Source organism: Pseudocolwellia antarctica, assembly GCF_049933045.1.
Lineage (GTDB): Bacteria > Pseudomonadota > Gammaproteobacteria > Enterobacterales > Alteromonadaceae > Pseudocolwellia.
Genome location: NZ_CP187926.1, coordinates 2,133,840 through 2,191,510, shown reverse-complemented (window position 1 = coordinate 2,191,510; position 57,671 = coordinate 2,133,840). Strand labels below are relative to the sequence as shown.

Sequence of the window (57,671 nt, the reverse complement as noted above, 5' to 3'; positions counted from 1 at the left end):
AGCTTGTGTATCGGTACATGGTGCTAACCGCTTAGGTGGTAACTCATTACTTGATTTAGTTGTATTTGGTCGTGCCGCTGGTAACTTCTTAGGTACATACTTAAACGATACCGAATTTGGTAAAGAAGCCTCAGAATCTGATTTGGAAGCTTCATTAGCACGTACTAATCGTTGGGAATCATCTACATCAGGTGAAGATCCTGTTCAAATTCGCAAAGATCTACAGAAATGTATGCAGTTTAATTTCTCTGTTTTCCGTGAAGGCGAAGCGATGGCACAGGGAATGAAAGAACTAACAGAAATTCGTGAACGTTTACAAACGGCTCATTTAAGTGATAAATCTTCAGACTTTAATACTCAACGTATTGAATGTTTAGAGCTAGATAACTTAATGGAAACGGCCTTTAGTACAGCTAAAGCGGCTAACTTTAGAACGGAATCTCGTGGTGCACATGCACGTGAAGATTTCCAGGACAGAGATGATGCAAATTGGTTATGTCATTCAATTTACACTCCTGAGACACAAGATATGTCTAAGCGTGATGTAAACATGGCTCCAGTTCATCGTGAAGCTTTCCCACCTAAAGCTCGTGTTTACTAAGGAATAATTTGATGAAACAGATATTTTCAATTTACCGTTATAACCCTGATGTAGACAATGCACCTTACATGAAGGACTATGAGCTAGAAATACCTGATGGTTCAGACATGATGGTGCTAGATGCATTAATTATGTTGAAAGAGAAAGATCCTACATTATCTTTCCGTCGCTCATGCCGTGAAGGTGTTTGTGGTAGTGATGGTTTAAATATGAATGGTAAAAATGGTTTAGCGTGTATTACGCCATTATCAGACGTACCAGCTACAAAAATTGTATTAAGACCATTACCAGGTTTACCAGTAGTACGTGATTTAATTATTGATATGACTCAATTTTATAATCAGTATGAAAAAGTAAAACCTTATTTAATTAATGATGGTAAAGATATTCCAGCAAGAGAACATTTACAATCTATCGAAGAACGTGAACATTTAGATGGACTATACGAATGTATTTTATGTGCGTGTTGTTCAACTTCTTGTCCATCATTTTGGTGGAACCCAGACAAGTTTATCGGTCCAGCTGGTCTATTACATGCTTATCGTTTCTTAATCGATAGCCGTGATACTGCTACTGAAGAACGTTTGGACGACTTACAAGATGCATACAGTGTATTCCGTTGTCACGGTATCATGAACTGTGTTGATGTATGTCCTAAAGGATTAAATCCAACTAAAGCTATCGGTCATATAAAATCGATGCTTATTTCTAGAGCGGTTTAATTTATCTGAATATAGCAGAATATTATTTTTAATATTCTGCTATTGTAGATGAGAACAATTTTTATTGGTGTAACGGCTTAATATTTGTATTTTCGTTTTAAGTTAAAGAATAAATACTTCATGGTATTTAGTAATCTACAGCTTAAATAAGCGTATAAACATTAAAAAGTTACGATGTGTTTTATTGCTTTTATCCCAGTAAAGGAACAGGCAATGCCCGAAGGTGAAATGAAGGCTTGGATAGAGTCTTCCCATTTAAGTGGCGCAAATGCTGCTTATATCGAAGAATTATACGAATTGTATTTAGACAACTCTCAGTCTGTAACTGCAGAATGGCGAGAAATCTTCCAACAACTTCCTAGAGTTGAAGGTTCAGATGTTGAATATAGACATTCTGAAATTCGCGACGAATTTAAAACCTTAGCTAAACAACCAAGCAAAACAGTTGTTGTATCAAGTGGTGGTGACGCCAAACAAGTTAAAGTTTTACAGCTTATTAATGCTTTTCGTTTTCGCGGACATCAAAATGCTAACCTTGATCCATTAGGATTATGGCAACGCGATAAAGTTCGTGACTTACAATTATCTCATCATGACTTATCAGAAAATGACTTCGACAAAGATTACAATGTTGGATCATTAGCGATTGGTCAAGATTCAATGAAACTAGGTGACTTATACAAAGCCCTTAAAACTACTTATTGTGGTTCTATTGGTGCAGAGTATATGCACATCACTTCAACAGATGAAAAACGTTGGTTACAAAACCGTTTAGAATCTGTTCAATCTAAACCTGTATTAACGGTTGCCGAAAAAGAAAGAAATTCTTAAAGGTTTGATTGCTGCTGATGGCCTAGAGAAATACTTAGGTGCAAAATTCCCTGGTGCAAAACGCTTCTCTTTAGAAGGCGGTGACGCATTAGTACCTATGCTTAAAGAACTGATTACACGTGCAGGTACTGCAGGTGCTAAAGAAGTTGTTATGGGTATGGCTCATAGGGGTCGTTTAAATGTTCTTGTTAACGTTATGGGTAAAAACCCATCTAAACTATTTGACGAGTTCGGTGGCAAGCATGACGAAATATTATCTTCAGGTGACGTTAAATATCACCAAGGTTATTCTTCTGATTTCGTAACCCCGTCAGGTAATGTTCACTTAGCATTAGCGTTTAACCCATCGCATCTTGAAATTGTTAATCCAGTAGTTATTGGTTCAGTTCGCGCACGTTTAGACCGTCGTAACTGTAATCAAGGCGATCTAGTATTACCTATTACTATTCATGGTGACTCAGCGATTGCTGGTCAAGGTGTTGTACAAGAAACTTTTAACATGTCGCAAGCGCGTGCATTTAAAGTTGGCGGTACAATACGTATTGTTGTAAATAACCAAGTTGGTTTTACAACATCTTCCCCACAAGATACGCGTAGCGGTGAATACTGTACTGAAATTGCTAAAATGGTTTCAGCACCAATTTTACATGTGAACGGAGATGATCCTGAAGCTGTAATCTTAGCGACTCAAATTGCATTAGATTACCGTAACGAATTTAAACGTGACGTTGTAATCGATTTAGTTTGTTACCGTCGTCATGGTCATAACGAAGCCGATGAGCCAAGTGCAACTCAGCCGTTAATGTACAAAATCGTTAAAAAACATCCTACTCCTCGTCAATTATATGCAGATAAACTTGCCGCTGAATCAAGTGTTTCAAAAGCAAAATCTGATGAAATGACAGCTTACTACCGTAAACTGTTAGACGAAGGTCAATGTACTGTTGAACAATGGCGCCCAATGACAGAGCACTCTGTAGATTGGTCTCCCTACATCGGTCATAACTGGGATGATGATTACGACAAAGAAATTTCAATGGACAAGTTAAAAGAACTTGCCAAAAAAGTTTCAACTTTCCCTGCAGATCACAGAGTTCATGGTCGCGTTCAAAAAATATATGATGATCGTGTTAAAATGGCTTCAGGCGAAAAACTGCTTGATTGGGGTATGGCTGAAAATTTAGCATACGCTTCAATTGTTGATGCTGGAAAACGTGTTCGTCTTACAGGTCAAGATTCAGGTCGTGGAACATTCTTCCATCGCCATGCTGTATTACATAACCAAGACGATGGAAGCCAATATTTACCGTTACAAAATATCAGTGAAGGGCAAGGTCCTTTTGATGTTCATGATTCGGTATTATCAGAAGTTTCTGTACTTGCTTTTGAATACGGCTACACAACAGCTGAACCAGCAGGTTTAACTATTTGGGAAGCACAATTTGGTGATTTCGCTAACTGTGCACAAGTAGTATTTGATCAATTTATCTCATCAGGTGAGCAAAAGTGGGGTCGCTTATGTGGTCTTACTATGTTGTTACCTCATGGCTATGAAGGTCAAGGTCCAGAGCATTCATCTGCACGTTTAGAACGTTTCTTACAGTTATGTGCCGATCACAATATGCAAGTTTGTGTACCATCTACACCTGCTCAAGTATTTAACATGTTACGTCGTCAAGTTGTTCGTCCTATGCGTCGTCCACTTGTTGTTATGTCACCTAAATCATTATTACGTCACCCATTAGCGGTTTCTTCTTTAGAAGAATTATCGACTGGTGAGTTTTACAACGTAATTGGTGAAGTTGATGAAATAGCGCCGAAAGATGTTAAAAGAGTTGTATTCTGTAGTGGTAAAGTTTATTACGAACTTTTAGAACAGCGTCGTAAAAACGAACTTAATGTTGCTATTATTCGTATTGAACAGCTTTATCCTTTCCCTGAGAAAGACCTTAGAGCTGAAATTGAAAAATATGAAAATGCAAAAGATTTTGTTTGGTGCCAAGAAGAGCCACAAAACCAAGGTGCTTGGTATTGTTCTCAGCATCACTTCAGATCAATAATACCAGTAGGTACTAATTTGACATACGCAGGTCGTGCAGCTTCTGCAGCACCAGCTGTTGGTTATATGTCAGTTCATGTTAAAGAGCAACAAGCGCTAGTCCAAGACGCGCTAAATGTTGAATAGACTAGTTTTTGTTAAGGAATAAAATAAATGACAACCGAAATTAAGGTTCCTGTTTTACCTGAATCCGTTGCAGATGCAACAGTGGCTACTTGGCATGTACAAGTAGGCGATAAAGTTACACGCGATCAAGTATTAGTTGATATTGAAACTGATAAAGTAGTACTTGAAGTTCCTGCAACATCTGACGGTGTAATTACCGAAATAAGAGAAGTTGAAGGTACTACAGTACTGGGATCACAAGTTATTGCTATCTTAGCTGAAGGCGAAGCAGCTGCTACTGCAGATGCTCCTACAGCAAGTGCTCCTGCAGCCGCAGCTCCAGCAGCTAGTTCAGCTAAAGTAATTGACATCGTAGTACCTGTTTTACCTGAATCAGTTGCTGATGCAACTGTTGCAGGATGGCATGTTGCTGAAGGCGATGTAGTAACTGTTGACCAAAACTTAGTTGATATCGAAACTGACAAAGTTGTGTTAGAAGTTGTAGCTCAAGAGAATGGTGTGATTGGTAAAATCATCCATGCTGAAGGCGACACAGTATTAGGCAACCAAAAAATTGGTGAACTTAATGCAGGCGCATCAGCGGGCGAAGCTCCAGCAGCATCTTCTGAAGAAGCACTTAGCAGTGACGAATTGGCAAGCCCTTCAGTACGTCGTTTAATGACGGAAAAAGGTCTTACAGCTTCTCAAGTAGTAGGTTCTGGCAAAGGCGGACGTATTTCTAAAGAAGACGTTGAAGCCGCAGCTAACTCAGCTCAAGCTAAACCAGCAGCAGCGCCAGCTAAAGCAGCAGCTCCTGTAGCTCAAGACCTAGGCGAACGTACACAGAAACGTGTTCCAATGACACGTCTACGTAAAACAATTGCTACACGTTTACTTGAAGCTAAAAACTCAACAGCAATGTTAACAACGTTTAACGAAGTTAACATGAAGCCAATCATGGACTTACGTAAGCAATATAAAGACTTATTTGAGAAAACTCATGATACGCGTTTAGGCTTTATGTCTTTCTACGTTAAAGCAGTAACTGAAGCGTTAAAACGTTTCCCTGCAGTTAATGCTTCAATTGACGGTGATGACATTGTTTACCACAACTACTTTGATATCAGCATTGCTGTATCAACGCCACGTGGTTTAGTAACTCCTGTTTTACGTGATTCTGACCAATTGAATATGGCTGGTATTGAAAATGGCATTCGTGACCTAGCACTTAAAGGTCGTGACGGTAAATTATCAATGGCTGATATGCAAGGCGGTAACTTCACTATCACTAATGGTGGTGTATTTGGTTCATTATTATCAACGCCAATTCTTAACTTGCCACAAGCGGCTATTTTAGGAATGCACAAAATCCAAGACCGCCCAATGGCAGTTAACGGTAAAGTTGAAATATTACCAATGATGTACTTAGCATTATCATATGATCACCGTTTAATTGATGGTAAAGAGTCTGTTGGTTTCCTAGTAACTATCAAAGAGTTATTAGAAGATCCAGCACGTTTATTACTTGATATCTAATTCACAGTGCATTAGTTGTAAATAACTAATTTTAAAACCCCTAAATACCTTAGTATTTAGGGGTTTTTTATTATTTGATGATTAATAATAAACCGAGTTAGTATCACAGTAAGTTATAGTGGTTATAACAAATACATATAGAGATAATTACTATTAAAAATAGGGCTTTTGTACTATACTTTGTCCGATTTTTCACTGGCAGCGATCTAACTGAATTTCTAAGAAGTTGAGTAAAGTGTCGTTGTCATCATTTACAGATAAATGGAAATAACACCATGAATTTGCATGAGTACCAAGCGAAACAATTATTCGCTGAATATGGATTACCAGTTTCTGAAGGTTTCGCTTGCGATACCGCTCAAGAAGCTGCAGAAGCTGCTGACAAGATTGGCGGCGATATGTGGGTTGTTAAGACTCAAGTTCACGCTGGTGGTCGCGGTAAGGCTGGCGGTGTTAAACTAGTTAAAACTAAACAAGAAATTAAAGATTTCGCTGAAAACTGGTTAGGTAAGAACTTAGTTACTTATCAAACAGATGCAAACGGTCAACCGGTTGCTAAAATTTTAGTAGAAAGCTGTACTGATATTGCAAACGAATTATACCTAGGCGCAGTTGTTGACCGTGGTTCTCGTAAAGTAGTATTCATGGCGTCTACTGAAGGCGGTGTTGATATTGAGAAGATTGCTGAAGAAACTCCAGAGTTAATTCACAAAGCTGAGATTGATCCACTAGTTGGTCCTCAAGCATATCAAGCACGTGATTTAGGCTTCAAGTTAGGTTTAAACCCTACTCAAATGAAGCAATTTGTTAAGATCTTTATGGGTCTTGGTAAAATGTTTGAAGATTTCGATTTCGCATTATTAGAAATCAACCCGTTAGTAATTACTGACGAAGGCAACCTTCACTGTTTAGACGGTAAAATTGGTATCGATGGTAATGCTTTATACCGTCAACCTAAAATCCGTGAAATGCACGATCCATCTCAAGAAGATGAACGTGAAGCTCATGCTGCTAAGTTTGAATTAAACTACGTAGCATTAGACGGTAACGTTGGTTGTATGGTTAACGGTGCAGGCCTAGCAATGGGTACTATGGATATCGTTAACTTACACGGCGGCAAGCCTGCTAACTTCCTAGATGTTGGCGGCGGGGCGACTAAAGAACGTGTTTCTGAAGCATTCAAAATCATCCTTTCTGACGATAACGTTAAAGCTGTTTTAGTTAACATCTTTGGTGGCATCGTTCGTTGTGATATGATCGCTGAAGGTATTATCGCTGCTGTTAAAGAAGTAGGCGTTGAAGTACCAGTAGTTGTACGTTTAGAAGGTACAAATGCAGAAGCAGGTCGTGCGGTATTAGCTAAATCTGATTTAAACATCATTGCAGCTGAATCTTTAACTGATGCAGCAAATAAAGTTGTTGCAGCTGCGGAGGGCAAATAATGTCTGTATTAATTAATAAAGATACTAAAGTTATCTGTCAAGGTTTCACTGGTGGTCAAGGTACATTCCATTCAGAGCAAGCCTTAGAATATGGTACACAAATGGTTGGTGGCGTATCACCAGGCAAGGGTGGTCAAACTCACCTTGGTTTACCTGTATTTAACACAGTACGTGATGCAGTAGAAGCAACTGGCGCAACAGCTACAGTTATCTACGTTCCTGCACCATTCTGTAAAGATGCAATTTTAGAAGCTATCGATGCTGGCATTGAACTTATCGTTACTATCACTGAAGGTATTCCAACTTTAGATATGGTTGACGTTAAAGTTAAGCTTGAGCAAACGGGCGTTCGTATGATCGGTCCTAACTGCCCAGGTGTTATCACTCCAGGCGAAACTAAAATTGGTATTATGCCAGGTCACATTCACTTACCAGGTAAAGTAGGTATCGTATCTCGTTCAGGTACTTTAACTTATGAAGCTGTTAAGCAAACAACTGATGCTGGTTTTGGCCAATCTACTTGTGTAGGTATCGGTGGTGATCCAATTCCAGGTACTAACTTCATCGACGTATTGGAAATGTTCCAAAACGATCCACAAACTGAAGCAATCGTAATGATTGGTGAAATCGGTGGAACAGCTGAAGAAGAAGCTGCAGAATACATCAAAGCTAATGTTACTAAGCCTGTTGTTTCTTACATTGCTGGTGTTACTGCACCAGAAGGTAAGCGTATGGGTCACGCTGGCGCGATTATCGCTGGTGGTAAAGGTACAGCTGATGAGAAATTTGCAGCATTAGAAGCGGCTGGTGTTAAAACTGTTCGTTCTTTAGCTGAGATTGGTTCAGCACTTAAAGAGAAAACAGGTTGGTAAGCTAAGGCTTCTAATTTGTAATTCTTAATAAAAACCCGCTAACTAGCGGGTTTTTTGTTGATTCCTTTTAAATCCACACTGTAATTTTCATTGTTTGCTGTTGCAATATAAAGATCGAATCCAAACTCTTTAGATAATGTTTTTAGTAATGATTTATCTACTTGAGAAATATTACAACCCATTATAATTCCTTTTAGAGAATTACTTTTTAGTTGCATCGAAATACCCAATTTAGAACTGTTTTCATTTGTCTTGAACGATACTGATCTAAACTCTTTTTCATAAGCCCAGCCAGTATGTTTAGTGGTAAAGAGTTCTACAAAATCCATTTCTTCATTATTTTTGTACTTTTGTTCTTGGTCAAAAAAATCAAATTCTGGAGGGGTCTCCTTATATGTAACTATGTTAAATTCTAATGAACTTTGTATAAGTTTTTCTTTATCAAACATTAAACAAATGCCTCTCATTCCATCACTGTAGTGTGACCACATTAATGGTTCATCATAAGCTTCAGATAAACTACATATGGATACAGTCCGTATTCGATTTTTTAATAATTTTTCATGCTTTATTATTCTATTCATTATTCTAGAACGTAATTCATTCTCTCTAGATGAAACTAATAATTCTATGGCGGCTTCTCTTTCTTGGACTATTAAGTGAGGTTCTACCCAATAATCAGAGCCCTCCATTAAAGTACACAAACCTTCTGTTGAATTGGGAAGTACCTTTATAAAATTAAAATAAAGTTCGAATGGATCGTTCAGGGTGTCGACTCTTGCATGCCAAAGGTTATTTTCATAGATAGAATTGATGATGTTTTTGTTTAATGTTGTGAATTTACACAAGTATCTGTCTTTTTGGATATTTAACATTATATGCTGCACTCTAAAAATTGGTTTATAGATTAGATCCAATTTATTAGGTAGTCAAAATTACTATCAATTACTTAGAGATAGAATATGTGGGATTAGTAACATCTGATTTTCAGTTTCATCTCCTCTTGGTTTATATTCTTATTATCTACAATTGTCGCGGTGGCGACGACACCCAAGGGGCGACGTACCGCCGTGCCTCCCCTTGGAACCCCTCCGACGCCCTGCTCAGCAGAACATTCAAACTCAACTCGCGTTAGGCCTCGATACCTGCCGAATTATCGTCCATGAACTGCGGCAGCCCTCGACGTCCTGTCTCGGGTCGAGCCCTACCTTTGCTCATTGCGATTGAATTGCTGAGGCGGGATAGGGTGGATGCTTACACTTTACAGTCATCAAACTAATATCACACGTTATTAGAATCTAATTTTCTGACAAGGCTAATTTGTTCAATAAACATTTAGCGATTGCTAAGTCTGCTTGAACAAACGCTGAAATAAATAAAAGTGTTCACGTATTTTCATCATGGATGATGAACAAAGCGATGTAGGGCATGGATGCCCGTTCAGCGGTGTTACGTCGAAAACACTTTTTTTTATGGAAGATCTACGTTTGTTAGCAGCGCCATGGGGTTCCAAGGGGACAGCGGCGTTAGCGTCCCCTTGGGTGCTGTCGCCACCGCGACGACTATCTTATAGTTCACGGCTAAACAATTAACTTATCAATACACCCAAGATAAGTTGTTAGTATTTTTTGATTTTAAAACTAGCAGATCAATTCCTTTTGTTTTCTATTCATTTCAAACTTTGCCGTTTATAATACTGTCCATTAATTTTATAGCTTTGAAGAATCATATGAACTACCCAAAAGATGAAACCGGTAAAATATTGTTTGCAATGCAAAAAGCAGATATCGACTTATCTGTGCCGCATACTATTGTTTTTTTCCACTTGTTTGACTCACAAGAAAAAGCAGATGCTATGGCAGCTCATCTTGCTGAAATAGCACCTGATATTACTTGTGATGTACACATTGATGAAAATCCAAAAGTATGGCATTTAGATTGCTCAATAAACACAATTCCACTTTATGATGTAATTATTGCTCAAGAAGCTCAATTTGAAAAAATAGTCTCGGAGTTTAAAGGTTATACAGATGGTTGGGGTATTGAAGCTTAAATTGCTAATGCTTGCAGGTTTTACTAGCACTTAGCTAAGGTTGACTAAGTGCTGATTATATTTAAAAGGGTGGCTAAGGTCGCCCTTAGCATTTATAAATGGATTGCCCGATATCTGTTGTATTAAACTTAACTCTACAAGGGCATTATTTTAAGTTAGTGTTAGCCGCTGTGTATTTTATTTGTAGTATATAAAATGCTTAAAACCCATTAAAAAATATTCTTTTCGCGCTATATTTATTTAGCATTTTTTGCATTAATTCAACCTCTGAAATACGATCGTCTAATGCTTCCATTTGTAGTTCGTGTCGAACTAATTTATTGTCTTGTGCTTTGTCTAAGCCACCGCTGGCAACAAAGCTTCTAATAAATGCTAATTCGCTTTTATCTAACCAAATACCACAGTTAATGCATGAATCTATCAATACACCTGATATAGATTTGAAATTACGACGCGACATCATTTTTGTACAATTTGGGCAGGGTAGGTAGTTTTCTGATGCTGGCAGGCCTGGTCGCATGTACAAGGGGTTGCTGTTGTCATCTCTATACACATCAAACTCTGAGGTAAGCACATTGAATTCGTCAGGTTGTAGCCATATGCCTTCGCAGCTATTACATTTATCGAGTTCCTGATTTCGATAAATATATTCATCTAATTTTACAGTGCATCGTGGACAGGATTTTGTTTTAGATTTTTGAATTGATTTCATACTGCCATTGCACATTGGGCAATGACGGATGGTTGCTTTAACAATATGATTGCAAGATGAACATTGAGAGTTAGCCATAAATATCCTTATTTATTATTGTTAATGTATTTATAAAGTTATGTTTAGCTTACATTAATTGGGTATGTTAGTTAATAAGTATATGGTTGATGTTTTGCTATTAACATCAACTTTTAGGAACACTATGATAGCCGCCTGATCGCTTAATCGTTTGTGATGGGGTTTCACCAAACAAATGCTTATATTGTGAGTTGAATGTGGCGATATGATAAAAACCAAAATCTAAAGCAACATCAGCAATAATAATATCCTTGCCTTCGCCATTTAATAAAATACGTCTTATCTCGTTAAGGCGGCAATCTCTAATATATTGAATAGGTGAAATACCAAATCCATGTTCAAAACAATATTGTAAAGTACGTCTGCCTACACCTGTAATTTGACATAACTCAGAAATTGTTAACGGATAGCTTTTCGTTTCTTTGACATAGTTGGTGATGTCAGCAACAACTTTTTGAATGGTTAGATTCGTGGTTAAATGTGCTACTTTCGGATCGGCATAATCGTATTCAGTTCTTGATAATAAGTCGGCAATTTTAGAGGTGATTAAAGGACTTAGTTTAGTTAATCGTGAGAGGTTGTTCTTGTCTAAAATTTCACTGTTACCAATTGTTGAATTATTTGTATTCAGTACTAAGTTTATTATCTTTGCTAATTCGTACGTTACATAATGATTAGGTGCAGACACTTGCATATTGTTACTTTGGTTTTGCCATAGTTCAATATCTGGTCCCATCATTTCTTTATTTAAGCTTTCTTTATTTATCACTAAACCATAAATAGAAAAATCGTCTGGGGTGAGTAGTTCAAATTCAACACCTGAAGGGCGTGTCATTATTTGCCCAGCAAGAATCTCTTGATTATTAATTTTTGGTCGTTGCTGTTGCAGTGAAAAACCTAGCCATAGGTTGTCATCGTTTATAGAGCATTGTTGGAGTAGGGTGCGGTTTGTAAACTCTTCAAAAAAATGAATGCCATCTAATTTCAGTTCATCTAAATAACCATTAAACGTACCGCTACTGTGTTGATTATAGCGTTGTTCCCATTGTACTAAGCTTTCTGCTTGTTGATTTACATCAAAAGTAAAAGACTTGCACCTTTGCAGTGTAGAGGGCGAGTTAATTTGGTGCTGTTTTAAAATACTCATACTTCCTCCTATCTTATTTGTGCATCCATTTAATGCAATAAAATGGTAACTATCTGTTTTAACTTCTTTATTTGTTCTTGCGCAATAGCGTTATTTGGTTGGAATAATCTAAGCTACTATATATTTCATTGTTTGCAAAGTTTGCGCCTAATTTATTTAAGGTATTTAAAATGTCTAATTATCGCTATCAGTTAGGAACTCATGTTTATCAATTTGATAACCTTGCTGATTTGATGGCAAAAGCTTCTCCTATGAGATCAGGAGATCAACTTGCTGGTGTTGCTGCTCTTTCTGCAGAGCAACGTGTTGTTGCCCAAATGTTGTTAGCTGATTTGCCGCTAAAGGTTTTTCTGCAGGAAACTGTTATCCCTTATGAAATAGATGAAATAACACGTTTAATTATAGATGAACATGACGCGAATGCATTTTCTGAGATCTCTCATTTAACCGTGGGTGACTTTCGTAATTGGTTATTGCAAGAAACGACAACTGAAGTCGACTTTAAGCGTATTCGAGCAGGCATAACTCCTGAGATGGTTGCTGCTGTAAGTAAGATTATGCGTAACCAAGATCTCATTTTAGTCGCTAAAAAGTGCAATATTATTACCAAGTTCAGAAATACCATTGGTTTACCGGGACATTTATCTACGCGTTTACAACCTAATCATCCAACGGATGATGTTAATGGCATTGCGGCAACTCTTTTTGATGGTTTGATGTATGGTAGTGGTGATGCAGTATTAGGCATTAATCCTGCGACCGACAGTGTTTCTCAAGCCGTTAAGTTAATGAAGTTGATGGATGATGTTATTCAACATTATGAAATTCCTACTCAATCTTGTGTATTAACGCATGTCACTAATACGATTGAAGCGATTGAATTAGGTGCTCCTGTGGATTTAGTTTTCCAATCTATTGGTGGAACTGAAGCAACTAATCAAGGTTTTGGCGTTAACTTGAATGTGTTAGATGAAGCTCACAAAGCGGCTTTAGAGTTAAAGCGCGGTACGGTGGGTAATAACGTTATGTATTTTGAAACGGGACAAGGCAGTGCGCTTTCAGCTAATGGTCATCATGGCGTAGATCAACAAACCTGTGAAACTCGTGCTTATGCTGTTGCTCGAAAGTTTGATCCTTTGTTAGTTAATACGGTCGTTGGATTTATTGGACCTGAATACTTGTTTGATGGTAAACAAATTATACGAGCAGGTTTAGAAGATCACTTCTGCGGCAAGCTTTTAGGTTTGCCTATGGGTTGTGATATTTGTTACACCAATCACGCTTATGCTGACCAAAATGATATGGATAATTTACTGACCTTATTAGGTGTGGCTGAATGTTCTTTTATTATGGGTATTCCTGGCTCAGATGACATTATGTTGAACTATCAAACTACCTCTTTTCATGATGCGTTATATGCTCGCCAAGTGTTAGGTCTTCGTCCAGCTCCTGAGTTTGATTTGTGGCTTAAAAAGATGCAGATTTCGCCTGAAGATGGTTTAACTCAACTAACTAACAACTTACCTGATAGTTTCGCTCAGCCCTTAAAAATGATTAAGGAGCCGCTATGAGTGAGATAAAAAATACTGAACAAGATCTTATTCAAAATATTGTTCAAAAAGACCCTTGGGAAAAGCTACGCCAATTTACTGATGCACGCATTGGTTTAGGGCGTGTAGGAACCAGTATTCCTACTGCAGAGTTATTACGTTTTCAGCTTTCTCATGCACAAGCCATTGATGCTGTTCATGTACCTCTTGATACAGATCTTCTATCAGAACACTTTGAAAGCTCTACATTATTAGCTCCTTATTTACCTTTACAAATATTACACAGCAAAGCTCGTGACCGTATGGAATATCTACAACGTCCTGACTTGGGACGACAATTAGATGAAGTGTCTATTTCTAAGCTTCAACGCTCACCTGATCGCCGTTACGATTTAGTATTTGTTGTTGCTGACGGCTTGTCTTCTTATGCCATCAGTAGTCACGCTAAAGCTTTTATCGAGCTTTTTATCGCTCGTTTGCATGAAGATGAACACAAAGATTGGCATATCGCTCCTATTTGTGTGGTTCATCAAGGGCGAGTCGCTGTAGGTGACGATGTGTGTGAAGCCTTAAATGCAAAACAAGTGATATTACTTATTGGTGAACGTCCTGGTTTAAGTTCACCTGACAGCATGGGCTTGTACCTAACATGGAATGCTAAACGTGGCATTGAAGATTCGCTAAGAAATTGTATTTCAAACATACGACCTGAAGGTTTGAAATATCATGCGGCTGTACATAAAGGGCATTATTTATTGAATGAATCGCACCGAAGAGAACTCACAGGTGTGAGTCTTAAAGATCGATCTGAAGACTCGCTACTTGAAGTAACTGATACACAACAATTCTGTTTAACAAAATAAAAAAGCAAAGGGATTTTTATGACGACTAATAATGAAGAATATCTTGCACAAAGACAGTTGAAAAAAGGAGCCGCAGGTTGGATTTTGCTTGCTGGTTTAGGTGTGTCTTACGTCATATCAGGTGACTTTGCTGGTTGGAATTTTGGTATAGCACAAGCTGGGTGGGGCGGTTTTGTTATTGCTGCTGTCCTGATGGGCATTATGTATTTAACGCTGGTGTTATCTTTGGCTGAAATGTCGGCGGCTATTCCTGCTGCTGGTGGTGGTTATAGTTTTGCTCGCCAAGCTATGGGTCCTGCAGGTGGTTATCTCACGGGGTTAGCTGTGTTAATTGAATACACTCTTGCCCCTGCGGCGATTGTTATCTTTATAGGATCTGCTGTTAACGAGCTATTAGGCATAGATGGTCCCATGGTGTATGCCGCGTTCTATATTATTTTTGTTGGTATTCATGTTTTGGGTGTGGGTGAAGCGTTAAAAGTTATGATGGTGATCAGTGCATTAGCTGTGCTGGCAATTATCACAACTGGTGTCGTGTTGCTGCAAGACTTCAATGTAGATAACTTATTTGATATTGCACCACTCGCCAATGGTACTGAGTTTTTACCTATGGGATATTATGGAGTTTGGGCTGCATTACCTTTTGCCATGTGGCTATTCCTTGCTGTAGAAGGTGTGCCATTAGCAGCTGAAGAAGCGAAAGACCCAGCTAAAGATGTTCCTAAAGGTATTATTGCAGCGATGATTTTCTTATTGTTTACCGCTGTATTGGTTGTTGTACTTGTTGCTGGCGCTGCTGGCGCTCAAGCTACTGGTGCAAGTGCGGTGCCTTTGGTTGATGCGTTAAATATGACAGGTAACCCTAAAATTGCGACTATGGTAAATGTATTAGGTTTAGCTGGTTTGATCGCCTCATTCTTTTCTATTATTTATGGTTATAGTCGTTTAGTTTTTGCTTTATCTCGTGCTGGTTATTTACCACAAAAACTATCATTAACAAGTCAACGCAAAGTACCAGTACGCGCACTTATCGTTCCTGGTGTTTTAGGTTTTTTACTTTCATTAACAGGTGAAGGTGACTTAATGTTATCTATGGCTGTTGTGGGGGCAACCGTATCTTATGCCATGATGTCGGGTAGTCATATCTTGCTCCGCATTAAGCAACCAGAAATGAATCGTCCATACAAAACGCCAGGTGGTATTTTTACTTCAGGCATTTCATTTGTATTATCGTTAATCGCGTTAACTGGCGTATACGCATACGATGTAAGAGCGTTTTACTTTACACTCATATTGTTTGTTATCGGTATGGCTTACTATGTATTTATAGGTCGTAAAAACTTGGTGGCGAGTACTGCTGAGGAAGAATTTGCATTGTTATCTCAAGCTGAAGATGAGCTCACAACAGATTAAAGTAACATCAAGTTAAGTATTATTAGTTTTTCCAGAAATCTATCTGAATAGAATAGGTTTCTGGTTTTTTTGCCTATTTTTTATGTATTAAATTAATGCTTGTATTCTTGTTTAGTAATAATAAGTTTGAAACTAACCTAACATTTAATCTGGAGTGAAATTAATCTAAATCTGATCTGATTGTTCAGTGTTTTCTTCTTCTATTTTAGCGGTAAGCTTTTCGCTAAACTCGTTTAAACCTGTTTGTACAAAGTCATAAGTTGCATCTATTTCGCTAGCCAGTTCATCTTCAAGTACTGACAAACCATCTAATATATTACGAGCTTCACCAAAACCTGTATCTATTCCACTGCGAATAACCCCCATAAATTGTGTAAGTGCTTCACTTTCACTTAGTTCATTATTCTGTTCTTTATACGCATTAAAGAAAGCGGTTGCGCCTGAAATAATACGCTTAGCAGTAGCTTGTGGTGAAACATCTATATTGTTTTCGTAAGCTTTTTCTATAGTGCTTTCTTTGCTGCCCGTGGGCATGTGTTTATTAATTTCTTCAATGGCCGTTCTAAATAGCAAAGACATAACACTTGGGCCATCTTTTAAACTAACCTCTAGCTGCGCTTCAACAATCCTTTTATCACTTTCTTTTTTCATATCGGCAATACTATATGATGGTTTAGTTTGCTCAACAGGTGTTGTTTGATTGCTAATACTTGATATAGCCATGAGAACCTCATTTATTATTTTGCTTTATAATCTAGTTTAGTCTTTTATTACTCAGTGTACAGCTTTGCTAAATTAAGCAGAGGGTTAATACCTTTTATAAGGGCTTAAGGAGAAAGTAAGTTGGAAATAAAATAGAGAGTAAATAATAATATCTGATTAATTTAAAAGGTATATTTATGATTTTTATCTACTGTTTTAGGTAAAAGTTTTTATAAAAACGATTTATTTTAAAACACTGCAACCTTTTCGCTATTTTATTCGTTTAAGTATTTAGATCCTTTAAGAATACTCTGCTTTAGATTGGATTTTTATTTGTAAAAATAGGCAGTTAAATAGGGATGTTTGAAATGTATTTTTACACCTGTACGAATTTATTTGCAGTTGAGTCAAGGAACTCGTTAATAAAACATCATTAATATAAGTGCGTTACGTTAATACCCAAAACATCCATTTACACATAAAACGTAACATTTTTTTTGTATATTTTATGTAATGGTCTCTATTATTTTTCATTTATAAAGTTAATATATCTATATGCTTTATAAGCTAAATTTTATTGTTAAGTAGAATTCATAACAATAAAGTATTTGTTTTGCCATCATTTAAGGTTAATCGTTTTATGAACTGCTCTTTTCGGCACGGTTTTATAATCTTCAGTAGTGTGTTTTTATTTTCATGTGGAAACCTGTCAGAGATTGATAAGAAAACTGTTGATGTAACTCCACCTACCAATTGGCAACAAACGTCCTCTGCTTTAAAAGTAGAAGATAATTGGTTAGCTGAATTTAATAATGATCAACTACAAACGTTAGTTGAACAGGCATTACAAGCTAATCATCAATTAAAAATTCAAGCTTACCAAGTAGAAATATCTAAACAAAACGTTATTGTTTCAGGGAGTGAGTTATGGCCAGAGCTTGATTTGTCTGTTCAAAGTAGTCGTAATAAATTAACTATTCCAACAACGTATTCAACTGCTAATGAATTATCGCTAGATCTGAGTTATGAAGTTGATATTTGGGGCAAGTTATCAGCTGCTGAACGTGAAGACCAATATAACTATTTGGCACAAAAAGCTTTATTTGAGCAAGCTAAACAACAATTAGTTGTAGATGTTGCTACAAGTTGGTTATTGGTTATTGAAGCGAACAAATTGTTAGATTTATATCAAAAGCAAGCAGCAAACTCACGTGAAAACTTAATGATAATTGAAGCTGGATATCAATCAGGTTTAAACGAAGCTCTTGATGTGTATTTGATCCGTAATGAACTTAATACCGCATTATCATTAGTGGCTTCGCAAGAAGTTGAAAAAATAACACAAGTACGAATATTAGAACGTTTAATAGGTAAATACCCAACTGGAACTTTAGATGTTGATGTGAAACTTCCAACCATCAAGGATAATATTCCTTTAGGTTTACCTTCTGAACTGATTAGCAGAAAGCCTCTTTTAAAGTCTAGCTGGTATCAATTACTCGCCAAAGATGCAGGTTTAGCTTATGCCCACAAGCAACGTTTTCCTGCCATGAGTTTATCAGCATCATTAAGTGACTCGGCTGATGATATTGGGGATTTACTCAGTAGTTCATCACTTGCTTGGTCTTTAATTGGTAGTATCTCTGCTCCTATTTTTAATGCGGGTAGATTAGAAGCTAACGAGGAAATAGTGCGTGCAGAGCTTAGACAAAGCGAACAAACCTATTTAGATGATTTATATGGTGCATTTAGTGATGTTGAAAATGCGTTATCGGTAGAAAAAAAGTCTACGACAACGTTATCAATCAACTCTCGCAGCGCAAGAAAATGCGATGTTAGCAGCAACACTTTCATTTGAACAATATCAAAGCGGTTTAGTTACATATACAACAGTACTCGAAGCTCAAGATCGTTCGTATGACGCACAAGCTAATTTAATAAACATACAAAATCAATTAATTGTAAACCGCATTAATTTACATCTTTCACTGGGTGGTGACTTTACCGCTGTGTCTGCAGAAGCAAAGGCTGAATAAACATGACAAACAATAAAAAATATCGTATGAGAAAATTAGTAGTACCACTTTGTATTGTCGTGATAACCGCTGCTTTGGTTTATTGGATTAAAACAAATCCACCAGAAAGTAAACGTAAAGCTCCTAGCAATGCTGCGCAAATGACAGTTGAAGTTAAAAAGCTTATACCGCGCAGCTATCAAGTAAGCGTTGAAAGCTTTGGTACCGTAGCCCCAAGAACACAAAGTGTTTTATTTTCTCAGGTATCAGGTCAAATTGTTAAAGTGAGCCCTCAGTTTCGTGATGGTGGCTTCTTTAATAAAGGCGATGTATTACTTGAATTAGATGACAGAGATTTTAAATCTGAAACAAAAACAGCTGAGGCAGATTTAATTGAAGCACAACAGAATTTTGCGGAAGAAAAAGCCCGAGGCGAGCAAGCAATAGCCGATTGGAAACGCCTAGGTAATGGCAAAGAAGCTTCAGACTTAGTGTTACGTAAACCACAACTTGCTGCAGCTCAAGCACAGGTTTTATCTGCAGAAGCACAGTTTGAGAAATCGAATTTAGCTTTAGAGCGTACAAAAATTATAGCTCCTTATGCAGGACGAATTCTTACAAAGAATGTTGATATTGGACAGGTTGTGTCAAGTACAACAGCGTTAGCTGATATTTACGCTGCTGATTATGTTGAAATCCGCTTACCAATAAAAAACAAAGATTTAGCGTTAATGAAGTTACCTGAAGAATACATTAATGATGCGAATAAAGATAAAGCGTTAGGTAATGTCGTTATTTCGTCTAACTTAATTGGTAAGCAAGTTTGGCAAGGTAATATTGTACGTACCGAAAGTGCTATAGATGCTGACTCTCAACAGCTTTATGTTGTTGCACAAATAGATAAACCTTATGAAACGAATAACCAAAATGCTCAAATTAAAATAGGTCAGTATGTTACAGCAGCAATTACGGGTAAAAAAGTTGAGGAAGCAATTGTTGTTCCAAGCAGTGTTATTTACCAAGGTAGCTATGTTTACATAGTTGAAGAAGGGGTGTTGAAGCGTAAATATATAGAAGTCACTTGGCAAAATGGTATTGAATCTATTATTGGTTCAGGACTATCTGCAGGTGATAACTTGGTGATAACCGCTCTTGGACAAATTAATTCTGGAACTCGTGTACTTATTGCTGGTGAGCCAGTTGCACCTCGCAGTGGCCCTAAAAATGGTAAAGGTAAGAAGGGCGAAAGGAAAGAAGGTCAAGGAAAACATGGCGATCGCAAAAATAATAAGGCGAACAACTCATGATAGCTTGGTTTGCCAAAAATCATGTAGCAGCAAATTTACTGCTGCTCACTATATTGTTTACTGGGCTTTACAATTTAAGTTTCCGTATCCCATTAGAAATATTTCCTACTACTGAAGCTGAAACGATCAGTGTTAGTGTAACTTTACTTGCTGCAACACCTGAAGATGTAGAGCAAGGCATCTCAATCCGTATTGAAGAAGCAATACAGGATTTAGAAGGTATTAAAGAAATCCGTAGTAGTTCTTCTGAAGGTAGTGCTTCAGTTACTATTGAAGTCGACAGCGGTTATGAACCTCGTGAAATACTTTCTGATATTAAAAGCCGTGTTGATGCGATTAATACTTTTCCTGCAGAAGCTGAAAAACCTATTGTTGCTTTAGCTACACGTACAAGAGATGTTATTGCCGTTACAGTAACTAGTATTTATGGGGAAAAAGAAACCCGTGAATATGGAGAGAAAGTTAGAGATGATCTATTAAAAATCCCTACCATCACCCAACTTGAATTGTCAGGTGTTCGTGATTATGAAATAGCTATAGAAATCTCTCAAGATACTTTACGACAGTACGATTTAACTATTGATGGAATATCATCTGCTGTTGCTAATTCAAGTATAGATGTGTCTGCTGGTAACTTAAGAACGCAAGGCGGAGATATTTTATTACGTTCACAAGGGCAGGCATATCGTAAAGATGCTTTTGATGAAATTGTAGTAAAAAGTAATCCAGATGGTTCAATAATTCTTTTAGGTGACATTGCAACAGTAACCGATGCTTTTGAAGAAACACCTGTTAGAGCACGTTTTAATGGTCAACAAGCGGTATTTATTGATGTATATAGAATTGGGCAACAAAGTGCTATTGAAGTCGCTGATGCGGTTAAAAATTATATCGATGAACAACAAGAACTTTTACCTGAGGGTTTTGCCTTAAGTTATTGGGATGATGATTCTCAAATTGTTAAAAACCGTATATCAACACTTGCTTCAAGTGCATTTCAAGGCAGTATTTTAGTACTGGCATTATTATCCTTGTTTTTAAGACCATCCATTGCGTTTTGGGTATTTATTGGGATACCTATTTCATTTATGGGTGCCTTTATCATGATGCCATTTTTCGGTGTAACTTTAAATGTAGTGAGTATTTTTGCCTTTATTCTTGTGCTTGGGATTGTGGTGGATGACGCCATCGTGACAGGGGAGAATATTTATTCTCATTTGAAAACTGCAGAATCAGGTGAAGAAGCTGCCATTAAAGGAACACAAGAAGTTTCTGTTCCTGTTACTTTTGGTATTTTAACGACGGTTGCCGCTTTTATACCTTTATATTTTATACAGGGTGATCGTAGTGCATTGTTTACCCAAATACCTGTTATTGTTATTCCGGTCTTATTATTTTCATTAATCGAATCTAAGTTTGTTTTGCCTTCTCATCTTAAGCGTTTAAAACTACGTTCTGAGAAAACTAAAAGGTCAAGGTTTGGAGAATTTCAACAACGCTTTGCAGATGGTTTTGAAGCGATTATTCTTCGATATTACCAGCCTATATTAAGAGTAGCTATTAAAAACAAAGCCACAACTGTTCTTGGTTTTACTGCAGTTTTCTTACTTATTCTTACGCTAATTGTTAGCGGTTGGACAAAGTTTATCTTTTTCCCAAAAATACCAAGTGAAACGATTACAGCGACTCTAGTTTTACCTGCAGGAACACCTTTTGAATTAACTAATCAACATATCATGAAAATGGCAGAAAAAGCTGAAGAACTTCAAGCCAAGTATATAGAACCTTCAACTGAAGAAAGTGTAGTGCTTAATATTTTAGCGTCAACAGGTGGGCGTGGTGGTACATCAAATGTAGGTAGTGTTCGTTTCGAAATTACGCCACCTGAATCTCGTGAGTTATTGATTGGTGCAAGCGACTTAGCAAACGAATGGCGTAATATGATTGGTGCAATACCAGGTGCCGAAAGTGTAACTTTTAGAGCGGAAAGAGGACGAGTATCAGATCCTATTGACGTGCAGCTATCTGGCACTTCATTAGAGACATTAAATGCAGTTGCTGAGAAGGTTAAAGGACGTTTAGCTACTTACCCTACTGTGTTTGATATTGCCGATAGTTTATCAAATGGTAAACAAGAAATAGGCATTGAATTAACGGAGCAAGGTAAAGCTTTAGGTTTAACTCGAAATTCTGTTGCAAGTGAGGTTAGACGTTCATTTTTCGGTTCACAATCTCAGCGCATTCAGCGTGGTAGAGATGATGTAAAAGTCATGGTGCGTTTGCCATTAGAAGAACGACGAACTATGGCTGATTTAGAAAGTATTCTTATTTCTACACCCAGTGGTGGAACGGTACCGCTTTCGCATGTTGCTAAGTTAATACCTAGTACCAGTCCTTCTACTATAACTAGAATTAACTTATATCGTACCGTTAATATTACTGCAGATATCGAAAAAGAAAATACTAATATGACGATATTACAAGCTGATTTATCTCAATACTTAGATGAATTGTTGCTGCAATATCCTGGTATTAATTACACCTTAGAAGGTGAAGCAAAAGAACAAAGTGAGTCGTTTGATTCGTTATTTATTGGCTTGTTGTTTGTATTCTTTATTATTTATGCGTTATTAGCCATTCCATTTAAGTCTTATGTTCAACCTATTATAGTGATGAGCATTATTCCTTTTGGCATGATAGGTGCAGTTATAGGACATTGGATTGTTGGCATGGATTTATCAATAACAAGCGTCTTAGGTATGCTGGCGTTGATTGGTGTTGTTGTAAATGATTCATTGGTATTGGTCGACTTTATTAATAAGAAACGCCTAGAAGGTATTGCTACGATGGAGGCTGTATTAACGGCAGGTGCTGCGCGATTTAGACCGGTAATATTAACTAGTTTAACAACCTTTATTGGTTTAATACCTTTATTGTTTGATGAGTCGACTCAAGCACAATACTTAATTCCTATGGCGGTTTCTTTAGGCTTTGGTATTTTATTCGCTACTTTTATTACATTAATTTTAGTACCGGTAAATTACTTAATTGTGGAACATATCAAAGCATTTTTTACTGGTAATAAAGAAGGCTTAACTTTAAATGATGAGCCTGTAAAAACCTTATAAATAGTAAATTTAAGCAATTGCATTTATTAAAGTTTTAATAAGTGCAATTAAAACTAAATAGTTAATGATTTAGGTTGTTATTTAACCTGAACTCAGTTTAAGAGATATTTAACAAATTGAAAAATAAGTAATAATTTATTAATTGACTCTCTAGCTTGATAGTTTTTCTTACTTCAAGGCAAATTTCGCGTCAATAGGGAGTTATTGCAAGTAAATTTAACGCAGAAATAGATGCTAGAGAAACATTTGTTAAGCCGAGATCAGGTTATTTATATTTATTCAGAAGATTGACTTTAACGTGTTGTTTTATAAACAGCACGTTACAGTTTAAGTACTAGGATGGTATTTATGAAGTGGAGTTAAGTGAAATTCACTTTTATGAATAACTATTTTGTAAATGTTTAGCAGTATAGACTATTAATAAAAACTAGTTTACCTAACGTTTAGTATCAAATGAGGTATGGCTAGATAAATACTCAGTTTGTAGTGAATAAACGTAAGCTTTAGCCCCATGGATTACCTTTACCTGCCGCTCTTTCTCGTGTTTTTATAGCTTTCTTAGCGCGTAATTTCTCAGCATCTTCAAAACTTAAATTTGCAGGGGCTTTAGTCTTTTGATCAGCAGGCACTATACGCTCACGCGGTGGCAGTAAGAATTGCGTATCGTCAGCTTTTGGTAAACCTTTAAATTGATATAAATAAAAAGCTTCTACTTTTTCACGTGCCCAATCAGTTTTCTTTAAAAACTTAATACTTGAAGGAATGCTGGGGTTTTTTCTAAAACAATTAATGTTCAAATATGCATCGAGTAATTCAAAACCATATTGATCGACTAATTCGTTTAATAGGGTTTCGAGTTTAAGACCGTGTAAAGGGTTGTTGTGATATAGGTTTTCTGTAGTCATGTTTGGCCTTTTGCTCAATTGGGTAGATCAGTAGTTTAAAATGACGAGCATTATAAATTTCCTACCAAGGTTTAGATACCTTTTGTGCAGATAATTACGCACAATGGTAATTTATAGCAAATTAACCAAGTTAGTAATCAATTTGGTATTATAAGTACTTATCTTTGAAAGCTTCTGCTGTAAGTGCTTTATCGAAATAATAACCCTGCATTTTATCTACATTTAATTTTTTACAAAGCGCTAAATCAGATTCCGTTTCAACACCTTCTGCAACAATTTCTAGCTCTAAAGATTGGATCATTACAACTAAGCCCGTTAATAACTGTTTTAGCTTTTCTTTTGATGAAGCATTCGGCATTAATGATTTATCTATTTTAACAATATCGATTGGGAAGCTATGTAAATGAGATAATGAAGAAAAACCTGTACCAAAATCATCTAATGAAATAATACAACCTAAATCACTTATTCCTTGTATAACTTTAGCTGTTTTCTCTGGCTCAACGATTAATGCTGTTTCGGTTAATTCTACTTCAATTAAATGAGCTGGAACTCCATATCTGTTCAAACAACTACTCATAAAATCTAGAAGGTATTCATCTGTTAATTGTCGTGAAGATAGGTTAATTGCCATAGTGATAGGCACAGGGCGATTTTTGTTCCAATAACTCAATTGTTTTATGGCTTCTTGCAGAACCCACTTACCAATTTCAATGATTAAACGTGACTTCTCAGCGATAGGAATGAAGGTGTCAGGACCGATCATTTCACCTTCTAGTTGCCAACGAATTAATGCTTCAACGCCTGTTACTTCTTCAGTTTTAGAATCTATTACTGGCTGATAGTGTAAATAAAAGTCGTTGTTGTTAATGGCTGTTTTTAATTGGTCTTCAATGGTGAAATGAGCTAGAAACTCTTTTTGCATCTCTTCTTCAAAAAATGAAAATTGACTACGACCTTTGTTTTTAGCTTTGTACATTGCAATATCTGCAAATTTGAATAACTCTTTTGTATCTGTACTATCCCACGGACAAATTGCTATACCGATACTGGCGCCTGATCTGATGGAATGGTTGTCTATTATGATAGGTTCATTTAATGAGTTGATAATGCGTTGGGCTACAATACTGGCGCCATTTATTGAGGATAAATGTTTTAAGGTTATGGCAAACTCGTCACCACCTAACCTTGCAAATACTTCATTACCACGTAAACAATTGCTTATCCTTTTAACAACCTCAATAAGTAATTGGTCGCCTACATCATGGCCAAAGTTGTCATTTACAAATTTGAAATGATCTAAATCGATTAATAATAGTGCGAGAATTGTGTTGTCTCTTTGATGACTTTTAATATCTCTTATGAGCGCTTCATCAAAAAAGTATCGATTAGATAAGCCTGTTAAGCTGTCGTGTTCTGAAAGTTTTTTTGTGTATTGGTAGCTTTGATATAACTCTTTTTCAAGATCTGATCGTGCTTGCGCATTAATGATGGCTCTTTGTAGCCTAAAAACGTTGATTTCATTTTTAACTAAGAAGTCTTGAGCTCCAGCATTAATACAACTAAGGGCTAACTCGTCTTCTTTGGAAGTACTCATCATGATCACAGCAACACTGTGTCTTTTTGGAGCGTCTTTTAGCTCCAATAATAATTCTATACCGTTTCTTTGTGGGAGATTATAATCCAACAAAATAGTATCAAAAGTCGCATTGTTTAACTGAATAAGTGCGTCATCTATTGATTCAACTTCAGTAATATTACAAGTAATATTACTGCGCTTTAGAGTTCTTTTAATTAGCTCTCTATCAACAAGATCGTCATCAACGATTAATACATTCATTTGTTGCAACGGGACTCCAGAAAATAAGGTTATTTAGTTGATTTTATCATAATAATATCATTATGTTATAGGTAAATAATCTAATGATATGTAAATATTTATTTAGGTAAACGTACGACTTTCCAGTAACTGTCTAGAATATTAATAATATCTAAAAATTGTTCGCCAGATTTTCCTTTAACAAAGTAACCCGCTATATGTTGACGATAACTCGATAACATATCTTCTTCAGATTGTGATGTAGTTAAGACAAAAACAACAATTTCAGATAAATCCTCATCAGCACGTAGCTCTTTCAAAAACTCTATCCCACCCATTCGTGGCATCTGTAAATCAAGTAAAATAATTAACGGACGCGGAGCTTTATCACTTCTTAAAAACTCTAAAGCTTCAATTCCATCATAGGCTCTAATAATCTTATTAGATATGCGCTGCTTTAGGAAACTGCGTTGGATCATCATTGCATCTATATCATCATCTTCTATTAATAATAATGTTACATCGTCCGAAACTTCAGACATAATTTACACCTTTTTCACCTATGAAATTGATTAAAATTTATTGATTCTTTTTCCAAAAAATCAATATTCTTGTTCCTCGTTTACCATCGGAATGTATCATCACACTTCCTTGGTAATGATTGACTATCTTCTTGATCATGGATAATCCCATCCCACTACCTTCAACTTTATCTCTAGGTTGTAAGGTTTGGAACATTTCCATTGCTTTTTCATGGAATGCTTCAGGTATGCCAGGACCATCGTCTTCTACGGTTATAATATGAAAGTCATTTCCTTCTTCGTATGAGACTATTATAGTTCCAAATTCTTTATCGTGATGTTTTATTGAATTTGATAGTAAATTCCTTATTACTATTTCAAATGGAACCTCTGGAACGATAATATCGATATCAGGAGCAATGATATTAAATCCTGATGGCTTATCGAGTAATTTATCTAAATCTTGCGTCATTTCTTTAAGGTTTACAGAAACACTTTTGAATTCATCTCGAGTAATACGAGAGTAATCAAGTAGATCGTTGAGCAGTTTCATCATTCGATCACTTCGTTGTGTTAAAAGGTCTAAATGATTCTTTGATTCTTCAGGAATAATGCTTATACAATCTTCTCTGACCCATCCAACAAGCTGTTTTATTGCGTTTAAAGGTGACTTAAGATCATGAGAGGCTACATAGGAAAATTGTTCTAGATCTTTATTGGATTTCTCTAAATGTTTGGTTCTACTTTCTAGCTTCGAATTGATCCTATCTGCATAGTCTAGGGCAAGTCTGTTAGCGCGAGATAAGAAGAGAAAAAGCCCTAGTAGCATACAGTCGATAAATAAGCCGCCGACTAATATATACGAGGATTGATTTGCTATAGATTCGTTTCGAAAGCCTAAATTTGATTGAATAGAAAAAGCCCATATTCGACCATTTAAGCCGACATCAATCTGTTTTGTAAATAAGGGGGCATTGTCAAAATCGAGTATGCTTTCATTGTTATGATCATCGTAAAGTATGTCGCCTGAATCACTTATCTTTATGCTTACTTGTCGGTTCTTTTCAGCCAAGGTACCTTGCATTAAATTTTTCATAATAAAAGGAGCATAAACAACACCTTCAATTAACTCTTGGCGTTCATCTATGGTTTCAGGTTTACTGCCATCTTTATAAAAGGGTGTATAAAATAGGAATCCAGGTGTTTTTTTAGCGTCTTGAACTAAGGTTATTGGACCTGTTAATCGAGCCTCACCTGTATCTCGTGATTTCTTAATAGAGGAGTATCTGTTTATCTCAAATGCCATATCAAGACCAACAGCCATTTTATTTGTCGCTACGGGTTCTATATAAGTGATTGGCCAATATTCAGATTCGGTGTGATTAGGATGTATTTTATATTTTGGCCTATATTGACGTTGTTTATTTATATAGCTGCTAAGTTCATCTAACTGAACATTATAAATAATACCTATGCCATTGATGCCTGGATAAGTGAGATCTATTTTTAAACTGTTGGCATACGACGCCCATAGTGGACTAGTTATCTCTGTTTCAACTGAATCAATATAAGCAACGCCACTCCAAAGGGCATTTTCATAAAGTTTCATTCTCTCTTTTACTAAATCAACGACCTGCTCAGTATTTCGTTCAAATTTAGCTTCAAGTTTTTGGTTCAGTTGCGATTTAGAGAAGTACCATGCGGCTAATGTTATTACGATTGACATTACTACAATAAGCCAATGAACTAAGTGCATTTGACCCGCTTTTAGTAATTTTTGTCTTTCTTCATCGCTATTATGCGTATCAACCATTAATTTTATATCCATGTAATTTATATTATTAACTATAGCGGCTAATTGTTATTTAACCGATAAATTATCTTTTTTTTCGTATTTATTCATGTTTTCTACGCATAACTCAAACGCTTAGCTATTTTTAGTATAAATAATAGTACATCATTGAAGTTAGGTAGAGTTGTTTTTAAGGTAGGAAAGGTCTTTATATTAACGTTTGAAAATATATGAGAGAGGTAGCCTATTTATGATTACAGAGCCTATTGTTATTAGCTTTAGTGGAAACTTAGCGTAAGTCTATTTAAGGATATTAAAGATGTTTAATACACTGAACGAGAACGAACAACGTTGATTAAACACCTTCTAAACATGAATGTTTTAATGCTGCAAAGGGCTACAAAGGTAATAGAAGTTATCGGCTAGCAATTAATGTTGAATTTTTTCCTGTTGGTTTTGATTCTATTGATTTAACTTCAATAAGATTAAGCTTTGGGTAATAAGTTATTGAAGCAAAAGCATCGCTATTTGAAGTATATGTTTTAGCCTCTAATTGACTATAAAATTCATCATTAACGTTATTGTTTTCTAAAGTATTTGCTACACATTCTGCTTGTATCTTGAGAGATGTTGAGTCTATACATTTAAAAATTTCAGACTGTTCTGCGGCTACGACTTGGCTGAAACTTAAAATGGCAGTCATTGTTAACATACGTTTAAACATTTTATTCTCCTCTTCTTTAATACAGATAATACTAACAAGGGGGTTTGTTTTTACCTAACACATTAATATGACAATATTGTGACAATGATTTTTAATTTTAAAAGTGTTAAAGAGAGTATGCGAACGTATTTTATTAGATAGGGTAATAGAGTTTATAAGCTAATTCTTGCTGAAACTAAAGCGAGTCGTATTTATTATGAGGTTTATACTAGGTCATTGCAGGTTAAAATAGTTATCTGTAATTACGGGTCATATAGTTTGACTTGTTTAAGCACAAAACAAGTGGCTGTAAAATTAATGTTTAAGTTAAACAGCCTCAATATCACGTAGAGGATATTCTAATTACGTGAGTTTTGTAACGCTTCTAGTTTACGTTCTTGAGCATCGATTAGTTTTTTGTACTTATTATTAGTTGAAACTACTTCTTTAGAAATTTCATTTTGATGAAGATACCCGGCTCTATTATGACTTACAGCCAAAAACTTAGCTTCTAACTCATTTAACTTTTCATCTCTTTGTTTAACTAACGTTTCTAATTTTTTGATGATTCTATTTCTTTTATTAGTATCAATAAAACTTTGTGTGCTGTTTTGGGGAGTATCTGAATTATTATTAGAACGTTGCTCATTAGACTGAAATGATTGTGGTTCACCTACTTCAACTTTTTGATCGCTATCACCACATGGAATTTGACTAAATGTTGTTGTTCCATCAATTTCACAAGTATATATATCTGCTGCAGACGCAGAGTAGATAAAACTAAATATTAATATAGGTAATAATTTGCGCATTCCTTGTCGCCATAAAGTTGTTTGGTTAGAAATTTATTGTACCTTATATTTTGTCACATTTAAAAAAAACTCCATTTTTCCTTGTTTTTTTGTAAGACATTGTCCATAAGCTCGTAGGTCAACGATGTAAAAATAACGTATTTAGTCTGTGTTTACTTGTTAAGTTGTTGTTTTTTAATGTAAATATTTTATTTTTAGATGCGTAGGATAAAATTTTTTATTTTGACCTAGTAGGTAAAATATCAAAACGCTTTAATATTATCCCTGTCAGGACGACAAAGGATTTAAGAAAAAGCAGGAGCTTTTATCCATGGAAGGTTTAAGGATAAGTCGGGAAGACTTGCAGTATATGGATGTTGCTAGGATGCTAGGGAAATAATTCTTCAGGAAGAAGTATTAGCAAGGATAGGCTTACATTAAATAAAAATACGACTTCGGTCGTGTTTTTTTTGTCTAAAATTTATTTTAATTTTTTATTATAAATCTATTAAGTTTCATTTATCTGTCATAAAAATCATATTAACCTATTAAATTTAAAGAAAACTTTTAATTAGGAATTGATATGCAAACTTCATCTTTTGATCACATAACTTACGATAGCGAAGAATTTACTGAATTTGAAATAAAAGCTAATAGTAAAAAGCGTGATAAACGCCGAGACACCAAAATAATGAAAAAACAGCAACGCTTAAATAAAGAATCGGAGCAGTTTGAAGACTACAAGTCTTATAACTAGCTTCACATTAATTCTGATTCAACTAGATTAATATTCTTATAGGTAATGGAGAACCGTAGTCAAAACCTTAGTACCTAATCAATTTGAATTATCTTTATAAAATGCTTTTTATCCGTTACTCATAGGGCTGGTTTTATTATACGTATGCTTTGTGTAGTTATGTTAGATAGAGCTATGTTTTAAGTGCTTTTTCAACTGACAATGATTCATGTAAAAGCTCAACTAACCCTAACGTTTTAACTAGCGAAGCGTAAATCTCGGGGGCTTGCCCCCGTGCTGGATAGTGTATACTGGGGGGACCCCAGTAAATGCTATTCTTCATATGGAACTTCAAAGAAATACACATCATGTCTTTAGATTAATGTACCACTTTGTGTGGATACCAAAGTATCGACACAAAGTCTTCATTGAACCTTATCGTTCAACAATGAAAGCAATTATTCAAAAAGTAGGATATGACTACGATATTGATATCGTAGAGTTAGAAATTCCGAGTGACCATATTCATATGGTTATTAGAGGGATCCCTAAACAGTCGCCAAGCGATGTTATGCAAATAATTAAAAGTATAACTGCTCGTGAGTTTTTTAGAATTTATCCTGAAATTAAAAAGCAGTATTTCTGGGGCGGTAAATTATGGACACAAAGCTTTTTTGTTGAAACGATTGGTAACGCAACAGAAGAAGTTATCAGGAAATATGTTCAAGAACAGTTAATCGAATTAGATGGTAAAGAAATTAATAGCGATCAACTGAACTTGTTTTGAAACTCGGTCGCTTGCGGCCGAGAATTTTATGCACTCTTAATATAAACTATTGTGCTTAATTATAGGGAGGGTGGTATGAACCAAGAAGAGTTAAAGCAGTTTTTTCCTGCTGGCGGTAATGTAGATGAGAACATCGATATACTGGACGTGCAAGCTACAAGTCGGGATGATGTTTTAGTTGGAATGGCTGTTCTCCCTTTAACGACTGCACAACAGAAGATTGTTATTTATCAACTAACATTATCGAATGGGGAGTATGACTATCGTGCTATTTCTGCTTCATGTCCTCATCAAGGTGCAGATATTAGTAGAGATGTATTGAAACCTGATGGAAACGTTTATTGCTCATTACATAGAAGACCCATTTGTATTTATAGCAAATTCAATCAAGCATATGCTGTGGTTAAACATGATGAACAATATATTATTGCTAAAAATTCGTAGGTAGAGCGCACTTATTTAATGATTAAATCCGTACACAGGTAAATATATAAGTGAATAAGTAAGTAACACATATTCTAATTATGACGTGGTTACTTACTTTAGGTTCTGTTTGTTAAAGGCTATAACGTGTATAAATCTTCTAAAAAGCGGTCAGGTTTAGGTAGATAGTAATTGTCGTAGTCTAACGAAAAAGCGACAGATCCTGCTTTACCTTTTACTTCACTTCTTGGTACAAAACCATAGACTCTTGAATCAGCACTATTACGGCGGTTATCTCCTAATACTAAGTAATGATCTGCAGGAACAGTTACATTATTAAATGAAGCTAAACGCGTGCTTTTTGTTTGATCGTATTTAACAATATGTTTTAAGCCTGATAGGTTTTCAATGGCTTGGTTTTTTGTGTTTGCAGATGATATAGATTCATAACTTAGTCGTTCGCCATTAATCGTTAATATTTCATTATGCATAGAAATATTATCACCAGGTAAGCCAACCACTCTTTTTATCAATCTATTTTCTGCAGCCTCAGATTCAAAAACAATAATATCACCTCGACTTGGCTCGCCCATTTTTTTAAGTGATATATTGGTGAGTGGTATTTTTAAATCATAAGCCATTTTATTAACAACAATTCTGTCGCCAATTTCTATGGTCGGTTGCATAGAGCCTGTTGGCACAGTATACCAGTCAGCTACAGCGCTTCGAAAAAACACCATCAAGATGAAAAAGGAAAGTACACCTGCATAATTTTTGATGAATCGTCTGATTTTTTCTTTAGTGGATACTTTCATAGTCTTCACTTTCGTTGTTAATTATCTATTGCAGTTTGTCTTATCCCCGCTAAATTAGTTATTGAATACTTGTGTGCAAGTGTAAATAAATGTGAGGGGGGAAGAGTTGAATTAACGCATGATTTTTCAGTTGATTTCTCAGTTATGCATTATATGTAAGTTTAAGGTTTCGCTTGCGTATTTGAAGTCGGAATTTTTAGGGAATAGGGCACTACTCATTTAGAGTTAACGGTTAGTACTTTCAATAACATCAATACTCCTAATCGCTGAAATTACTCTTATTCGCTTTAGTCGATATCGCTAATGTAAGTTAATTGCAATTATAAGGGTAAATAATTATGCACAATGGTATTAGATAGCTATAACTGTTGATATAATATGAATAATTATTGTTTCATCACTATTTTATTAGAGGTTCCTTGGATGTCGGAAGCAGAAAACCGTCCAACAAATTTTATTCGCCAAATCATTGATGCAGATCTAGAAAGCGGCAAACATAATGCAGTGCAAACTCGTTTCCCTCCAGAGCCTAATGGTTATTTACACATAGGTCATGCGAAGTCTATTTGTTTGAATTTTGGTATTGCTCAAGATTATAAAGGCCAGTGTAATTTACGTTTTGATGATACTAACCCTGAAAAAGAAGACATTGATTTTGTTAACTCAATTCAAGCCGATGTTAAATGGTTAGGCTTTGATTGGTCTGGCGATATACGTTATTCATCAGACTATTTCGATCGCTTACATGGCTTCGCCGTTGAGTTAATTGAAAAAGGTTTAGCTTATGTTTGTTTTTTAAATGGTGAAGAAACACGTGAATACCGAGGTACATTAAAAGCACCAGGTAAAAACAGCCCATATAGAGATACAACACCAGAAGAAAATTTAGCACTATTTCAAAAAATGAAAGAGGGCGGTTTTAAAGAAGGCGAATGTTCTTTAAGAGCTAAAATTGATATGACTTCTAGTTTCATGTGTTTACGTGATCCTATTATTTATCGTGTTAAATTTGCTGATCATCATCAAACAGGTAACACATGGTGCATTTATCCAATGTACGATTTTACCCATTGTTTATCTGATGCGATTGAAGGTGTTACACATTCATTATGTACGTTAGAGTTTCAAGATAATCGTAGACTGTATGACTGGGTTTTAGATAATGTTTCTATTGATATTACTCCTCATCAATATGAATTCTCACGTTTAAACATAGAATATACCGTATTAAGTAAACGTAAGTTACATACGTTAGTTGATGAAAAACTAGTAACGGGTTGGGATGATCCTCGTATGCCAACGATTGCTGGTTTTAGACGCCGTGGTTATACCGCAGGTGCTATTAGAGAATTTACTAAGCGTATTGGTGTTACCAAAATGGATAACACGGTTGAAATGGGTGTACTAGAAGCCTGTATTCGCGAAGACTTAAACGATAATGCTCCACGTGCTATGGCTGTACTTGACCCTATTAAATTAGTGATTGAGAATTACGATGAAGCTAAGGTTGAAGAGTTAACTGTTAAAAATCATCCGAGTGATGATACACAGGGCACTCGTATTGTTCCTTTTAGTAAAGAACTATACATTGAAGCAGAAGACTTTAGAGAAGAAGCTAATAAAAAATATAAACGTTTAGTATTAGACAAAGCGGTACGTTTACGTGGTGCTTATGTTGTTACTGCTGTGCGTTGTGATAAAGATGCTGAAGGTAATGTTACAACGGTTTACTGTACATATGATCCTGAAACATTAGGTAAAAACCCTACTGATGGCACTAAACCTAAAGGTGTTATCCATTGGGTTTCTGCTGAGCAAAGTATTGATGCTGAAATTAGACTTTATGATCGTTTATTTACGGTAGCAAACCCAGGAGCTGCAGAAGACTTTAACTCAGTTATTAATCCTGACTCACTTATTGTGAATACTAAAGCTAAGGTAGAACCTTACTTAGTTAATGCTAAACCTGAGCAAGCTTTTCAGTTTGAACGTCAAGGTTACTTTTGTTTAGATAATTCAATTGAAACAAGTGAAAGTGATAAGCTGGTATTTAACCGAACAGTAGGCTTAAGAGATACTTGGGCTAAAATGGATGTTTAGTTAATTATTAAACAGCCACAAAAAAACCGACGTTATGTCGGTTTTTTTATGAATAGTATTTAATGTTTACTCTTTACTTTTAGGTAATAAATAAAAGCTTTAAGTTTTAGGAATTACTTTTACGGTATGCTTCACAAGCATCAACATCATTACATTCACCGTATAAATATAAACTATGGTTAGTTAGTTTAATATTATGAGTTTTTGCAATATTCAATTGTCTTTGTTCAATTACATCATCTTCAAACTCAACCACTTTACCGCATTTTAAACATACTAAGTGATCGTGGTGTTTTTTCTGAGAAAGTTCAAATACAGACTTTCCACCTTCAAAATGATGACGAGATACAATGCCTGCATCATCAAATTGGTTAAGTACACGATATACAGTCGCTAAACCAATCTCTTCATTTTGCTCTAAAAGAATTTTATAAACATCTTCAGCACTTATATGTTGGTTATCTGGATCTTGTAATATAGAAAGAATTTTTACTCTCGGAAGGGTTATTTTTAAACCAGCGCGTTTTAGTTCTTCATTTTGATCAGGCATATAGTTCTGTTTTTTTACTTATTAATAATTAATAGAAAATTATAGGTGTTTATTGATTAGGTTGAAAGGGTTTGTTTGATTTTAGTTTATTTAATTTGGTTTTTATTCAGTTTTATTGCCATAATGTTAACTGGTACGATGTGGTGTTTCCTAAATAAGGTTGGGTATAACAATGGAATGGATCTTTAGAAAATCTTGGTTGATGAAGCTTATACTTAATATGTGGCCGCCATTATTTTTTTCTCGAATTAAATTAATATCTTTATCACCAGACTATAAACAAGCGCGGGTAAGACTTTCGTTAAGTGCGTGGAATAAAAATGCAGTGGGTACTCATTTTGGCGGTTCTATATTTGCGATGACAGATCCTTTTTATATGCTGATGTTAATGCATCATTTAAGACAAGATCATTATGTATGGGATAAGTATTCAGATATCGACTTTATTAAACCAGGTAAGGGAAAGATCTACGCTGACTTTATTCTTACAGATGAAATTATTGAAAACATTAAAGCTAAGGCTCAAAACGGTGAAAAATACTTACCTAACTTTACTATTGATATTAAAGACGAAAATAATAATGTGATCGCAAAAGTAAATAAAACACTTTATGTGCGTAAAAAAGGTAAGCGAGTTAGAGCAGGCGTTTAAAAACTAAAAAGGCTCAATGTATTACACATTAAGCCTTTGTTTTATGCTTTTAAAATTGCCTGAAGTGATTACTCAGCAAATTCAGCTAAGCACATCTCATCATTAATCTGGTTAACCCATGCCGTTACACGCTCATCAGTTAACTCTGGTTGTCTGTCTTCATCAACACATAAACCAATAAAGGTATTATCATCAACTAAGCCTTTAGATGCTTCGAATTCGTAGCCTTCAGTTGACCAATTTCCTACTAAGATTGCACCTTTAGATTCAACGATATCACGTAGAGGACCCATAGCATCACAAAAATACTCAGAGTAATCTTCTTGATCGCCTAAACCAAAAATGGCAACTAGCTTGTCAGTAAAATCAATTTCTTCCAACTCAGGTAAGAAGTCATCCCAATCACATTGGTTTTCACCATAGTACCAAGTTGGTATACCTAGAATAAGTAAATCAAATTCTGCTATTTCTTCTTTCGTACTTTTTGCAATATCTTTAACTTCAATTAGCTTTTTACCCAGTTTTTTCTGGATCATTTTGCTAACAGCTTCCGTATTACCTGTATCACTTCCGAAAAATAAACCTACAATTGCCATGTACTTATAACCTTTTATCGATACTCTAATACTCTAATAAGAGCTTAGAACAATTAATTTTAAATATTTTTTAACGCTTGTGTAAGTAGAGTTTCAATCAATTGACTGCGGTTAACACCTTCTTTGTCGGCTAACTGCTCAAGCTGTTCAAATAATGATTGATGAATTTTAAATTCAACACGTTTTAAACCATTATTCTTATCACGTTTTACTTGATTTCGTTTATTGATTTTTATTTGTACACTGCGTGAATGAGGATTTGTTTTAGGGCGTCCTGGACGTTTCTCATCTTGAAATAAATCAATTGTTGTTAAGTCTGATACTTCTTTAGCCATACTATTAACCTACGCCTTGGCTTTCAAAAATAAATTGAATAACACCTTTGGCAACAAAACCTGCGCATCCTAAAAACAAAACAAAATAAACAACGTATTTCCCTTTTTTGGGGACATCATTGTTTTTCATCACATCATGAATAGTTAAGCCAATAAAACCAAATATAAATAAGTATGCAAGGTTAAGTGCTATTGTTTCAAATAATTCTAAATGTTCAGCTAACATAATTTACCCTAAAAATTTCAGGCAATATAATAGCATATCGAACTATTTAAGCCCAAGTGTTTTACTATTAAAATAGTAACAATTATTTACTCTGTTTATGCTAGGAAATTTTCTACAATTTTATTAAACATAACGGTTTTCTCTGCGTGTAACCAATGTCCCGCATCTTGTATAACCTTAGCTTTACTATTTGGGAATAATGCAATTATTTTAGGTCTATGTTCAGCTAAAATATAATTTGATTGCCCACCTTTTATAAAGAGAGTTTCGCCAGAAAAACTTGTTGTATCATCAAAACCTAACATAATTTGTTTATAACAGTTGCTGATATATTCAACGTTACATTTAAAAACCAGTTTGTCGTTAACGGTTGCTACATTTCGTAATAAAAATTGGCGAACGCCTATCTCTTCAACATATTTAGATAATTGTAAGTCAGCGTCTTTTCTATTTTTAGCTAAGGTTAAATCTATCGACTTTAACCCTTCAATTATTTGATTATGGTGTGGTGGATATTCTACTGGTGCAATGTCTGCCACAATAAGCTTTTTAACTTTTTCTGGAAAAGCTAAAGCACAGTACATCGCTATTTTTCCACCCATTGAATGACCTAGAAAGTCAGAACTTTCAATATTTAGGTGATCCATTACATTAATAATGTCTTGAGCAAGCTCTTCATAACTCATTGAGTTTTCATGAAATGAACTTCCATGGTTTCTTACATCTACACTAGTAACGGTATAATTCTCACGGAGTTTTTTCGCAATCATATTTAAGTTTTCTAAACTGCCAAATAAACCATGTATAAGAATAACGTGCGGCCCTGAGCCTTGTTGAGTGTAATTAAGTAATGCCATGTAAATCGCTTTGTTATTGATCAGAGAGTGAGTTACACATTATACCTAATCTATATGGAGTTACTTGCTCAATCTTAAAATTAATCATTTTTTGTATTTACCCCAAGTTAATGTAGCTACTTGTTATTTTAATGTTAGTCATGTATATCTTTATTGATGTACATCATACATTGAGCATTTCTGGTGATTTTTTGTAAGCCTCGATATTTTATGAAGTAATTTGAGCCTTTATTTTGATTAAACTTCTCTAGGAACTCAAATCCTTGTGGAGACTTAGAAAGAAGATAAGTATAATCTTGATGCGTACGCAGTATTTTAATATCCAAGGTTCAAGGTAATTAATGAAAAATATAGAAATAGAAGAAGACCTTTATCAATACATCGCTTCACAAACTCAGTTTATTGGCGAAAGTGCAACGTCTATATTGCGTAGACTCTTATTAAACAACACTCAAGAACAGTTCAGTTCTGAATCATCAAGTAACGAAAGTACAGAAAATACTCAAGCAGAGTCAATAAACCTTGATAATGTTAACGAGATTGACCGTAGTTCTGAATCAAGTAAAGTTATTGAAGCACCTAGTTTTGAAGCTGAAAATAAAGAAATCAAGCTAACTACAGAGACAATAGTTGAAGTAGATAATGGTTCTGTTTTCGATTATTTGAATAAAGAAGAATTAGCCATGCAAAGAGGAGCGGTAGGTCGATTCTTACTTATTCTTGGCGCTTTATATCGTGTTCATACTAATCGTTTTTCTGTTGTGTCAGAAATTCGTGGTAGAGACCGTTTATACTTTTCAGATAATTTAAACGAATTAACGGAAAGTGGAAGTAGTACTAAACCTTTCCAAATACCTGAAAGTCCGTATTGGGTAGTTACTAATTCAAATACTACACGTAAAAAGATGATTTTAACGAAAGTAGCTGTTGCTTTGGGCTATAGTGAAAGTGAATCAGAAGATATTCGAGAACTATTGTAAGAATACCAATTTGAATAATAAATTGATCAACTTGGTATAAATAACTTAAAAATTAATTTACTTATCTTATACAGGGAGACTTTATGTCAGTTCACCACCATGCAGGAAAGCCAGTTAGGCCAGAAGATCGTATTAATATTGGCCGTTTAGTAAGTGATTATTTTTTACAAATACCCGATGTGAATATTGTTGAGCAGAAGGTAACATTTGGTACATCAGGACACCGTGGTAATGCAAGTTTATTAAGTTTTAACGAATTACATATTATTGCCATCTGCCAAGCAGTTGCTGAATACAGAACCGAGCAAGGTTATAAAGGTCCATTGTTTTTAGGTAAAGATACACACGCTTTATCAGAACCAGCTTTTGCAACGGCTATTGAAGTTCTAATTGGTAATAATGTACCTGTTGTTATTCAAGATGACGACGGTTTTACCCCAACCCCTGTTATTTCACGTTTAATCATTAGCCATAATAGAGTTAATGCCGATCAAGCTGATGGCTTAATTATAACGCCATCTCATAATCCGCCTACTGATGGTGGTATTAAATATAATCCACCTCATGGTGGTCCAGCTGAAGGCGAAGTAACTAAACTTATCGAGCAACGTGCAAACGATATTATTTTAGCTCAATTAAAAGATGTAAAAAAAGTAGCTTTAAAAGAAGCATTAGCTTCGCCACTACTTTCTAAAGAAGACTTTATCGAGCACTATGTTAGCCAACTAGATCAAGTGATTGATATGGAAGCTATCGCGAAGTCAGGCGTTACTATTGGTGTAGATCCGCTAGGTGGTTCGGGCATTCATTACTGGCCTGTTATTGCTAAAAAATATGGTATTAAATTAGAAATTGTTAACCCAGTAGTTGATGCAAGTTTTGCCTTTATGCCTTTAGATAAAGACGGTAAAATTCGTATGGATTGTTCTTCGCCTTATGCTATGGCTGGCTTAATTGCGATGAAAGACAAGTTTGACCTTGCTGTAGGTAACGATCCTGACTTTGATCGCCATGGCATTGTTACTAAAACTGGCGGCTTAATGAACCCTAATCATTACCTTGCTGTTTCAATTGAATATTTAATGACACATCGTAATTGGCCGAAAACCTGTAAAATTGGCAAAACCTTAGTGTCCAGTTCATTAATTGACCGTGTTGCAGAGATGATTGATCGTCCATTATCTGAAGTACCCGTAGGTTTTAAATGGTTTGTAGATGGTTTGCATGATAGTAGCTACGCCTTTGGTGGTGAAGAAAGTGCAGGTGCTTCATTTTTAGCAAGAGATGGGTCATGTTGGACAACTGATAAAGACGGTTTCATTATGGCTTTACTTGCGGCAGAAATGTTAGCAGTTACAGGTCAAGATCCTCATCAATGTTTTGAAGCTATTGCAGCTAAATTGGGTAAACCTTTTTATGGTCGTATAGAAGCTGTTGCTAGTCTTCAACAAAAAGCTGTATTAACTGCACTTACTTCTGATGCTATTAAAACAACAACTTTAGCTGGTGAAGAGATTGAACACATTCTTTCTCATGCTTCAGGTAATAATGCTGCAATTGGTGGTATTAAAGTTACTACTAAGAATGGTTGGTTTGCAGCTCGTCCTTCTGGTACTGAAGATATTTACAAAATTTACGCTGAAAGCTTTATTAGTGATGAACATTTACAGCTTATATTTTCTGAAGCACAAGTTATTGTAAGTGCAGCGTTTACAGATGCAGGTGTTGTATAATTAAGTCATATTATTAAAATAATTAATCAGGCTTTAATTGAATAATTATTCAGTAAGTTGGAAGTTGAATTAATAACATAAGCTTTTAGCCTTTGTTAAAGATTAGTTTCATGATTAATCATAAAATTAGCTCAAGTTAAATGAATGAATATTTATACAAAACCTGAGTAAAGGCGCTTTTATAGCGCCTTTTTATTTGGCTAAAATTTAACGTAGAATAACGTTATTAGTTACTTGAATATGAAGGTTTTGTGGAAAATATATCGCATCAGGCAAATCAAAATAAAACAGAATTACTTACTACGGGTGATTTTCTCAAACTATCTTGTGCGAACGAGTGGTCGCTCGCAGAACCTTTTTCATTTGATGTCATTTCATCAGGTGTTGCTATTAAAGTAACCGTGTTAGATACAGGTATTATAGTTTTTGAACCTGATTGTGAAACAACACAAGATATTATTTTATCTAGTGCAGTTCATGGTAACGAAACCGCACCTATCGAAATTTGTAATGACTTAATTACGCAATTAATTCAGGGCGAAATAGCACTTAAAGAACGCGTTATATTCTTATTTGGTAATCCAGCATCAATTAATATTGGTAAACGTTTTGTTGAAGAAAACTTGAATCGATTATTTTCAGGTGAACATTCTAAACCTTTGGCTGATGGCTCAACTGTAATAAATAAAGAAAGAGCACGAGCGAAAGTATTAGAAGATGCTGTTCGAAATTTTTACCAACAAGGTGAAAAAATATCAGCACAACGAAGTCGATGTCATTACGATCTTCATACCGCAATACGCGGCTCTAAAAATGACAAGTTTGCTGTATATCCATTCCAACATGGCAAACCAAGAAAGAAAGAACAATTATTGTTTTTAAAGCAGTGCGGTATTACTACCATTTTACTTTCACATTCACCTACTACAACGTTTAGTTACTTCTCTGTTAATGAATTTGAAGCTGATGCGTTTACGATTGAACTGGGTAAAGTAAAGCCATTTGGTGAAAACAATATGGAAGACTTTGCTGCAATTAAAGCAACACTGCTCGATTTGATTTCTGGTAATGATTTAAGCTTAGGTGAATACCTTGCTGAAGATTTTGAAGTATTTGAAATTTACCAAACTATTAATCGTGAAGCTGAAGACTTTAGATTGAACTTCGCTGACGACGTTGAAAACTTTACATCATTTCCAGTCGATAGCATTTTAGTATTTGATGGCGATAAAGAAGTTAAAACTAATAAAGAGGGTGAAGCGATTATTTTCCCTAATGCTGATGTCAGTATTGGTCAAAGAGCTTTATTAACGGTTACTCCTACCTATATTGCTTAATCGATAAACTAGCGCGTTTTGTTTTCCATTCTAGGTTAAGTTTACATTAAGTTTTATTGAAGACGCTTTTAGATGCTTTAAAAAGAAAAAAGCTCCACACGAAAATAGTGTGGAGTTTGAGCAGTAAAAACTGCTAAATATAGGGGATACTTAATGTCCGAATATACATAATTAAGTCTCTATATATTAAAATAAGATTGTTACAAATTAATGACAGTCGTTAATCATCCTTTGTTTTATTAGCTGTTGGAAAATACATAACCGTATTCGTAAAAAATATCACCCTATCATTTTTGATTAATGCTCAAGCTAATCCTCAAATACATAGCTAATACATAGATAACTAAATAGAGAAATAATCGTCGAATAAAGTCACCGCTGTATTTTTAGTTTCTATCGGCTTTTCTCATTGTTAACACTTAATATCTATCTGTGTACATAATATTTACTAGGGTACAAAGCTTTATCCTTTTAGTAATCGTTTAGGCTAATGCAATAAAATGTTGATTTGGATCAATTTTTACTACATTAAAATATTGAGCTGAGTTAATATATGCGCCCTAATTTAATTAAGAGAGTAGTAGTATGTCTGAAGATACTAATTTCAAAGAGTCGGCTCACTTTGGTCATTTACTTGCAGGCGTTGTTGTCGCATTAGCTATGCCATTATTACCTATGTTAATGGGCTGGTACACAATGCTATCTTAATGATTTTTTAGCCTATTTGTCAGTAAGTTGTACAATAATTGATTAATAGGCTTAATCATTCCTAATATTATTCTATCTAGTTAATACATCTGATCTTCTGTATATCCTCAGTTAATACGCTACTAATCATTTTGTTTCCAATTTAATTCATATTCCATAGCTGTATCACTATAAAAACAAGTGAAATTGATTTATTCTTTAGGTAACTATTTATCACTTATTTTTGCCAATGACACCACAACAAACAGAAACACTTAAACAAGCTATTCATACCGTTCCTGATTACCCAATTGAAGGGATTTTATTTAGAGATGTAACTGGCGTTTTAGATGATGCCGAAGCCTTTGCTTTAACCATTCAATTATTAGTTGAAAAGTATCAAGGGCAGGGATTCACTAAAGTTGTAGGTACAGAAGCAAGAGGCTTTTTATTCGGTGCTCCTTTAGCATTAGCACTTGGCTTAGGTTTTGTTCCTGTGAGAAAGCCAGGCAAGCTACCAAGACCCACTTTTGCTCAGAACTACCAGCTAGAATACGGTGAAGATACTTTAGAAATACATCAAGATGCATTAAAGCCTGAAGATAAAGTGCTGATTATTGATGACTTGTTAGCGACAGGTGGTACCATCGAAGCGACAACTAAACTTATTAGAAGAGTAGGCGCTGAAGCTTCTCATGCAGGCTTCGTTATTTCTCTACCTGAATTAGGTGGTGAAGAAAAATTAGCAAGTTTAAACCTCAATGTTTATTCATTGATCCAATACGAAGGTAAATAGGCTTTTAATGAGTTATCAAGTTTTAGCAAGAAAATGGCGTCCAAAAAACTTTAAAGAATTGATGGGACAAGAACACGTAGTAACGGTTCTTGTTAATGCGCTTGAGCAAGAACGTTTGCACCATGCCTATTTATTTACAGGTACTCGTGGTGTAGGTAAAACCACTATTGCTCGAATTTTTGCTAAAAGCTTAAACTGCCAAGTAGGTATTACTTCTGAACCTTGTGGAAAGTGTGATACCTGTTTAGATATCGATTTAGGTCGATTTGTTGATTTAATTGAAATTGATGCGGCGTCTAAAACAAAAGTTGATGACACGCGTGAAATTCTTGATAACGTACAATACGCTCCAACCAGTGGTCGCTATAAAGTTTACTTAATTGATGAAGTACACATGTTATCGCGTAGTAGTTTTAATGCTTTACTTAAAACACTAGAAGAGCCACCAGAACACGTTAAATTTATTCTTGCGACAACAGATCCTCAAAAATTACCCGTAACGGTATTATCACGCTGCTTACAATTTCATTTAAAAGCCTTAACCGTTAGTCAAATTGAGCAACAACTTAATTTGATTTTAGCCGCTGAAAATGTGAAAGCAGATAAAGGTTCAGTTACTTTATTAGCTAAAGCGGCTCGCGGTAGTATGCGTGATTCATTGAGCTTAACTGATCAGTCTATTGCTCAAGGCGCTGGTGAGATAACACTATCAAACGTACAAAAAATGTTGGGTGGAGTTGATCAAAGCTGGGTATATAAAATATTAATTAGCTTAATAAAACAAGACTCAAAACAATTAATGGAATTATCATTAAATTTTGCGAGTTACTCTCCAAGCTATAGTAGATTATTAGCAGAACTTATCCAGTTGTTGCATCAAGTTGCTATGGTACAAATTGTTGATAGACACTTTGATTTACCGCCAGAGCATGAAGTACTGCTTAAAAAGTTTGCCAAAGCCATGTCGCCAGAAGATGTGCAATTGTATTATCAAATCGTATTAAATGGTCGTAAAGACTTGCCGTACGCTTCTGATGAACAAGCTGCTTTTGATATGATATTACTTAGGTTGCTAGCATTTAAGCCCGTCATAAATGCTAATGAACTACCGCAAACAGATACTTTATTATCACCACCTGAATTATCAAATGCTGAAAGCTCGGTAATAAATACAGATTTTGATACGGCGTCTTTAACCAACTCAATGGAAAAAGATCCTGTTGTTAATAGCAATGTTACTGAAAATGTAATTGAAACTAATACACACGATGCTAAAGGAAATCTTGTAGATGAAAACTCTGAATTAACAGAGGAAAATAGTCCCGAGCTAAGCAGCAATAAACCTATCAGTACAGAAGAATCTATGCAGGCGCAGTTGTCAGCAGAAATGGAAAGTATTGAACAAGTTGCCGCTCAGCACTTACAACAGGAGCCTGTACAAAGCGTTCCACAATATAATGAACAACAAGTAGCTGCTAAACATAATGTAGCGCAATCTGTAAATGTTCAAACTGTAAGTACCCAAACATTACAACCTCAAGCTTCTGAAACTACTGAATATGCACAATCGTCGCAATCAGCAGCACCGTTGAAAAACAATATTGAACCTGATTTAAATTCTTCTATTGAACAATTTCAGGCAACAGAAGCTCATATGGAACAAGCGTATGAAGTACAAGCACCTAACGTTCAGCAAGAGCAACCTGCAGATCAACCCATTACTCAACCGACGGTAACTCAAGAAGAAACAGTTACATATTCTAGCCCTGTAGAATCGGCAATTGCTACGCGAAACATGCTACGTAGTAGAAAAAAACAAATGGAACAGCAGGTAAAAAAGCCAAATGACGTCGCAGGGCGTCAGACACAAACTACTGATGCTAGTGTAAATACAGCTCAAGATAAGCAAGAGGTTGAAGAAGTTATTGAGCCTATCGAAATGGTGATTGATGAACCCTATCGAGAAGAGCTTATTGATCCAGCTAAAATAAAGTCAGCTAATCAAGTAGATAAATGGGCGAATATGATTGATTCTATGGCGCTTAGTGCCAGGATCAGACAAATCGCAATACATGCGACTATTTCAGAACAGTCGACCGATAATCACTTGATTTTATCACTCGATCAAGCAACAAAACACCTTAAAACGGATGCCGCTGTTGAGCAGCTTCAGCAAAGTATTTCGAACTATTTGTCTAAACCTGTCACCGTTGAAGTAAATTTAGTTGAAGAAACCAAAGCTGACCCATATAAAATACAAGTAGATATAAACGATAAACGCTATCAATATGCGGTTAATTTGCTTAAAGAAGATGAAATTGTTAAAGGCTTACAAGAGAAATTTCAAGCCCAATTAGATGAAAACACAATACAAGCACTATAACTAAAATCTAATAGATGTAGTGTATTACTTGAATTTTACGTTGTTAACAATTATTGTTGGCGACAAATACTTTTGGAGATTATGAATGATGAAAGGCGGTATGGGCAACTTGATGAAACAAGCCCAACAAATGCAAGCAAAAATGGCTAAAGCTCAAGAAGAATTAGCTCAAATGGAAGTTACAGGTGAATCTGGCGCAGGCATGGTTAAAGTAACTATGACAGGTAGCCATAATATTCGTCGTGTTGAAATTGATGACAGTTTAATGTCAGACGACAAAGAAATGCTTGAAGACTTAATTGCAGCTTCATTCAACGATGCTGTGCGTCGTGTTGAAGAACAAAATAAAGAAAAAATGGGTTCATTAACTGGTGGTATGCAATTACCTCCAGGGATGAAAATGCCGTTTTAATTTAGCTGTATAACATTTTTAAAAACCGACTTTATGTCGGTTTTTTTATTTCAGATTTTTGCTTTTTGTGCGATTACAATAATAAAGATTTTAAAGCTTTGATTATAAAAAAAACAATCTTGCTTAGGCTATTTTTATGTCACATAAAATAGAAAGGGTTACTAGTGTAACGGGTATGACTTTTTAATAACTTCTATAATATTATACCAAACGGATTAATTTATTGAGCAACTTAGAGCTACATTAGCAAGCTTAGAACAAGCGAAATTGATTAAACATAGTTATCCTATATTTTTTTAATTTTGTGATGTTATCAGTTTGCTAATGAGCTCCCGAAGGGCGAGAATTTAAAGGCTCATATGCAGCGTTATTGATTTTGACAAGGTTCCTACATGGATGTAGGACATTAGGGTAACGCAGGAGCAGTTACCGAGAATAACCATTCTCTTCAATCAATGCCTCGCCTACATGGATGTAGGTGCTTAGGTTCAGTCTGGAACTATGAACCTGTGCCTCTAAACCTTTAAATTCTCGCTAAGTGAGCAATAAATTAATCCGTTTGGTATTATACCTATTTCAACCTATAACCGCATGTTTCTGATTATTACCTTTAACTAGCGAAGCGTAAATCTCGGGGGCTTGCCCCCGTGCTGGATAGTGTATACTGGGGGGACCCCAGTAAATGCTATTCTTCATATGGAACTTCAAAGAAATACACATCATGTCTTTAGATTAATGTACCACTTTGTGTGGATACCAAAGTATCGACACAAAGTCTTCATTGAACCTTATCGTTCAACAATGAAAGCAATTATTCAAAAAGTAGGATATGACTACGATATTGATATCGTAGAGTTAGAAATTCCGAGTGACCATATTCATATGGTTATTAGAGGGATCCCTAAACAGTCGCCAAGCGATGTTATGCAAATAATTAAAAGTATAACTGCTCGTGAGTTTTTTAGAATTTATCCTGAAATTAAAAAGCAGTATTTCTGGGGCGGTAAATTATGGACACAAAGCTTTTTTGTTGAAACGATTGGTAACGCAACAGAAGAAGTTATCAGGAAATATGTTCAAGAACAGTTAATCGAATTAGATGGTAAAGAAATTAATAGCGATCAACTGAACTTGTTTTGAAACTCGGTCGCTTGCGGCCGAGAATTTTATATTTATTCGCTTCTGAAATAGCTGAATAAATAAATAAGGTCTATAATAGAGGTATGATTAATTTTTAAGTTGTTAGCTTTGACACGAATTCGTTCTTTATTATTTTTTCTTATTGTAATTCTTCTTATTGCTGGAGCCTTCCTGTATTTAAAACCTCATTACTTTAATAAAGTTGAAAAGTATTCTGTATCAATAGCTGTATCTAAATCACCATTATCTACACCTTTTTATATTGCTAAATCTATTAATGCTTTTGAAGATACCTGTGTCGAAGTTGAATACAATGAAGTGCTTGGCGGCTTAGCTGCTTTTGATAACGTTATTAAGGGTGAAGTCGACTTTGGTACAAGCTCTGATTCTGTTATTGCATTTCAAAGTTTAACTAAACAAGCCTTCGTTACACATGCAATGTTCGTTCAATCAGATAATGATGTAAAGTTATTAACTTACCAAGTTGATAAAGTTAAATCTGCAGCTGAACTTAAAGGTAAAAAGATCGGTGTTACTAAAGGCAGTGCGAGTGAATATTTTTTAAGTACTTTGTTGGCAATTGAAGGGCTTAGTGTTGAAGATGTTGAACTTTATAATTACAAGCCAGCAGATCTAATTAACGGTTTAAATAACAATGAAGTTGACGCGATTGTACCTTGGGAACCTTTTGCTTTTAATGCGGTGAAGTTATTAAAAAATAAAGTCACGGTTCAAAACACTAAAAATGTAAATACGTTAAGTTTTAACTTAATCTCTAAAATTGCAGATGATTTACTTGTAGAAAAAGCAACATGTCTTATTCAAGGGTTAAATGTCGCGATTGCTTATATTGCAACACATCCAGAGAAATCTAAAAAGATCGTTATTGATGAACTTCATTCTGATCCTTCATTTATAGATTGGGTTTGGGATGATTATGTTTTTAAACTTGGATTAAACCAGTCATTAATCTTTAATATAAAATCTCAAGCAGCATGGGCTATAGATATGCAAATGAGTGAATATAATGAAATGCCAAATATTGACGATTTTATTGATAGCAGAGCAATGATTCAAGTTGATCCTGGCGCAGTAAATATACCGCTATGAGAAGGTTAAAAATATGAAGGTAAGCCTTAGCCAACGGATCTATTTTTTTACCGTGAGCTGTTGTATTTTATTTGCTGTGATTGTGGGAAGTATTGTATGGTCATTTCAGAAGGTTGAACTTGCTTTTAGTCGTGAGCATTACACTCAAAAAGTAGCTAATCACGCTAATATCTTAAAGCAATTAGTTACTAGTGATAACATTTACGCAAGTGATTATAACGCAGATAATTGGTTAAAATTACAAAGTAAATTAATGAACTTACTTAAGTCTGCTCCTGAATTAACGCCTCAACAACAGATTATTCAAAATAGCATTAATAGCCAAAACCAAAGTGCTAAACAACTCTTTAGTAAAATGAATGAAAACAAGTTGAACGATGCAAGTGAGTCGATAAAAAACCATCTAAAAACACGACTGATGATTCAATTAGAAGTCATAAGAGCTGACTCAGTTCAGCTTTCTAATATGGTTCAAAAAGATATTTATGATGTTGTTCAACGCCAAGCCTTATTTATTTTTATTCTTCTTGCTGTAAGTATTTTAATTTTATTATATGGCTCGAGCCGATTGAGTAAGGTGTTCAAAGTATCTCTAAGCGAAGTTAAAAATGCTTTCGAAAATAACCATAGTGGAAACTTTCAAAAAATAAAACTTTCTAATCAGTCAGATGAATTTGATAGTATCGTTACCGCTTTTAATTTAATGAACCACAAGTTAAGTGAAACCATGGTTTCTTTAGCTATGATGAAAAACATTGTTGAAGATAGAACGCGTGTTTTAGAGCAGTTGTCTAATACCGACCCTTTAACTAAAGTGGCAAACAGACGTGCGCTTTTTGAAAGAGGTGACTTAGAACTATCTCGCACAGATCGAATTCATAACAATTTGACACTTATTTTATTAGATTGTGATTACTTCAAAAATGTTAATGATGTTTATGGTCATCAAATTGGAGATGAGTTACTAAAACATATTTGTAAAATTTGTAATAAAGAAATACGTAGTATCGATTTTCTAGGTCGTTACGGCGGTGAAGAATTCATTATTATTTTACCTGACTGTGATGTTGATGGTGGTATTGAGATAGCTAAACGTATTCAAAATTCTTTGATTAAAGATTGTCTTATAGTAGAAGGCAAAGAATTAAACGTAACACTCAGTATGGGGATTTCAATGCTAATCGATGAGAGCGAAACGTTTGAACAACTTATTAATAAAGCCGATCAAGCTATGTATGTAGCTAAAGAGAATGGGCGTAATAGAATAGAAGTAAGTACGTCAGTTTCACCTGTTTAATTTTTATGTCTAAGTGTTAAGTCTCCAGTTATCCAATCTCAAAAGTTACTTTACAACTTAAAGTAATGCCTAAAACCCTCTCCTAAATAATTTAAACCGAACTCTGCCTGATAAATAACCGAGCACTAACAGAAGTAACGATCGCTTTTGACCAAGGTAAACCTTTTAAAGCCCTTACGAATGTAATTAATGAGTTAAAAGTCCAATATCTGTATATTACATTATTATTTTTAAGTACATCTAGTTTCGATATTATCGATATGCTTAAGAGTGAAAAAGCACTTACAGGTATTGATTGATCTTATCGAATTAACGCTGCCTAGCTATTTAGGTTATGAATGTATAGGGTTTGTAACATTTGATTTATATGTAGCCAAGTCGCATGAACTTTCAACAAAAGCTTGTAAGAGCTTTGATGAGTTAAGCTTGTAGCGACAGTTGCTGATACGGTCTCGTAATACGCAAACGAGTAGTTTCCAATTAAAGTTTAGCCCTGATGTATGTTATGCCTATAATTACTTCTTGTTGCTGGAATTAACTCTTCAGGGGCTTAGCTGGTGTTCTTTACTTGATCATATCGCTAACGAGTTTGTCGAAAGTGGGGAACTGGTTAAGCTCGTTAGAGTTTAAAGAAATGGAGTGACATGTGAATGTAGATTTACTGCAACATCTACGACACAGTAATTTAGAGGTTTTCAAAAGACTAAGAGAATTATTACGTGACTTGTTAACTCATTAGGTTTAATCATTTAATTTTATTCTAAGATCCGACTTATCCGTTTAACTTTATCTTGATTGTTTTTTGTTTTATTAGGGGGTGTTGATCTTTGTTTTAATTTTATACGTAAGCGGTAATCTCGTATAATTTACTTCGCCAAAAACAAACCTTACGAGATCACCATGCCCCGATTAATGCTCACTGATGAGTTGTGGTCGAAGCTAAAAGCTATTTTGCTTGAAGATAGAGTTTATAACAAGCTTGAACACAGACAAACGATGGAAGGAATTTTATATCGCTTGCGTGTCGGCTGCCCATGGCGTGACTTACCAGAGTGTTTTGGTTTATGGAATACCATTTATCGCAGGTTCCTTCTTTGGTCGAGAAAGGGAATATTGATGAGGTTATTCAAATCGTTATCCGCTAATAGTGATGTAGAGTGGGAGTTCATTGATGGTAGCTATATTAAAGCACACCAACACAGTACAGGTGCTGCATCTAAACAAGAGCAAGCGATAGCGTTAAGTCGAGGGGGTAATACGAGTAAAATTCACTTAGCTGTTGATAGTTATGGTTTGCCTATCGAATTTATTATTACAGGTGGTGATGTTCATGATAGTAAAGTGGCAAATGAGCTGATTGAATTATTACCTCAAGGTGATTTTGTTATCGCAGACAAAGGCTATGATAGTGAAGCTATAAGAAATAAAGTTCGAGAGCGCAACTCAATCCCTATAATACCGAGAAAGCAAAATTCAAAAACAGGTAATGGTGATATTGATTGGTGCTTGTATAAATATAGGCACTTAGTTGAAAATGCATTTGCAAGGCTAAAACATTTCCGTTCTATAGCTACAAGGTATGATAAATTGAAATTACAGTTCGAGAGTATGCTAGCACTGGCGTGCGCAATGATTTGGCTGTCAATGTGAAAGATCAACAGCCCCTAGTTATCAGCTTTATTTCATATAAAGGAACACTAGCTTTATTCAATGCGCTTATTAGTCGAATAATAGACATAAAAAAACCAGCGATTAAGCTGGTTTTTTATTTTAACAATATAATGTCTTTATACTGTTATTACTAACACTTACTGAGGCTTAGTTGGACCAGCTGAACTTTTGCTGATAACACTTGAAACCATTGCTGAACGGCCTGAAGCAACATGCTTAGGTCTTTCTTCATTCGTTAGTGCTGCTGTTGGGATATTACCAACAATAGCTGTAGCAGTAGGCTTAGTCATTGGTGATGACGCTTTACCTTGCTTAACACTCGCTGCTGCTTTTGTGCCTTTAGGCATTTTAGCTTTTCTTACTGCTTTAGGCTTAACTGGTGCTGCAACTTTCTCTGGTACTTCAAGTTCAGTGTCAGCTTTTGCAGGAGTAACTTCTTCAGCATTTTGCGCTACTGTTTCAGTTACTTTAGCTTCAACAGGTGTAGCCTCTTCAACTTTTGTTACTTCAACAGCTTCTGGCGTAGTCTCTACATTCTGAGCAGGAGCAGTAGGTGCAACAGTTTGAACGGCAGGTTCTGCAATTATTGCAGGTGCGGCTTCAACTGGTTTACTTTCTACAGCTTCAACTACTGGAGCAGGGCTTTCAGCTTGTACTGGAACTTCAACTGTCTTTTCTTCAGAAGTAACTGTTTCAACTTTAGGTGCTTCAACTGGACTAGCTTGAACTACTGAAGCTTCAACAGGCGTGCTTTCTACTTCTACTTTCGTTTCTACTGGAGCAACACTTGGTTGCTCTGTAGTTACTTGAGCTACTTGAGTAGGAGCATCTACAGCAGGCGTTTCATCAAATGGTAAGTTCTGTTGAACCTCTGTTGATGTATCCGCTGAAACTTCACCTTCTTTTACTTCAGTTTCATTATTTGGACGACGTTTACGTTGTCCATGAGTACGTAAATGTCTTGGAGTACGTCTATTTCTAGGACGCTCTTCAGTATTCGCTTTCTCAGTGTTAGCAACGGTAGCATTTTCATCAACTGGTGTAGCTGTTGCTGCAGTATCTAAAACAACATTTTCAACTACAGGTGTTGTTTGAGGTTTTACCACTTCATTCGCTTTTACTGTTTCTTCAGGTTTAGCTACGTTTCTTTGGTCGTTAACTCTCACTTTTTTGCGATTATTACGACGTTGTCTACGTTCAGCTACTTTTTCTTCTTTTGGCTTAGTTTCTTTATTATGAGTAGGTTTACGAACAGGCTTAGTCGTTTTAACGTCTTTAGCTTCAACTTCCGGTTTAGGAACGTTGGTTCTTTTCTCATTACGTTTATCGTTTCTAGGGTTACGCTTGTTTGTATTACGAGGCTTTTGAGGGCGACGAGTATCAGTTTTCGGTGCTGGAGCCTTAATAGGTTCTGGCACTTCTTCACTAACAAATAAAGCTTTTAACCAACCAAAGAATCCACCGCTTGATTTAGCCACAGGTTTTGCTTCAACAACTGGAGCTGGTGCTTTCGTTGGTAGAGGTGCATTTTGCTTAGGTGAAGCCATACCTTGAAGGGCAGGTTCATCACGTTTAACTGCATCAGCATTAAACTTAGGCATTACTGCTTCTTCAACTACTGCTTGTTTTATCGGTAATTCGTAACTTGCTTCAGTAACTGTTTCATCTTCTTTTATTCTAACAACTTCATATTGAGGTGTGTCCATATGAGGGTTAGGAATAATTAAAACGTGAACACTGTGATGCTTTTCAATATGCATTACAGAGCGACGCTTTTCATTTAATAGATAAGTAGCAACAGGAACAGGAACATGTGCTTGTACATGTAATGTGTTCTCTTTAATTGCTTCTTCTTCCATTAAGCGAAGGATAGAAAGTGCTAAAGATTCAACGCCACGTACATGACCTGTACCATTACAACGAGGACATACACCTTGGCTAGTTTCGCCAATAGATGGACGTAAACGTTGACGAGACATTTCAAGTAAACCAAAGCGAGAGATACGACCTAATTGGATACGAGCTCTATCTGGTCTAACTGCATCACGCATTCTGTTTTCAACTTCACGTTGATGGCGTACTGGCGTCATATCAATAAAATCGATAACAACAAGTCCACCTAAATCACGAAGTCTTAATTGACGAGCAATTTCTTCTGCAGCTTCTAAGTTTGTATTGAATGCTGTTTCTTCTATGTCTCCGCCTTTTGTTGCTCTAGCAGAGTTAATATCAATAGAAGTCATTGCTTCTGTAGGATCTATAACTATTGAACCACCTGAAGGCAAACGTACTTCACGTTGGAAGGCTGATTCTATTTGAGATTCTATTTGGTAATGGGTAAATAAAGGAACATCGTTAGTGTAAAGTTTTACTTTGCTAATGAAGTCAGGACGAACCACTTCAATATGCTTTTTAACACTTTCGTAAGTTTTAGGGCGATCAATTAATATTTCGCCAATGTCTCTTCTTAAGTAATCTCTGATCGCTCTTTTAATAACGTCAGTTTCTTGGTGAATTAAGAAAGGAGCAGGGCGGTTAGCTGAAGCATCTTCAATCGCTTTCCAGTGATGAAGAAGAACACTTAAATCCCATTCTAATTCATCATAAGCTTTACCAACACCAGCCGTACGAACAATAAGTCCCATGCCTTTAGGTAAGCTAAGTTTGCTTAAAGATGTTTTTAAATCTGTTCTTTCATCGCCTTCGATACGGCGAGATATTCCACCAGCACGAGGGTTATTAGGCATTAATACTAAATAACTACCCGCTAAACTGATAAAAGTTGTAAGTGCCGCGCCTTTTTGACCGCGTTCTTCTTTATCAATTTGAACAATAACTTCTTGTCCTTCGTGGAGTACTTCTTTGATGTTTGGTCTGCCTTGGAAAGAATAACCTTTTGGAAAGTATTCTCGGGCAATTTCTTTCATTGGAAGGAAACCGTGGCGGTCAGCGCCGTAGTCAACGAAAGCAGCTTCTAAAGATGGCTCTATACGAGTGATCTTAGCTTTGTAGATATTTGATTTTTTTTGTTCATGGCCTGGACTTTCTATATCTAAATCATATAGTTGTTGACCATCAACAAGTGCTACGCGCAACTCTTCAGATTGGGTAGCGTTAATTAACATACGTTTCATAGTTGTGTGACTCTTTTTTAGTCACAGCAATCAATTTGCTTGGTACACAAAGCAATCTTGGTAAAGTAAAACAGCAATTCGTCAACCTCTCGGCTGTCAATCTTAGTACGCCATATTGCGTAGTAAGCTGTTATAAAATCTGATTGTATTAATCTAACTATGACAATTGGTCATAGTGAATATATTTCTTTATGTTCTTCAGCATGAGTGCTGTGTAAATTTTAGTAAAGGCTTTTAGCGATGGTGTAGTGGACACGATAGTACTTATCGTTATGTTGTCGTTTATCTATACCTGAAAATGTTCTTTTACTAAATATTGTTACAATGGTTCTTTTGCGCTGGATATAATGTTTATGTAGTCTCTTTAACTAGTTACATTTGTTAGATGTGTTAAATGTTACAAAAGGCCATTCATTTATTATGTCGTTTCATTCATCTCGAATGACGCATAATAAAGTAGCCGCATTTCATCTCTTACGTTTCACTAAGAACTTCCATTTATTAGGATAGTCTTTATTTAAAATTCTATCCTCTTTATTATCCCACTATATTGTTAGATTTAGCAATTAAATACCTCACTTAATTCGCTTAATTATCAAATGAATTGTGATAAACTCGGCTTATTGAACGAAAACAATAGTAATTGAATCGATTGAAAGAAAATAATACGAATGAAAATGATAGACCTAAAGTTAGGTTTATTACAATTGACAGTGAAGATGCTGGTCAACGAGTTGATAACTTTTTAGTTAAAACACTGAAAGGTGTTCCGAAAAGTCACATCTATAGGTTATTACGTAAAGGCGAAATTCGCGCGAATAAAAAACGTATCAAACCCGAATATAAATTAGTTGATGAAGATATTTTACGAATAGCTCCCATCAGATTAGCTGAAAAAACTGATACAGTTTCAACACAACTAAACATTGTTGCTAATTTAGAAAAACAAATATTGTTTGAAGATGAGCGTTTAATTGTTATTAATAAACCTTCAGGCATGGCTGTTCATGGTGGCAGTGGTTTAAGCTTTGGGTTAATTGAAGCGATGAGAGCACTTCGACCTGATGCGAGAATGTTAGAACTTGTGCATCGTCTTGATCGAGATACTTCAGGTTGTTTAGTTATTGCTAAAAAACGTTCGGCGTTAAGAAACCTTCATGAGCAACTGCGTAATAAAACAGTTCAAAAGTTTTATCATGCTTTAGTTAAAGGCCAATGGTCTGCAAAAGTAACTAAAGTTACTGAAGGCTTGAGAAAGAATGATTTAAAATCAGGTGAGCGTGTTGTTATTGTAGATAACATTAATGGTAAAGAATCTGAAACGCGTTTTAAAATATTACAGCAATATCAAAATGCCACTTTAGTTAGAGCATTTCCTGTAACAGGTAGAACACACCAAATACGTGTACATTGCCAAGTTAAAGGTCATTCTATTGCTTGTGATGCTAAATATGGTCATGAAGGCTTTGATGAAGAAATGAAGACAATTGGTCTTAAACGCTTATTTTTACATGCAGCAAGTATCGAGTTTACTCATCCGTTAAGTAACGAGCGTATGAAAGTAGAAGCACCTTTAGATGGTGAATTACAAAAAGCCTTAAATAAGTTGGTTAAAGCTAGAGGTCATTAGTTACTAACTAAATTAAATAGCTACATTAGTTATTTTGTAAAATATTAAAAAGCCATTTATCTATTACGATAAATGGCTTTTTTGTTTTTCGAATTACTTTAATAAAATAAAATAGAAGGGGACTATTAGCTAGTTGGTTGCTCGTTTAATACATCAAAATCATGTTGTTTAAATAAACTGATCAGTTTGATTAAAGGTAAACCGATAAGTGAGTTCGGATCTTCACCTTCTAATTTTTTAAACAAACAAATTCCTAAACCTTCACTTTTAAAACTTCCTGCACAGTTGTACGGCTCCTCTGCTTTTATATAGTGGATAATTTCACTTTGCGATAATTCATTAAAATGAACAGTAAAGGGTTCAACTAATGACGTGACTTTATTTGTTTTAGAGTCTAAAACACAAAGTCCTGTATAAAAGGTGACAGCTTTACCACTAAACTTAGTTAGCTGTTTTACCGCATTATCAAAGTTATGAGGTTTACCGAGAATTTCACCTTCACATAAGGCAACTTGATCTGAACCTATAATAAGTGCATTAGAGTAACCTGTGATAGCTTGTGCTTTTTCTATCGCTAATCTTTCAACAAGCTTTATAGAAGTTTCACCTTCTTGCGCTGTTTCATCTATATTAGGTTTTGCACACTCGAAAGATATATTTAGTTTTTCTAATAATGCCTTTCGAAAAGGAGATGTTGAGCCTAATACGATTGTTCTAGAAGTCATTAGCTTTTCTCAAAATAATTAAGTTATTGTTAATATAGAGGCAATATTTACTTTTTAAAGCAATTATTGTAATTTTCTTTTGACACATCAGCCTCGGGGCATTATTATGCGCGCCTTATGAAGAATCTTAAACTCCCGATAACGATAGACCCATTCAAAAGTTCCCAACGCAAGTTGGAGTGCGAAGGTGTGTTTAAATTGTCTGGAATGAATAGGTTGCTTGCTGTTTGTGAGCCTAGCAGCGAGCAAGTTAAAGCTAAGTTTGATTTTGATGTGGATGAACGCGGACTGAATGTACTTTCAGGCGCTGGTTCGGCATTAGTTAAACTGACTTGTCAGCGATGCACTGAAGCGTTTGAATACGAACTAACAGCAGATTTTGTTTTTAGTCCCGTTAAAAACCAAGATGCAATCGCTGAATTGCCGTCATATTATGACGCAATAGAATTAGATGAAAATGGTGAAGTTAATTTACTTGAGTTATTGGAAGAAGAGTTTTTACTTTCTCTCCCTTTAATTCCCAGACATGAACCTAAAGACTGTTTAGCTCCTGCTGATAGTGTATGGGGTGAATTGCCTGAAGAGTTAGAAAAACCAAATCCATTTGATGTATTAAAAAAACTTAAATAGTTGAATATATTCAACTCAACAACCGATTTTAGGAGTAGGTAATGGCAGTTCAAAAGAGCAAAAAGTCTCGTTCAAGACGTGGCATGCGCCGTTCACATGATGCTTTAACCACTGAAAACTTATCAGTAGATCCAGTTTCAGGTGAAACGCATCGTCGTCATCACGTAACAGCAGATGGCTTTTACAAAGGCGTAAAAGTAATTAACAAATAGTTCTAAACTATATTGTTATCAAAAAATCACTATTTATAGTTAGTTGATAT

At 35.5% G+C, this 57,671-nt stretch carries 48 protein-coding genes and 2 pseudogenes (1 of these 50 only partly in view); 32 read left to right on the top strand and 18 right to left on the bottom strand.

Translation table 11 applies throughout. The annotated features are described in order from the left end of the window. The 6 genes and pseudogenes from sdhA to sucD form a co-directional block, all read left to right on the top strand. Positions 1–601, top strand: partial view of a succinate dehydrogenase flavoprotein subunit gene (gene sdhA, locus ACPUVN_RS09475; RefSeq protein WP_426356860.1) — the 3' end only. Its footprint begins 1,172 nt before the window's first position; the window shows 601 of its 1,773 coding nt (coding positions 1,173–1,773); its start codon lies off the left edge, out of view; it ends in the stop codon at positions 599–601. Positions 602–612: 11 nt separating this feature from the next. Continuing rightward, a complete protein-coding gene (locus ACPUVN_RS09470) occupies positions 613–1,323 on the top strand; it encodes a succinate dehydrogenase iron-sulfur subunit (RefSeq protein WP_426356861.1) in 711 nt (236 codons plus the stop codon). Positions 1,324–1,536: 213 nt separating this feature from the next. Further along, positions 1,537–4,339: pseudogene (gene sucA / locus ACPUVN_RS09465) on the top strand (2-oxoglutarate dehydrogenase E1 component). 27 nt (positions 4,340–4,366) lie between these two features. After that, positions 4,367–5,854, top strand: a complete 1,488-nt coding sequence (gene odhB / locus ACPUVN_RS09460) for a 2-oxoglutarate dehydrogenase complex dihydrolipoyllysine-residue succinyltransferase (protein ID WP_426356863.1) — start codon at positions 4,367–4,369, stop codon at positions 5,852–5,854. Between the two features lie 275 nt (positions 5,855–6,129). Then, positions 6,130–7,296, top strand: a complete 1,167-nt coding sequence (gene sucC, locus ACPUVN_RS09455) for an ADP-forming succinate--CoA ligase subunit beta (RefSeq protein WP_426356864.1) — start codon at positions 6,130–6,132, stop codon at positions 7,294–7,296. Further along, positions 7,296–8,168 carry a succinate--CoA ligase subunit alpha gene (sucD, locus tag ACPUVN_RS09450; protein ID WP_426370516.1) on the top strand — a complete coding sequence of 291 codons (873 nt, stop codon included), beginning with the start codon at positions 7,296–7,298 and terminating at the stop codon, positions 8,166–8,168. Before sucC ends, sucD begins: the two co-directional genes overlap by 1 nt. A 38-nt stretch (positions 8,169–8,206) precedes the next feature. On the opposite strand, the gene ACPUVN_RS09445 is transcribed toward sucD, so the two are convergent. Then, positions 8,207–9,043: a DUF2971 domain-containing protein gene (locus tag ACPUVN_RS09445; RefSeq protein ID WP_426370515.1), complete on the bottom strand. Its 837-nt coding sequence runs from the start codon at positions 9,041–9,043 to the stop codon at positions 8,207–8,209. An 854-nt stretch (positions 9,044–9,897) separates the two neighbouring features. Between ACPUVN_RS09445 and ACPUVN_RS09440 the strand changes: the two genes are divergently transcribed. Beyond that, positions 9,898–10,221 (top strand): ribonuclease E inhibitor RraB, encoded by a 324-nt coding sequence (locus ACPUVN_RS09440; protein WP_426356868.1) that lies wholly within the window; start codon positions 9,898–9,900, stop codon positions 10,219–10,221. A 199-nt stretch (positions 10,222–10,420) separates the two neighbouring features. On the opposite strand, the gene ACPUVN_RS09435 is transcribed toward ACPUVN_RS09440, so the two are convergent. Then, entirely contained in the window at positions 10,421–11,011 is a 591-nt protein-coding gene (locus ACPUVN_RS09435; RefSeq protein ID WP_426356869.1) for a zf-TFIIB domain-containing protein, read from the bottom strand. A 106-nt stretch (positions 11,012–11,117) separates the two neighbouring features. Beyond that, entirely contained in the window at positions 11,118–12,158 is a 1,041-nt protein-coding gene (locus ACPUVN_RS09430; protein ID WP_426356870.1) for a helix-turn-helix domain-containing protein, read from the bottom strand. A 170-nt stretch (positions 12,159–12,328) separates the two neighbouring features. Between ACPUVN_RS09430 and ACPUVN_RS09425 the strand changes: the two genes are divergently transcribed. From ACPUVN_RS09425 to eat, 3 genes are read left to right on the top strand one after another with little or no spacing between them, the layout of a single operon-like run. Next, positions 12,329–13,729: an ethanolamine ammonia-lyase subunit EutB gene (locus tag ACPUVN_RS09425; protein WP_426356871.1), complete on the top strand. Its 1,401-nt coding sequence runs from the start codon at positions 12,329–12,331 to the stop codon at positions 13,727–13,729. Further along, the gene (eutC, locus tag ACPUVN_RS09420; RefSeq protein WP_426356872.1) at positions 13,726–14,571 is read left to right on the top strand and encodes an ethanolamine ammonia-lyase subunit EutC; all 846 of its coding nucleotides are present in this window, start codon (positions 13,726–13,728) and stop codon (positions 14,569–14,571) included. Before ACPUVN_RS09425 ends, eutC begins: the two co-directional genes overlap by 4 nt. A gap of 18 nt (positions 14,572–14,589) precedes the next feature. Beyond that, positions 14,590–15,984 (top strand): ethanolamine permease, encoded by a 1,395-nt coding sequence (eat, locus tag ACPUVN_RS09415; RefSeq protein WP_426370514.1) that lies wholly within the window; start codon positions 14,590–14,592, stop codon positions 15,982–15,984. Between the two features lie 165 nt (positions 15,985–16,149). Here the strand turns inward: eat and ACPUVN_RS09410 are convergent, their stop codons facing one another. Further along, positions 16,150–16,707, bottom strand: coding sequence for a DUF5610 domain-containing protein (locus tag ACPUVN_RS09410; RefSeq protein WP_426370513.1), 558 nt, complete (start codon positions 16,705–16,707; stop codon positions 16,150–16,152). Between the two features lie 619 nt (positions 16,708–17,326). Between ACPUVN_RS09410 and ACPUVN_RS09405 the strand changes: the two are divergent. From ACPUVN_RS09405 to ACPUVN_RS09395, 3 genes and pseudogenes are all read left to right on the top strand, one after another. After that, a pseudogene (locus ACPUVN_RS09405) lies at positions 17,327–18,722 on the top strand (TolC family protein). A gap of 2 nt (positions 18,723–18,724) precedes the next feature. Further along, on the top strand, positions 18,725–20,008 hold the full coding sequence (locus tag ACPUVN_RS09400; protein ID WP_426356876.1) for an efflux RND transporter periplasmic adaptor subunit: 1,284 nt from the start codon (positions 18,725–18,727) through the stop codon (positions 20,006–20,008). Further along, positions 20,005–23,136, top strand: coding sequence for an efflux RND transporter permease subunit (locus tag ACPUVN_RS09395; protein WP_426356877.1), 3,132 nt, complete (start codon positions 20,005–20,007; stop codon positions 23,134–23,136). Before ACPUVN_RS09400 ends, ACPUVN_RS09395 begins: the two co-directional genes overlap by 4 nt. A gap of 503 nt (positions 23,137–23,639) precedes the next feature. Here the strand turns inward: ACPUVN_RS09395 and ACPUVN_RS09390 are convergent. The 6 genes from ACPUVN_RS09390 to ACPUVN_RS09365 all read right to left on the bottom strand — a co-directional run bounded on the left by ACPUVN_RS09390 (position 23,640) and on the right by ACPUVN_RS09365 (position 29,688). Beyond that, positions 23,640–24,041 carry a VF530 family DNA-binding protein gene (locus ACPUVN_RS09390; RefSeq protein WP_426356878.1) on the bottom strand — a complete coding sequence of 134 codons (402 nt, stop codon included), beginning with the start codon at positions 24,039–24,041 and terminating at the stop codon, positions 23,640–23,642. A gap of 148 nt (positions 24,042–24,189) precedes the next feature. Next, on the bottom strand, positions 24,190–25,881 hold the full coding sequence (locus tag ACPUVN_RS09385; RefSeq protein WP_426356879.1) for a putative bifunctional diguanylate cyclase/phosphodiesterase: 1,692 nt from the start codon (positions 25,879–25,881) through the stop codon (positions 24,190–24,192). 98 nt (positions 25,882–25,979) lie between these two features. Then, entirely contained in the window at positions 25,980–26,402 is a 423-nt protein-coding gene (locus ACPUVN_RS09380) for a response regulator (RefSeq protein ID WP_426370512.1), read from the bottom strand. A 37-nt stretch (positions 26,403–26,439) separates the two neighbouring features. Next, positions 26,440–28,194: a CHASE domain-containing sensor histidine kinase gene (locus ACPUVN_RS09375; protein WP_426370511.1), complete on the bottom strand. Its 1,755-nt coding sequence runs from the start codon at positions 28,192–28,194 to the stop codon at positions 26,440–26,442. Between the two features lie 394 nt (positions 28,195–28,588). Then, positions 28,589–28,897, bottom strand: a complete 309-nt coding sequence (locus ACPUVN_RS09370; protein ID WP_426356882.1) for a hypothetical protein — start codon at positions 28,895–28,897, stop codon at positions 28,589–28,591. A 338-nt stretch (positions 28,898–29,235) separates the two neighbouring features. Beyond that, on the bottom strand, positions 29,236–29,688 hold the full coding sequence (locus ACPUVN_RS09365) for a hypothetical protein (RefSeq protein ID WP_426356883.1): 453 nt from the start codon (positions 29,686–29,688) through the stop codon (positions 29,236–29,238). A 562-nt stretch (positions 29,689–30,250) separates the two neighbouring features. On the opposite strand from ACPUVN_RS09365, the gene ACPUVN_RS09360 reads away from it, so the two are divergent. From ACPUVN_RS09360 to ACPUVN_RS09350, 3 genes are all read left to right on the top strand, one after another. After that, positions 30,251–30,424, top strand: a complete 174-nt coding sequence (locus tag ACPUVN_RS09360) for a hypothetical protein (RefSeq protein WP_426356884.1) — start codon at positions 30,251–30,253, stop codon at positions 30,422–30,424. A gap of 322 nt (positions 30,425–30,746) precedes the next feature. After that, positions 30,747–31,190, top strand: coding sequence for an IS200/IS605 family transposase (tnpA, locus tag ACPUVN_RS09355; RefSeq protein WP_426357338.1), 444 nt, complete (start codon positions 30,747–30,749; stop codon positions 31,188–31,190). A 75-nt stretch (positions 31,191–31,265) separates the two neighbouring features. Further along, positions 31,266–31,634 carry a Rieske (2Fe-2S) protein gene (locus ACPUVN_RS09350; protein ID WP_426370510.1) on the top strand — a complete coding sequence of 123 codons (369 nt, stop codon included), beginning with the start codon at positions 31,266–31,268 and terminating at the stop codon, positions 31,632–31,634. Between the two features lie 119 nt (positions 31,635–31,753). On the opposite strand, the gene lepB is transcribed toward ACPUVN_RS09350, so the two are convergent. Further along, positions 31,754–32,428 carry a signal peptidase I gene (lepB, locus tag ACPUVN_RS09345; protein ID WP_426356886.1) on the bottom strand — a complete coding sequence of 225 codons (675 nt, stop codon included), beginning with the start codon at positions 32,426–32,428 and terminating at the stop codon, positions 31,754–31,756. Between the two features lie 423 nt (positions 32,429–32,851). Between lepB and glnS the strand changes: the two genes are divergently transcribed. After that, positions 32,852–34,528 carry a glutamine--tRNA ligase gene (gene glnS, locus ACPUVN_RS09340; protein WP_426356887.1) on the top strand — a complete coding sequence of 559 codons (1,677 nt, stop codon included), beginning with the start codon at positions 32,852–32,854 and terminating at the stop codon, positions 34,526–34,528. Between the two features lie 106 nt (positions 34,529–34,634). On the opposite strand, the gene fur is transcribed toward glnS, so the two are convergent. After that, a complete protein-coding gene (gene fur / locus ACPUVN_RS09335) occupies positions 34,635–35,078 on the bottom strand; it encodes a ferric iron uptake transcriptional regulator (RefSeq protein WP_426356888.1) in 444 nt (147 codons plus the stop codon). A gap of 172 nt (positions 35,079–35,250) precedes the next feature. On the opposite strand from fur, the gene ACPUVN_RS09330 reads away from it, so the two are divergent. Beyond that, positions 35,251–35,730, top strand: a complete 480-nt coding sequence (locus ACPUVN_RS09330) for a DUF4442 domain-containing protein (RefSeq protein ID WP_426356889.1) — start codon at positions 35,251–35,253, stop codon at positions 35,728–35,730. Positions 35,731–35,798: 68 nt separating this feature from the next. On the opposite strand, the gene fldA is transcribed toward ACPUVN_RS09330, so the two are convergent. The 4 genes from fldA to ACPUVN_RS09310 all read right to left on the bottom strand — a co-directional run bounded on the left by fldA (position 35,799) and on the right by ACPUVN_RS09310 (position 37,744). Next, positions 35,799–36,326 carry a flavodoxin FldA gene (gene fldA / locus ACPUVN_RS09325; RefSeq protein ID WP_426356890.1) on the bottom strand — a complete coding sequence of 176 codons (528 nt, stop codon included), beginning with the start codon at positions 36,324–36,326 and terminating at the stop codon, positions 35,799–35,801. Positions 36,327–36,385: 59 nt separating this feature from the next. Beyond that, entirely contained in the window at positions 36,386–36,661 is a 276-nt protein-coding gene (gene ybfE / locus ACPUVN_RS09320; RefSeq protein WP_426356891.1) for a LexA regulated protein, read from the bottom strand. 4 nt (positions 36,662–36,665) lie between these two features. Continuing rightward, entirely contained in the window at positions 36,666–36,887 is a 222-nt protein-coding gene (locus ACPUVN_RS09315) for a DUF2788 domain-containing protein (RefSeq protein ID WP_426356892.1), read from the bottom strand. 95 nt (positions 36,888–36,982) lie between these two features. Continuing rightward, a complete protein-coding gene (locus ACPUVN_RS09310; RefSeq protein WP_426356893.1) occupies positions 36,983–37,744 on the bottom strand; it encodes an alpha/beta fold hydrolase in 762 nt (253 codons plus the stop codon). 341 nt (positions 37,745–38,085) lie between these two features. Here ACPUVN_RS09310 and ACPUVN_RS09305 point away from each other — a divergent pair, with 341 nt between their 5' ends. The 11 genes from ACPUVN_RS09305 to ACPUVN_RS09255 all read left to right on the top strand — a co-directional run bounded on the left by ACPUVN_RS09305 (position 38,086) and on the right by ACPUVN_RS09255 (position 51,269). Next, positions 38,086–38,724 (top strand): replication initiation regulator SeqA, encoded by a 639-nt coding sequence (locus ACPUVN_RS09305; RefSeq protein ID WP_426356894.1) that lies wholly within the window; start codon positions 38,086–38,088, stop codon positions 38,722–38,724. 83 nt (positions 38,725–38,807) lie between these two features. After that, the gene (pgm, locus tag ACPUVN_RS09300) at positions 38,808–40,457 is read left to right on the top strand and encodes a phosphoglucomutase (alpha-D-glucose-1,6-bisphosphate-dependent) (RefSeq protein WP_426370509.1); all 1,650 of its coding nucleotides are present in this window, start codon (positions 38,808–38,810) and stop codon (positions 40,455–40,457) included. Between the two features lie 251 nt (positions 40,458–40,708). After that, complete coding sequence (gene astE / locus ACPUVN_RS09295; protein WP_426370508.1) at positions 40,709–41,794, top strand: succinylglutamate desuccinylase; 1,086 nt, start codon at positions 40,709–40,711, stop codon at positions 41,792–41,794. Between the two features lie 585 nt (positions 41,795–42,379). After that, a complete protein-coding gene (locus tag ACPUVN_RS09290) occupies positions 42,380–42,502 on the top strand; it encodes a hypothetical protein (RefSeq protein WP_426370507.1) in 123 nt (40 codons plus the stop codon). Positions 42,503–42,725: 223 nt separating this feature from the next. Beyond that, positions 42,726–43,277, top strand: a complete 552-nt coding sequence (gene apt, locus ACPUVN_RS09285) for an adenine phosphoribosyltransferase (protein WP_426356898.1) — start codon at positions 42,726–42,728, stop codon at positions 43,275–43,277. A 7-nt stretch (positions 43,278–43,284) separates the two neighbouring features. Continuing rightward, positions 43,285–45,660, top strand: coding sequence for a DNA polymerase III subunit gamma/tau (dnaX, locus tag ACPUVN_RS09280; protein ID WP_426356899.1), 2,376 nt, complete (start codon positions 43,285–43,287; stop codon positions 45,658–45,660). Between the two features lie 85 nt (positions 45,661–45,745). After that, complete coding sequence (locus ACPUVN_RS09275) at positions 45,746–46,072, top strand: YbaB/EbfC family nucleoid-associated protein (protein WP_426356900.1); 327 nt, start codon at positions 45,746–45,748, stop codon at positions 46,070–46,072. Between the two features lie 696 nt (positions 46,073–46,768). Further along, positions 46,769–47,212 carry an IS200/IS605 family transposase gene (gene tnpA, locus ACPUVN_RS09270; RefSeq protein ID WP_426357338.1) on the top strand — a complete coding sequence of 148 codons (444 nt, stop codon included), beginning with the start codon at positions 46,769–46,771 and terminating at the stop codon, positions 47,210–47,212. A gap of 108 nt (positions 47,213–47,320) precedes the next feature. After that, the gene (locus ACPUVN_RS09265) at positions 47,321–48,322 is read left to right on the top strand and encodes an ABC transporter substrate-binding protein (protein WP_426370506.1); all 1,002 of its coding nucleotides are present in this window, start codon (positions 47,321–47,323) and stop codon (positions 48,320–48,322) included. A gap of 13 nt (positions 48,323–48,335) precedes the next feature. Beyond that, the gene (locus ACPUVN_RS09260) at positions 48,336–49,619 is read left to right on the top strand and encodes a diguanylate cyclase (protein WP_426370505.1); all 1,284 of its coding nucleotides are present in this window, start codon (positions 48,336–48,338) and stop codon (positions 49,617–49,619) included. A gap of 900 nt (positions 49,620–50,519) precedes the next feature. Next, on the top strand, positions 50,520–51,269 hold the full coding sequence (locus tag ACPUVN_RS09255) for an IS5 family transposase (protein WP_426358621.1): 750 nt from the start codon (positions 50,520–50,522) through the stop codon (positions 51,267–51,269). 158 nt (positions 51,270–51,427) lie between these two features. Here ACPUVN_RS09255 and rne read toward each other — a convergent pair whose 3' ends face one another. After that, complete coding sequence (gene rne, locus ACPUVN_RS09250) at positions 51,428–54,424, bottom strand: ribonuclease E (RefSeq protein WP_426370504.1); 2,997 nt, start codon at positions 54,422–54,424, stop codon at positions 51,428–51,430. Between the two features lie 643 nt (positions 54,425–55,067). Here rne and rluC point away from each other — a divergent pair. Then, positions 55,068–56,054: a 23S rRNA pseudouridine(955/2504/2580) synthase RluC gene (gene rluC, locus ACPUVN_RS09245; RefSeq protein ID WP_426370503.1), complete on the top strand. Its 987-nt coding sequence runs from the start codon at positions 55,068–55,070 to the stop codon at positions 56,052–56,054. A gap of 125 nt (positions 56,055–56,179) precedes the next feature. Here rluC and ACPUVN_RS09240 read toward each other — a convergent pair whose 3' ends face one another. Then, the gene (locus tag ACPUVN_RS09240; protein WP_426356905.1) at positions 56,180–56,779 is read right to left on the bottom strand and encodes a Maf family protein; all 600 of its coding nucleotides are present in this window, start codon (positions 56,777–56,779) and stop codon (positions 56,180–56,182) included. Positions 56,780–56,896: 117 nt separating this feature from the next. Between ACPUVN_RS09240 and yceD the strand changes: the two genes are divergently transcribed. Beyond that, on the top strand, positions 56,897–57,409 hold the full coding sequence (gene yceD / locus ACPUVN_RS09235) for a 23S rRNA accumulation protein YceD (protein WP_426356906.1): 513 nt from the start codon (positions 56,897–56,899) through the stop codon (positions 57,407–57,409). 41 nt (positions 57,410–57,450) lie between these two features. Beyond that, positions 57,451–57,621 carry a 50S ribosomal protein L32 gene (rpmF, locus tag ACPUVN_RS09230; protein ID WP_076417850.1) on the top strand — a complete coding sequence of 57 codons (171 nt, stop codon included), beginning with the start codon at positions 57,451–57,453 and terminating at the stop codon, positions 57,619–57,621. Positions 57,622–57,671: the final 50 nt, after the last annotated feature.

What these genes read in the sequence shown, in the direction of transcription:
- ACPUVN_RS09380 (WP_426370512.1), bottom strand. Translation starts at nt 26,402, where the DNA reads ATGTCTGAAGTTTCGGACGATGTAACATTATTATTAATAGAAGATGAT.
- rne (WP_426370504.1), bottom strand. Translation starts at nt 54,424, where the DNA reads ATGAAACGTATGTTAATTAACGCTACCCAATCTGAAGAGTTGCGCGTA.
- fldA (WP_426356890.1), bottom strand. Translation starts at nt 36,326, where the DNA reads ATGGCAATTGTAGGTTTATTTTTCGGAAGTGATACAGGTAATACGGAA.
- glnS (WP_426356887.1), top strand. Translation starts at nt 32,852, where the DNA reads ATGTCGGAAGCAGAAAACCGTCCAACAAATTTTATTCGCCAAATCATT.
- ACPUVN_RS09435 (WP_426356869.1), bottom strand. Translation starts at nt 11,011, where the DNA reads ATGGCTAACTCTCAATGTTCATCTTGCAATCATATTGTTAAAGCAACC.
- ACPUVN_RS09395 (WP_426356877.1), top strand. Translation starts at nt 20,005, where the DNA reads ATGATAGCTTGGTTTGCCAAAAATCATGTAGCAGCAAATTTACTGCTG.
- ACPUVN_RS09370 (WP_426356882.1), bottom strand. Translation starts at nt 28,897, where the DNA reads ATGTTTAAACGTATGTTAACAATGACTGCCATTTTAAGTTTCAGCCAA.
- ACPUVN_RS09255 (WP_426358621.1), top strand. Translation starts at nt 50,520, where the DNA reads ATGCCCCGATTAATGCTCACTGATGAGTTGTGGTCGAAGCTAAAAGCT.
- yceD (WP_426356906.1), top strand. Translation starts at nt 56,897, where the DNA reads ATGAAGAATCTTAAACTCCCGATAACGATAGACCCATTCAAAAGTTCC.
- pgm (WP_426370509.1), top strand. Translation starts at nt 38,808, where the DNA reads ATGTCAGTTCACCACCATGCAGGAAAGCCAGTTAGGCCAGAAGATCGT.
- ACPUVN_RS09375 (WP_426370511.1), bottom strand. Translation starts at nt 28,194, where the DNA reads ATGGTTGATACGCATAATAGCGATGAAGAAAGACAAAAATTACTAAAA.
- ACPUVN_RS09315 (WP_426356892.1), bottom strand. Translation starts at nt 36,887, where the DNA reads ATGTTAGCTGAACATTTAGAATTATTTGAAACAATAGCACTTAACCTT.
- ACPUVN_RS09365 (WP_426356883.1), bottom strand. Translation starts at nt 29,688, where the DNA reads ATGCGCAAATTATTACCTATATTAATATTTAGTTTTATCTACTCTGCG.
- ACPUVN_RS09305 (WP_426356894.1), top strand. Translation starts at nt 38,086, where the DNA reads ATGAAAAATATAGAAATAGAAGAAGACCTTTATCAATACATCGCTTCA.
- ACPUVN_RS09260 (WP_426370505.1), top strand. Translation starts at nt 48,336, where the DNA reads ATGAAGGTAAGCCTTAGCCAACGGATCTATTTTTTTACCGTGAGCTGT.
- fur (WP_426356888.1), bottom strand. Translation starts at nt 35,078, where the DNA reads ATGCCTGATCAAAATGAAGAACTAAAACGCGCTGGTTTAAAAATAACC.
- ACPUVN_RS09310 (WP_426356893.1), bottom strand. Translation starts at nt 37,744, where the DNA reads ATGGCATTACTTAATTACACTCAACAAGGCTCAGGGCCGCACGTTATT.
- ACPUVN_RS09330 (WP_426356889.1), top strand. Translation starts at nt 35,251, where the DNA reads ATGGAATGGATCTTTAGAAAATCTTGGTTGATGAAGCTTATACTTAAT.
- rpmF (WP_076417850.1), top strand. Translation starts at nt 57,451, where the DNA reads ATGGCAGTTCAAAAGAGCAAAAAGTCTCGTTCAAGACGTGGCATGCGC.
- ACPUVN_RS09385 (WP_426356879.1), bottom strand. Translation starts at nt 25,881, where the DNA reads ATGAATGTATTAATCGTTGATGACGATCTTGTTGATAGAGAGCTAATT.
- sucD (WP_426370516.1), top strand. Translation starts at nt 7,296, where the DNA reads ATGTCTGTATTAATTAATAAAGATACTAAAGTTATCTGTCAAGGTTTC.
- eutC (WP_426356872.1), top strand. Translation starts at nt 13,726, where the DNA reads ATGAGTGAGATAAAAAATACTGAACAAGATCTTATTCAAAATATTGTT.
- ACPUVN_RS09440 (WP_426356868.1), top strand. Translation starts at nt 9,898, where the DNA reads ATGAACTACCCAAAAGATGAAACCGGTAAAATATTGTTTGCAATGCAA.
- ACPUVN_RS09360 (WP_426356884.1), top strand. Translation starts at nt 30,251, where the DNA reads ATGCAAACTTCATCTTTTGATCACATAACTTACGATAGCGAAGAATTT.
- ACPUVN_RS09430 (WP_426356870.1), bottom strand. Translation starts at nt 12,158, where the DNA reads ATGAGTATTTTAAAACAGCACCAAATTAACTCGCCCTCTACACTGCAA.
- dnaX (WP_426356899.1), top strand. Translation starts at nt 43,285, where the DNA reads ATGAGTTATCAAGTTTTAGCAAGAAAATGGCGTCCAAAAAACTTTAAA.
- ACPUVN_RS09350 (WP_426370510.1), top strand. Translation starts at nt 31,266, where the DNA reads ATGAACCAAGAAGAGTTAAAGCAGTTTTTTCCTGCTGGCGGTAATGTA.
- sucC (WP_426356864.1), top strand. Translation starts at nt 6,130, where the DNA reads ATGAATTTGCATGAGTACCAAGCGAAACAATTATTCGCTGAATATGGA.
- tnpA (WP_426357338.1), top strand. Translation starts at nt 30,747, where the DNA reads ATGGAACTTCAAAGAAATACACATCATGTCTTTAGATTAATGTACCAC.
- odhB (WP_426356863.1), top strand. Translation starts at nt 4,367, where the DNA reads ATGACAACCGAAATTAAGGTTCCTGTTTTACCTGAATCCGTTGCAGAT.
- tnpA (WP_426357338.1), top strand. Translation starts at nt 46,769, where the DNA reads ATGGAACTTCAAAGAAATACACATCATGTCTTTAGATTAATGTACCAC.
- ACPUVN_RS09445 (WP_426370515.1), bottom strand. Translation starts at nt 9,043, where the DNA reads ATGTTAAATATCCAAAAAGACAGATACTTGTGTAAATTCACAACATTA.
- ACPUVN_RS09275 (WP_426356900.1), top strand. Translation starts at nt 45,746, where the DNA reads ATGATGAAAGGCGGTATGGGCAACTTGATGAAACAAGCCCAACAAATG.
- ACPUVN_RS09390 (WP_426356878.1), bottom strand. Translation starts at nt 24,041, where the DNA reads ATGACTACAGAAAACCTATATCACAACAACCCTTTACACGGTCTTAAA.
- eat (WP_426370514.1), top strand. Translation starts at nt 14,590, where the DNA reads ATGACGACTAATAATGAAGAATATCTTGCACAAAGACAGTTGAAAAAA.
- ACPUVN_RS09240 (WP_426356905.1), bottom strand. Translation starts at nt 56,779, where the DNA reads ATGACTTCTAGAACAATCGTATTAGGCTCAACATCTCCTTTTCGAAAG.
- lepB (WP_426356886.1), bottom strand. Translation starts at nt 32,428, where the DNA reads ATGAAAGTATCCACTAAAGAAAAAATCAGACGATTCATCAAAAATTAT.
- ACPUVN_RS09410 (WP_426370513.1), bottom strand. Translation starts at nt 16,707, where the DNA reads ATGGCTATATCAAGTATTAGCAATCAAACAACACCTGTTGAGCAAACT.
- ACPUVN_RS09470 (WP_426356861.1), top strand. Translation starts at nt 613, where the DNA reads ATGAAACAGATATTTTCAATTTACCGTTATAACCCTGATGTAGACAAT.
- ACPUVN_RS09290 (WP_426370507.1), top strand. Translation starts at nt 42,380, where the DNA reads ATGTCTGAAGATACTAATTTCAAAGAGTCGGCTCACTTTGGTCATTTA.
- ACPUVN_RS09400 (WP_426356876.1), top strand. Translation starts at nt 18,725, where the DNA reads ATGACAAACAATAAAAAATATCGTATGAGAAAATTAGTAGTACCACTT.
- ybfE (WP_426356891.1), bottom strand. Translation starts at nt 36,661, where the DNA reads ATGGCTAAAGAAGTATCAGACTTAACAACAATTGATTTATTTCAAGAT.
- ACPUVN_RS09425 (WP_426356871.1), top strand. Translation starts at nt 12,329, where the DNA reads ATGTCTAATTATCGCTATCAGTTAGGAACTCATGTTTATCAATTTGAT.